We start from the raw sequence: 49611 nt of genomic DNA, 5'->3' as shown, positions 1-49611 counted from the left end.
GGAAAACTTTTTCAGATAGTGGGGGGCTAGCCCCCCACTATCTGAACTAACATCTATAGAATTATCAAAGAACAATATTTTAATTGGAAATTACCTCGAAAGAGGACTATAAACTTACTATACGAGGGAGATAAGAGCATGAATTATTTTAAAAAGATACTGTCTATAAATAGTAAAAAAGAAATACCCTCCGATGTAGTTCCAACAAAAGCAAAAGAGATAGGCTTAGATAAATTAACATTTGAAGAGCTAAAATTAGAAATTAATAAAACCTTTGGGAATACGGCTGATTTGCAGTCTGACGTCATTCGTGTAGGAAAAAGCGATGGTTGTATTTACTATTTAGAAACAGTAGTTAATACGGAAATGTTAAAAGAAATGTTAGGAAATACGTTAGAGAATTCAGCGGATAAAGATATTGTCGTAGAAACAATAGAAGATTTGCACAATCTAAGTAAAAGAAGTTTTGGGGTATCAGGATATAAATTATTGAAAACGGTGAATGAAATTGTTTCTTCTCTCTTGGAAGGCAGAATTGTGATTGTTTTCAGAGGAGTTGGGCAGGCGCTTAGTTTAAATTATATAAACAGTGAAGGGAGAGCGGTAGCAGAGCCTACTACACAAACAGTAGTAAGGGGACCAAAAGACTCTTTTGTAGAGGATGCCTCAACCAATATAAATTTAATAAGAAAAAGAATACGAAACCATCATTTGCGTTTTGAGAAATTTATGCTTGGAAACGAAACGCGGACAAATGTTTATATGGGTTATATGTATTCTATTGCAAATGAAAAAATAGTAAACGAGGTGCGTTCAAGACTAAATAAGATTGATATTTCTGCCGTGTTTGAGTCTGCAAATGTCGAGGAATTAATTATAGATAAAAGCTTGACGGTCTTTCCACTTGCTATGAATACAGAGCGTCCAGATGCAGTAGCAACTTATTTAATGGATGCGAAGATTGTCATTATAATTGACGGCTCCCCTTTTGTATTAATAGTTCCAGCTGTTCTTACTGATTTTTTTACATCTCCAGAAGATAACTATCAAAACTATTTTATGAGTAGCTTTGTTCGGATGATCCGCTATTTGTCCTTTATGATTGGCTTAATTATGCCGTCCGCTTATGTAGGTGTATTGACCTTTCACCCAGAACTTTTACCAACCACTTTACTATTAAGTGTTATTGCTCAACGGGAAGATGTTCCTTTTCCAGCAGTAGTAGAGGTATTTATTATGGAGATTACATTTGAAATTTTAAGAGAAGCAGGGGTAAGGATGCCACGGGCTGTAGGTCAAACGGTTTCTATTGTTGGTGCATTAGTTATCGGACAGGCTGCGGCTGAAGCAGGAATTATTTCAAACATTATGGTTATCATTGTTGCGATAACGGCGATTGCTAATTTCGTATTCCCGAATTATAACTTTGCAAATGCATCGAGACTTATTCGATTCGTTCTTATCATTGTTGCATCTGTATTAGGCTTATATGGTGTTCTTTTAGTGCTTGTATTTATGGTTGCTCATTTAAGTTCCCTTCGTTCTTTTGGAGTTCCATATTTAGCTCCAGTTGCTCCATTTATCGTTGAAGATCAAAAAGATGTATTTGTCCGATTTCCACTGTGGGCAATTAGTAAGAGACCATCCTATTTAAGTCCGAATATAAAAAATAAGCAAAAGCCCCAAGGATCTCCGTCTCCTCCTAAGCATGAAGGTGGGGACAAAAAGTGAAAAGAATCGCTGTCTTTCTATGTATACTAAACTGTTTATTTCTATTAACAGGCTGTTGGGATAGAAAGGAATTATCAGAAATTAAATTAGTAGCAGGGATGGCAATTGATAAAGGGGAGGATGGGAAGTATAAAGTGACAGTAGAGGCGTTGAATGCTGCTGAATTAAACACCCAATCTTCAGCTGGGAATGCGCCTACGGTAGTTGAAGGGATTGAAGGGGATTCTATCTCAGAAATTACCCATCTTTTTAATGAATATTATGCACAGATTTTAATATATTCTCATATGAAAGTGCTCGTAATCAGTGAGGAAGTAGCAAGTGCAGGAAGACTGGATTTTATTGATTTTTTGGAAAGAAATAGAGAGATAAGAGATGACTTTAACATTATTATCGCTAAAGATGGGAAAGCAGAAGATATTTTAAAAATAGCTGCCCATTATAGAAAGGCATCTTCTTTAAAGCTATCTCCACAATTGGATCATTTGATGGAAGACTGGGGAGGAGACCCTGGAATGAACATTATTAATTTTATCTCTGAACTTAATTTGGAAGGAAAAGAACCAGTGCTTGCTACCGTAAGGCTAAAAGGAGATGTTGAAAAGGGGATGAGTATGAAAAATATTCAGAAGGTAACCCCTGATGCAATTGTTGTGGTAGACTCACTGGCGATTTTTAAAGATGGTAAGTTAGTGGGGTTTCTGAGCTTAGAGGATACTAGGAATTATTTATGGACGAGGAATGATATAAAGACTACTTCTTTGACACTCGAATGCAAAAAGGGAGACTTTAGCGCGATTCGAGTAACAGAATCGCAAACAGAAGTAACGTCTAAGATGAAGAACGGTAAGCCTTTTTTTCATGTAAGTATAAAAGCAGAAGGATTTATTGAAGGAACTCAATGTTATAATAACGTGGAAAAGCTTGGAACGATTGCTAAATATGAAAAGTTAATCAATGAAACTTTTTCAAAAAAAATAACAGATACCATTACAAAGGTCCAAAAACAATACCAAGCGGATATTTTTGGATTCGGAGAAGTAATGAGAAGGCAAGATTTTAATTCTTTTATGAAAGTAAAAGATAACTGGAGTGAAGAATTTGCTTCAGGAGATGTAAAAGTAGATATGGATTTTGTTTTAAGAAGGTCTGGAATACGTTCTAAGAGCTTTTTAACCGAGACGGAAAAATAAACAGGAAGCATAGAAAAAACTGGTCATGGCGAACAGTTTTTTCTATGCTTTTTTTGGATTAGCTCCCTCTAAGACTAAAGTTGTAGAGGAAAATCAAGCTAAGGCACGTTATGAAAAAAACAAGGGAAAGGTAACATAGTAGATAAGAAAGGAGCGAAAATACAAAATGAAAAAATTTGGTTTATTTATTATTGGAGCAGCTGCTTCTATTATCCTTTTATCACAGATAGGTCCATTATTTGGTTTAGTAATTAGTACAGCCATTCTTTATTTCGCTTTTAAGCAATATGTAAAGGCGACAAGTACAGCAGGAAAAGTAGGGTGGGGGATAGCTGGAATTATCATGCTTATTATAACTGCAAGTAACCTTCCAGCAATTATTGGTTTGGCAGCAGCATATATATTGTATCTTGTTTATAAAAAATGGAATAACAACAAACAATCTATTATCACAAAAAAATCATCAGATGACCCATTTCAAAATTTTGAAAAGCAATGGTCAGAACTAAACAAATAAGAGAAGGAGAGGAATTAGGCATGACGAATTTATTAGAAAGAATGAAAAATACTGTATTGGCTGATATAAATAATTTATTGGATAAGAAGGAAGAAAAGAATCCGCTTGCGCTTTTAAATCAATACGTAAGAGAATGTGAAAAAGAGACAGATAAAGTAAAGAAATTAGTGGAAAGACAATATAAATTAAAAGAGGAATTCTCAAAAGAATTACGCCAGGCAGAAGAAATGGCAGAAAAAAGGAAAAGACAGGCAGAGGTTGCTCGTAAAGCGGAAGAAGAAGAGCTTTCTTCTTTTGCTCAACTAGAACAAACTCATTATGAAGAAAGAGTAGTCCGTTTAAAGGAATCGTTGAGAAATACCGAGCAGCAATTGCATGAAATCGAAAAAAAATACATGGATATGAAGCATAAATTAAAAGATATGAAGATACGTCAAATGGAGCTAATGGCAAAGGAAAATATCACAAAGGCACATCATACAATGAATAAAGTTTTAGAAGAAAAACAAGCAAGCCCAACAAATCAAGCGCGCTTTACCGAAATGGAAGAATATATTGAAAAACTAGAGAAAAAGATAAATACAGAATACTATAAACAAACAATGGATGAAAAGTTAGCAGCTTTAGAGAAAGATATGCTAAAAAAAGAAGATGATACCATTTCTCTATAAAAAAATGATATCCTAAAAGAGGCTGGAGCTACAAAAGCCAGCCCCTTTTATTTTTGATATAGACAAACAGAAAGAATTAAATAAAATTTCAAAGATTGTTTTAATAAATTATGTAGGTAACCACGTTGTAAAACGGGTGATTGGAGTGGAAAGCAACCTACTCATTCAACGTGTATTGTCATTTTTAGTCTGTCTTAATTTAATGATTTAGTATTAGCCATTTATTTTTTGTAGGGAGAAACAATCAGATTTTCACCATAATAAAACAAAGAAGGGAGAGAATAGCCAATGTTTAAACAACTAAAAGATCATTATGCGAATTGGGTATATGTGGTTGGAGGGTTTTTATTATTAGAAATCTTTGTCTTTAATCCAGGACTAATCTTTTCCCTTCTTGTTTCCATTGGTATGATGTATATCTCAAAGAAATCTCTGCAAGGCGGAGTCGGAAAAATCCTATTTTGGGTTGGTTTACTGATTTTGATCGTTAGTATCCTAAATATGGTTACCGTAAAAATAATTTTATTTACGATTCTTGCCTATTATTTTTTTCAATTATTCCAAAAGAAGAATACTACTGATGTGATTAAACCGATAATTAAAGATAAGGAAACAGAACCATTTACACAGGAGCCAATCATAAAGAAGGAGCCCTTATTTACTAATTCAATCTATAATCGCAATATTACGCCAGATCATGTATATGAATGGCATGATATTAATATTCAATGTGGAATAACGAATACAATGGTTGATCTTAGCTATACCGTTTTGCCAGAAGGAGAAACGGTTATGATGATCAAAAATATTGTAGGAGATGTAAAGCTGTATATCCCTTATGATATGGAAGTTAGCATTAATCACTCCATTTTCTTCGGTTCTTATCATATATTTGGAGAAGAAGAAGAGAATGCTTGGAATAAAAATGTAAGCATCCGGACTGCTAATTTTGATCAAGCAGAAACAAGGGTGAAGATTTTCACTTCCTTTATTGCTGGTAGCTTAGAGGTGAAAAGAATATGAGTATTATAACTAGACAAATCTTGTGGGGAGTATGTATATCCCTTCTTTTACTTGTATTCTTTTCCATTTGTTATTTATTTGTTTTTCCTCCAGAAAACTGGGGAGCTTTGTGGGAAAAAGAATTAATGGATGTTCCGTTTGTCTTATTTATAACAAGTGTCGATATTACATTAGGTATTCTAATTGGTTATTTGTCCGGCTTTTCCTGGAAAAAACAAATTCGTTCCATGGAACAAGCTCTACATACGATGGATAAAATGGAGTACCGTCCTGTTGAGCCAATTGGTTCAACAGAGGAATTACAGTCATTGAGCTATAAGATGATTCAATTGCAGAATCAATTAGTAGAACAAACGAAGCTTTCACAAAAGCTTGTAAAAGAGAAAGCAGAGGATGAAGAGGTGAAAGTGCAAAGTATCATTATTGCAGAACGAAATAGGTTAGCAAGAGAGCTACATGATTCGGTTAGCCAGCAATTATTCGCAGTATCCATGCTATTGTCAGCGATTAATGAAACAAGACCGAAAACAAATGATCACGAGTCTCGGCAGCTACAGCTAGTAGAGGAAACGATTCATCAGTCTCAATTAGAAATGAGAGCCTTATTGCTTCATTTACGTCCTGCTGCATTAAAAGGGAAATCATTAAAAACAGGAATTATTGAATTATTGCAGGAGCTACAGCAAAAGGTCAGCTTAGAAATAGAATGGAAATTAGAAGATATTGATTTGGATAAAGGAATGGAAGATCATCTTTTTCGGATTCTTCAAGAATCTGTATCCAACACATTAAGACATGCAAAGGCAAGTTCCTTACAGGTCCAGCTTATTCAAAGAGAATCATTTGTCATTTTACGAATAATAGATGATGGAGTTGGTTTCAATATTGATAAAAGAAAGGCAGGCTCTTATGGACTTCAAAACATGCATGAAAGAGCAGCAGAAATAGGTGGGGTATTAAAGTTAATCAGTTTGGAAAATAAAGGAACACGTTTGGAAGTAAAAGTTCCGATTTTGGAAGGGGAGGAGGATATAAATGATTAGAGTATTACTTGTTGATGATCATGAAATGGTACGGATTGGCGTTTCCTCTTATTTATCTGCGCAAACAGATATCGATGTGGTGGGAGAAGCGGAAAATGGCAGCAGAGCAGTAGAGCTAGCACTCTCGTTAAAACCAGATGTCATTTTGATGGACTTAGTGATGGAAGAAATGGATGGAATAGAAGCAACACGCCAAATAGTAGAAGCATGGGAGGATGCAAAAATTATTATTGTCACTAGTTTTCTTGATGATGAGAAAGTCTATCCAGCTTTACAGGCTGGTGCAACTAGCTATATGCTCAAAACATCGAAGGCTAGTGAAATAGCAAGAGCTGTGCGCGAAACATTTCAAGGCCAAATTGTGCTAGAGCCAGAAGTCACCGATAAAATGATGACAAAAATGCGGGAAAAGAAAGCAACTCCTCTGCATGAAGAATTAACCGCGAGAGAAATGGAAATTCTTCTATTAATGGCAGAGGGCAAAAGCAATCAGGAAATTGCCGATGATTTATTTATCGCTTTAAAAACGGTAAAAACACATGTTAGTAATATACTTAGCAAACTACAAGTACAAGATCGAACACAGGCAGTCATTTATGCATTTAAGCATTCCCTTGTAGAATAAGAAAGCCAAATCCCTTTCATATTAGGAACACTCCCTTAATCAAACGTTTAAATAAGATATTTCTCTCTCTTCTATCGAGAAAAAGACAAACTAGGAAAATATTTTTCGAACTTGTCTCATATGATGGTAAAGAAGAGAAAAATAAACACACGTCTTTTACATTTACGTTTGTAGAAGATAGATTGAGGGAGAGATTCATGAGTTCATTTTACAAAGGGACCTTCTTATTAATTGTAACAGCTTTTTTTGGCGAATGTATTGAATTTATTATTAATATGATAATGGCCAGGGAACTTGGAGAACATGGACTAGGCCTATTCATGACAGTGTTGCCTACTATTTTTCTCATCGTCCTGCTAGCTACCTTTGAGTTGCCAACATCTATTTCAAAATTTATAGCAGAGAAAGATTCAAAGTATCATTTATCCATGCTTCAGCAAGTGCTAAAGTGGACCATTATATTTACTATTTTTCTAACGATCATCGCATCTATCATCATACCTTTTATCCCTATTTTTTATTCCTATCATCCACTATTAAAGTGGCTAGTCATTCTCCTGCTGCCGATTATTTCCTTCACCTCTATTGCAAGAGGTTATTTTATGGGAAAACAGCAGATGGGGAAAATTGCCGCTTCTAATTTTTTGAAAAAAATCATTCAGCTTGGATTATTGGTCTTCTTATTTCAGTGGTTTTCCTTTGACCTTAATACATCTGTATTAATTGCCTTTTTTACAATCGTTGGAAGTGATACAGTCGTCTTACTGTACTTAATGCATATGTTTTTCGTACAGTATCAGCGGATTAAAAAAGGGAAGAATGAAACCATGAATGGAAAGGTAATTTGGAAAGATTTATTATCTGTCTCTATTCCGACAACGGGACTTCGAATATTTCATGCACTGACCCATGCTATTCAGCCATTTTTAATTAAAGGTGCATTAGTGGCTTCAGGAATTACAGCAGCGAACGCAACAGAGCAGTATGGAATGCTTGCTGGGATAGCAATGACGATTGGATTTTTCCCAGCCTTTATCTCCCATAGCTTTATGACAATGCTGATACCGACCGTTTCGAAAGCATATGTCCAAAAAGACTATTCCAAACTGCAAAAACTATTGCAACAAGTAATGATAATTACCGCTATCTACGGTACTATTGCTGTTGGAATATTTTATTTTTACGCGGATACATTGACAATGACCTTTTTTCATTCCACTCAGGCAGCAATAATTGTTCAGCTTTTATGGCCGTATTTTTTGCTGCATTACTTTACCATTCCAATGCAAGCATACTTAATAGGGTTAGGGCTGCTAAAGGATGCAGTTTTTCATAGTATTTGGTCAACTTCTTTCTCCTATGCAGCAATCTATTATTTAGGTTCTTTAAGTCAGCTTCAGATGAGTGGAATTGCGATCGGCATGAATTTAGGGGCAGTCATTTTAGCCTCATTACATTATTTAACGATCTGCAAAAAAATAGGGATTTCGATATGGTTAACACCTGTAAATAAACTTCATTAAAAAATTTTGATAAATTGTGTAGGGATTCGAATGTTGTAAGACGTTTATTATGTAGAATCGTAAAAAGGGAAGGGGAAGATGAAAGAAAATGGAATCCCTAATAGATAAAACGCAATTAGCGGAAGAAAATCAAGAAGAATTATTTGAACAAGTAGTGAAAGAATATGGAAAATCAATTTATATTTATATAGTATCACTCGTGAAACATAAAGAACTTGCAGAGGATTTGTATCAGGAAGTATTAATTTCTGCTTATACATCATTTGGATACTTTGAGGATGTCCAGAAAGTGAAAAGTTGGCTATATAAAATTGCCTTAAATAAATGTAGAGATTATTGGAGAAAGGAAAAATCCTCGAAGAAATTTTGGGAAGAGACTGTCTATACATATGCACGAGATACGTCTGTTGCTTTGGAACCAGAGGAAACATTACTATGCAAATGTGATAAAGAGGAAATGATTGATACATTAGGAGAACTTCCTAATATGTATAAAGAACCATTACTCCTTTTCTATTATCATAATCAAACATTAGTAGAAATTAGTAATCATACAAAAACACCGTTATCCACGGTGAAAACAAGAATGAAACGAGCGAAGGATCAATTAAAGCCTAAGGTCATGAATAAAAACATTGCTTATTTGTAAAAAGAAAATGGAATCAGTGGGAGAAAGTTGATCTGCTCACTGATTCGTCACAGGATAATGGTGCATTGATGTTTCCTTTCGAATACTCGATAGCCTCACTAAGTTTAGCTAAGAACATATTAGCTTTGAATCCATTCATAGTAGGCATCATCATACATAGTCGCAATTCAAATCTTGTCATAATAGACTTATGTTTCTGCTAATTCATTATTTCTTTGTTTATTATAGTAATTTACCGAATACATGGCACCTTCATTTACCATATTATTGTCACCAATATCATCTGGAGCGGGATTTCCTGCTTTAGAAAGTAAATCGTCTTTTTGCGTAGAATTGAATTTGTTTTTTAAGCGATTAAACATATCTCTTCCTTTATTTGTGAAAAGAAAAAAACTTCCTACACCTGCTCCTAATAATGCAAAGGTACGCATTGAATTTTTTCCAAACATGAGAGAATCCCTCCTATTATTTTACTGGTCCTTCTTGTTTTACTACTATTCCTTTATTTACCCCATTGAGAGTTTTATAAACTATGATCAGGGAATAATAATAGAAAACTAGTAAGGGGGATAAATATGAAAAAATACCGGTTAGAAAACTGGGATTGGTATCAGTTGTTAGAAGAAGAGGATGTTGGAGAAGTTTCGTTAGAAAAAGGACCGTTAATAAATACGTGGTTTCGTGAAATAAAAGATAAACGAACGAACTATCTTCACATTGATACGTCAGTAGAAGATCAGGAAACATTAAGTGGCTCCCTTATATATCATCGGGAAGTAGATAAGAAGGAAGAGTATGAAATTTTTCATTTCTATTTATCCAATGAAGCGCTAATCACCTTTGATTACAAAGATAATAGCCTGCATATCGATAGAAGTAACTTTATCCAGGAAATAAAGAGAGCGCAAACGCCGATTGAAGGGTTTATGGTTATTTTAGGAAAAATAATGACAGAAATTTTGTATCATATTGATTCCTATGAACAGCAATTAGATGAATTGATTTGGGATGTAAAACAGAGAAATAGTATAAAGACATTAGATAAAGTATATAAATCTAGACATGAACTTCTTATTTGGAAGAATGTCATGATTCCCTTTTTAGAAATAAGATATTCATTGGAAGAGGCATTTGGAGAGAAAATTACAAAGGGAAAAGAATATGCGCGCATTAGTAAAAGAATTGACAGAGGATTAATTTTGGTAGAAGAATATCAGAAGGAATTAAATAATCTTGTCGATTTTGAAGAAGTTGTATCGCAACATCGAGGAAATGAAATTATGAAAACTCTTACAGTGTTTACTACACTATGCACTCCCATTATGGCATGGGGTGCACTATGGGGAATGAACTTTAAAATAATGCCTGAGCTAGAATGGAAGTTAGGCTATCTATTTTCTTTAGCAATTATTATTGGGTCTACTGTCGTAGTTTATTTCTTTCTCAAATCAAGAGGTTGGATGGGTGATTTACTAAAAGCGCGGAAGAAAAATTCGTTTTTTCGATAATAGATTACCAAAGAAAATTAGACTCTCCCTTATAAAGTAGCATATAATAATGAAGGTAGATATGTTATGGAAATTCAAACTCCCAAAGGTTATGCAAGGAGGATATATGGAAGAGTCTAAATTTTGTAGTGAGTCCCTTGTGGTAAAAACAAGCATTGTTTTTCCAACTGACACGAATACTTATGGTACTTTATTTGGCGGTAAGCTAATGGCATATATTGACGATACAGCTGCCATTTCAGCGATGCGACATGCAAGAAGGGGAATTGTGACGGCTTCGACTGATTCTGTCGATTTTTTGTATCCGATTCATGAAGGGAATGCTGTTTGCTTAGAAGCTTTTGTGACCTATACAGGATCTTCATCGATGGAGGTTTTTGTTAAAGTAACTGCGGAAGATTTAATTTCCGGTGAACGGCATTTATGTGCACTCAGTTTTCTAACAATGGTTGCTATTGATGAACATGGAAAACCAACAAAAGTTCCTAAAGTAATACCGCAAACGGAAGAAGAAAAAAGTTTATATGAGTCTGCGAAAGAACGAGCAGAGGCAAGAAAGAAACGGAAGAAAGAAACAGAAGAGCTTGCAAAAAAATATAGAAGTTTAGGATGATCAATCGAGAAATCCCATTTTCTTTATATGGAACAATCTCTAAACAATAGGGGAAGAAGTTGTCGAAGGGAAAATCGTTAAATGAATAAGATTCCTCGAATGGTAAAAAAACGATATTAGATGCTGTCGAAATATCAAATTATTTTCCAGGAAATGATGGGGAATTTCCGATATCTTGTCTAATATCATTGTCTGATTTTGCAGGGGGGATAGATTTCCGTTTTTCCTTGCCCATGTAGTATCCTCATTACTATCAAGGGATAGATGCTAGGAGGTAAAAATGAAAATATTTTCCCTTTCCTATTTTGTGATCACAAGGAAGATTGACTTACATATTCAAATCGAAGAAGAAGAAAAAACGCTCATTTTATGGAGTGATAGAGTTACAAGTGAAAAGCATACATTTCCGTTAAATGCGATACATGACATTTCATTTAAACCATCTCCAAATCGCTATAAAATCCTTTACTTGCACACAAATAGAGGTGTTTTCTCTTTTGTTGTAAAAGACAATCCAGAGGAAATGATTCGACAAATCAAAAGTCGTTTGGAAGATTATTTTTAAAGGGATAAATGTCGTTTTTTTAGCAAAAAAGGTTTGAGCAAGGAGGTTTTGGACCTCTTTACTCAAACCTTTTTAATCTCTACTGGACAGTATGCCGAATATACGTAGGATACTTATAAATAAATTTAGAAAATCAAGATACAAATTAAGCGCCATTAAAGGAACTTGATCTGCTGTAACGCCATAATGCTTCATTCGATTAAAATCATATAGCACATAGCCGCTGAATACAAGCACACCGATGAAGGAATATGCAAGCATACCGCCTGTTGCTAATGGCCAAAAGATATTAAAAATCCCGATAGTAATTAAAGCGATTAAGGAAGCCAGTAACATTCCTCTTAAGAAAGAGAAGTCTCGCTTCGTTTTTGTCGCGTAAATAGCGACACCAGCAAATACAACAGTTGTGGTTCCTAATGCATTAATAACCACATTTCCCCCGACAGTTGATACATAATAAGATACGATTGGAAAGGTAGTAATTCCTGAAATAAACGTAAAGATAAATAAAAAACCATAGGATAATGATTTTCCTTTTCTCGCAAAAATGGCAATTAATAAAAGAACAACTTCTAAAATAGATAAAGGCAAGAATAAGTAGGTTGGTATGAAATTACCAATCATCGTGCCGATAAAAGCTATTCCTAGTGAAAGGGCAAAAGTTCTTAAAACAGAGGGCATATATTCATTGCTTGGACTATATGCATACATTTTTTCTTCACTCCCGTATTGAGTTATGATTTATAGATTACTACGAAAACAACCTCTAAAAAGTTTCACTTTATTATTCTTTTTCACGAACAGCTTCTGCTTTTAATAAATCGCGAATTTCCTTTAATAATTCTTCTTTTGTATCTACTGTTACAGCTTCATCTTTGACTTCTTCTTTTTTCTTAAATTTACTTATTAACCGAACTACGAGAAAAATCGAGAAAGAAATAATGAAAAAATCAACAATTCTTTGTATGAAATTCCCATAATGAATACCAGCATAAGTCCATGAAGAAAAATTTACTCCGACAATAAAATGAGCAAAGAGAGGCATAATTAAATCCTCCACTAAAGAACTGACAATTTTGCTGAATGCTGTGCCAATCACTACCCCAACGGCTAAATCAATTACGTTTCCTTTTATTGCAAATGCTCTAAATTCTTTCCACATATTATCCTCCTGAAAATATCACTTTTGTTTCCATTATTGGTTATTAAAATATAATTATTCTTACATGAAAAATGTTTAATTTCAAGCTTCTGCTTTTGCTAAAATAGAGTGAAGAGGGATAAGGAGAAGCCTATTTGATTAATAGATTACTTTGAAAATCGAAAATGGTTCTTTCGGCTCACTTTCCGTTATCGCTATATGCTGTACTTTAATGAAACGATTTCCTTTTTTTATTTTTTCCACGAAAGCATGGAGTGTGTCAAGCGGAGCAATGGCGATACATTCCACAGTACCATCTGCTTTATTTCGAACCCATCCAGTTATGTGGTTTTCTAAAGCTAATGTTTGGACAAAATAACGAAAACCAACTCCTTGCACCCTTCCGCTAACAATAAGATGAAATTGCTTCATTTTTTACCTCCTTAAGGTACACCTTCTTATGTGAGATAATTTTTATTAATCATCTCATATTTATTTGTATTGTCGCAAGGTGGGTCAATAGATGTGAAGTGGAACTTGCAGAAAAATAGTCCATATGTTGTGTGTGAATGGTCTTGGAGGATAAGAGGAAAGTAATTGGAAAAAGCTAGATTTGTAGATTGGAGAGCAATTTGGTACTATAAATAGGTGTGTGTCATGCTTAAACAAAATGTTAGTACTATTTTTTGTTAGCCTTAAATAAAATAACTTATGGTGAGAGTGCCATTTTCTTCAATGATAAAGGCAATAATTAACCGTAATCGAGATATTTATTCTCCAAATAGAGAGAATAGATGTGTTTGAAAAATAGGAGAAAAATAATGAAAAGAAATAAATATATCTGGTTATTATGGGTAGGGGTAATGATAATTGCAGGAATTTTAGTGGCTTCCATGGTGAATTCCTATTTAGCAGAAAAACATAAGAACGAGATGGACAAAAAGCATGTCGTTATTAAGAAAGATTTACAGTGGGTAGAAGAAAATGCTTATTTTGAAATAGATATGAAAGTCAAAGAGAAAGTGTATCGGGTATTTATTGTAGGAGAAGGGGAAAGAAAGTATCAACAAGTCGAAGATAATGAGCTTGGGAAAAAAGATGATACAATTGTATCCGGAGACTTTTCCTTTTACGTATGGACAAAGGAGTACGGAAATGAGGTAGTGAAACAAGAGCTAGAATTACCAAATCCGCTGATTTTTAATTTGTCCCAAAAAAATATTGAAACATTTCTTGTTAATCAGCAAAATATTGCTGCTGTTTTTCAAGGGGAAGAAGCAAATGAAGTAATGGCTTATTTCTATACTATTCATAAAGAGAAATTGGTTGCCTTGACAGATTATGGCATGAAAATATACAGCAAAAGTATCAAAAACATTCAACAAAACTATATACAGACATTAAGAAAAAAAGATAATGAAATAATGGAATTTGATACATGGATGCTTGAGCCAACTAATGAAAAATTATTAAAAGTGGATGGAACTTCTATTGAGAATAAGGAAATCATTAAAAATTGGCTTGAGCAGGAAGAGTTTTATTTTCCATATAAAAATTTAAGTGTTACGACAAGTTTACTAAATTTAGCGGAACAAGGCATGTTAATAGGTGCTCAATATCCGATTGGTACCAATATAAACGAAATAAAGAAAATAAACTCGAGCTATACGGATACTGAGTATAATCAGAAATACAATCAATTAGATCTTCCAGAGGTCACTTATTACTATGATAAGGATACGAAACTGGTTACCTCTATTTCGATATCTGGAATTCGATTAAAAGAATCGGTGCAGGCCATTCAAGATACATTAGGAAAGCCTGAGGAATATGTTACAAAAGATGATGGGTATGTTGCGACATACTTAGCAGGAAATTATAAGCTACTAATCCAATTAGAATTATCGCAAAAGATTAAATCGATTCGATTAGTAAAATAGGGTTTTTATCGAAGCAAAAATAAGGATGTTTCATGGAATGGCTATAAATTGTAACCAATCCATGAGACATCCTTTATTTCATTTTATTTTTGGGAGGCTGGCGCTTAAAAAGCCCAATCACCATTACGGAACACGGCTTCTACAGTACCATCTGCTGTAATACCATCAATGTTCATTTTGTCTGAACCAATCATAAAGTCGACATGTGTAATGCTCTCGTTAAGTCCTTTTTCTGCTAATTCTTCGCTAGACATCTTTTTCCCACCTTCAATACAGAATGCATAGGCACTTCCAATTGCTAAGTGGTTTGATGCATTTTCATCGAATAATGTATTGTAGTATAGAATATTAGATTGTGATATTGGAGAACGATGTGGCACTAAAGCAACCTCTCCAAGATAATGAGAGCCTTCATCTGTTTCTACTAACTGGCGAAGAATTTCTTCTCCTTCCTCAGCCTTCACATCCACAATACGTCCATCTTTAAAGGTAACAGAGAAATTATTAATAATATTCCCACCATAGCTTAATGGTTTTGTACTTGATACAGTTCCATTTACACCTGTTTTATGAGGAACGGTGAAAACTTCTTCTGTCGGCATATTTGCCATGAATTCAAAACCTTTTTCATTGATAGAGCCTGCTCCACACCATAGATGTCCTTTTGGAAGCTCGATGGTTAAATCTGTACCTGGAGCTGTGTAATGAAGCTTTTCATATGCTTTCTCATTTAAGTAATCTACTTTTGTATGAAGTGTTTTGTCATGTTCTTGCCAAGCTTGGATTGGATTTTCCTGATCCACTCTGATTGCTTTGAAAATAGCATCCCAAAGTAATTCTACTCTAGAATCTTCTGGAGCGTCAGGGAAAACAAGATTTGCCCATGCCTTTGAAGGCACAGCAATTACTGTCCAGCTTACTTTATCGGACTGTACATATTTTCGGAACTGGCTTAAAGCGGTGCCAGAAGCTTTTTGGAAATTGCTGATTCTTTCAGAAGGAATCCCTTTTAAAAGGTCTGGACTTGAAGATACAACAGACATGAAGGCTGCTCCTTCTTCCGCAAGTGCAATTGTCTCTTTTGCTCTCCATTCGGGATATTCGGTGAATGCTTCGTCTGGTGCCAATTCAAATTTTGTGCGAGTAACGACATCATCACCCCAGTTAACAACGACGTTTTTTGCACCGATTTGGTATGCCTCTTTCACTACTAAACGAACAAATTCAGCAGCTTCAATAGATGTATTGATAACAAGTGTTTGTCCGTTTTGGATATTAACGCCGACCTTTACTGCAAGTTCAGCATATTTCTGAAGATTTTCTTGAAATGTACTCATTTTCATTCTCCTTTTCTATAAGCTATTAGCTCTATGTATGAGCATCCATTCCAAGGATGGAATGGATGCTGCTTCTATTGTAGCTTTTTTAGAATAAGAAATAAACTGATTGATCGTAACATTAGGATAATAATTGATGGTATTTAGAGGAGCGTGACAACTAGGCTGTATTTTTTGTTAGAATAGACGTGACGATTATTCAAGGAGGATTATATGGCTAATAAATTACAGGCAGTTATCTTTGACTTTGATGGTGTCATAGCAGATACTGTCCCTCACTATTACGAAGCAACGAAAAGAATGGCGATGAAAATCGGAGTCCCATTTACAAAAGAGGATAATTTAAGGTATCAGGGTGTACCAAGAAAGATTCTGATTGATGATTTAGTGGCAAGAACAAATAATGTTTTTTCAGAATCAGAAAAAGAAGCGCTAGGAAATCAGAAAAGTGATTATTATAAAGAATTAATTAGTGAATTTACTGTTGAAAATATGTTGCCAGGAATGTATGTGTTTCTAAAAGAATTGAAGGATGCCGGGATAAAATTTGGAATTGCGTCCTCTAGTTCCAATGCTCCGTATCTTTTGGATCGCTTTGGAATTAGAAACTGGTTCGAATGCATCGTAGATCCTCATTCTCTAACAAAAGGAAAGCCTGATCCAGAAATATTTTTAACAGCTGCGGATTGTTTAGGGGTTGATTATGCTAATTGTGCTGCAATAGAGGATGGGCAAGCAGGCTTGAGCGGAATATTGCAAACACCTATGTTTGCTGTTGGTATTGGGGAGGGAGAAGTTTTTGAGAAAGCAAATTGGCGAGTTTCCTCTACCTTGGAATTAAAAGCTAATACTTTATTAGAAAAGTTTCATAATAGATAGAAAAAATCCAAACAATCATATGTATCGTGTGATTGTTTGGATTTTACTATTTAATCTTCGTCTTTCTTCATAGCGGCTTTCAACAAGTCACCTAAACTGTTTCCAAAGCTTTCGTCTTTGCTATATTTTTGAACTAACTTTCGTTCTTCTCTTTTATTTATCGTTTTTTTACGATCTGTCGCTTTCTCTACAACGTTACAGTTTGCATTGGAAATAGGTTCCTGCTACTCCGTTATGAATCTCCATTTTCTTATGGCATTGCGGACAGCGTTTATTTGATAGCTTAGGATCCTTTCTTTTACTGAAGGAACACTCTAGACTGGAGCATACAAGAATTTTTCCGTTTTTTGTATTCTTTTCCTTCAAGAAGGAACCACACTCCGGACACTTGGAGCCCGTTAAATTTTGCATTTTATATGATTTATCACTATGTTTAATTTCACGGACAAATCGTTTGGTTTGATCCTTGATTTGCTCCATAAACTGTTGAGCATTTGCTTTTCCCTTTGCTATATCCTCTAACTCATTTTCCCACTTCGCTGTCAAGTCAGGAGTAGTCAAATCATCGTTAACAAGATTAATCAATTGTTTCCCTTTAGAAGTAGAATGTAATTTTCCGTTTTGTCTTTCCAACACTTCAGAGGAAAGGAGTCTTTCAATAATTTCTGCACGTGTAGCAGGTGTTCCAAGCCCAAATTTCTCCATTTTCCCTAGAATATCAGCTTCCGTAAAGCGTGATGGAGCTTCTGTGAATTTTTGCTCCATTATCACGGATTGTACTGTTAACTTTTTTCCTTTTTGAAGCTGAATCTTTTTGTCAGAATCTGTTTTACGGTTATCTAAAGCTTTAAAGCCTAAATCCAATACATTCGTTTCTTGAGCAACAAATGTTTCTCCATTGATGTCTAACATAGTAGAAATCGTTTCATATTTGTATTTTGGATAAAATAATGTCAAAAATCTTTTTACGATTAAATCATAAATTTTTACTTCCTCATTATCTAAACGATTTAAAAAAACGGGCTGTTCCGTTGGAATGAATAGGAATAGGTAACTTTCTACTTCGGCATTATCCGTTAAGTGTACTCATTTTCCCCTCCTCCACACCGTACGTGAAAGTTTCCCCTCATACGGCGTTCCATCAAGTAGTTACAAGATTGATCGGTTCAAGATTACATTGAGTTCGAAGTTTATTTAGCTTGTTAAGAGCTTTTTTATCTTCAATGAGATTGCTGTACTTTTCTATTGTTTCGGGTTTAATTGCATGAATAAGTTTATGGACATCTTTATGAACAATTCTAAGGTTTTGGTAGCCATCTGTTCCCCCAAGTTCTCTTGGTATGACGTGATGACAATGTAGCGTGTCTATAGCAAGTTCAATTTTTGTTACTTCACATTTCATTTTTGTCATGGAAGCTCTTGAAATTCTATTGTCGTTGTATTCAGCCGTTTCATATGGATTATAATTTTTCATGAGTTGAATGATGTTATTATTAGTGCTGTTTTCCAATTTCTTAGAGGATTTGTTTCGCCCCTCTTGGGTGTAATCACATATGTCTTGGCTGAAATTCATAACTGGTTTGTGTTGAACATGGTCGATTGGATAGATGAAAACCTTGTGAATCTTCCACGTTTTTGCTTTCGAATTTCCATAGAATTTCTTATACAAAGGCGATATTTCGCTACGTTTAGGTGTTCCATAGTTCGCTACATTTCTTAGTTTGTGGAGCATAAACTTATCCAAAGAGAAAGCTAATTTAGAGAAGTCAATATTAGCATAGGTAGCACAGCTATAATACTCATGCCAACCTAAAATCATGCTATTCAGCTTAGTCACATGGGAAGATTCAGGTTGTTTAGCAATTAGCTCAACCTGACTTCGGATTTCATCGCTCATTCGTTTCATTGCTTTGCCTGAAATGTGAGATTGTGCTACATATCCTCCGAATGTTTTTCCCTTTTTGACGGCTTTTATTTTGACTCCTAAGAAATCTGAGTAATTTTTACGCAGATTAATAATTTTTGATTTCTCTTCACTTATTTCTAACTTTAATCTGATATTCAACCACTCTTTTACAGCGGTATAAATTCTTTTGGCAGTGTTGTAATTTCTACACATTATTTTGAAGTCATCGGCGTATCTCACAATGTACATTTGTTTCAAGTTTGTTTTCTTTTGTTGATTGTACTGACTTGCATAAGTCTTGTACTTTTTTATAGTTTTAAAAGTTTCCCATTGTGATGAAATCCACCAATCAAGTTCATTAAGGACAATGTTTGATAGCAGAGGGGATAAAATGCCTCCCTGTGGAGTTCCTTTCTTTGGTATTCCTTCTCCTTGTATGGGGGCTTTTAGCATCGCTTTGATTATGCTAATTAGTTTCCTATCTTGAATACCTAATGCATACATTTGTTTAACCAACTTTGTATGATTTACATTATCAAAGAATCCTTTTATATCAATATCCACTGTATAGTACATTTTTCCGATATTGATTAAGGACATCATACGAGATATTGCATGTTTGGTACTTCTGTTTGGTCGGAAACCATAGCTATGCGGATGAAATTTTGCCTCACATATTGGCTCAAGGACTTGTCGAATACTCTGTTGTACCAATCTATCCACCATTGTCGGTATCCCTAATGGTCTTTTCTTACCATCTGCTTTTGGAATATAGACTCTTTTAACAGTATCAGGCTTGTAGTTATTTAACTTTGCTTGAACCATTTTAATATAAGAGTCCAAACCCTTGTCTTTAATGTCTTTAATTGTAATGTTGTCAACACCCGCTGTTTGACTTCCAGTGTTAGTTTTTATCATTCTAAATGCCAATCGAATATTATTTTCACTGGAGATGGTGTCCATTAGATTACGAAACGAAAAGTTGTTTTTCGATTTTTGATACAAGTCATCAAAGACTTGTGTCATCTCATAGTAATCATTATACCTGTATTTGTTCGCCACTCTGTTGGGACAACTCCTTTGAAGGATGTTGCTTTCCCTGTCTTACCCGAAAAACAGAGTCATAGTTTGAATCAATCAACTTGTCCTTACTTGACTTGTGCCTATCCCTCTACAGCTTATTATCACTGCTTCATCGGTACTGTGGCACTACTTTCACCAAGATTAAGTAGCTTCATCTGGCTTTTCGTCTACAACTGTCCTCGACTATGAGTTTCTGTCATGACAGATACAGTTCTTGGCTTCCCACGTTCCAAAGATTCCCGTTAACGCAATACTTAGGTGCCTCCTTTGAGCCTGTTAGCTTAATACCGTCATTCGCTCGGTATAGAGTCTTTCATAACGCCAATTCTTACTCAACTCCGCTAACGTACCAAATTGGTACTACGTTATCATCACAGATACCGTAACCACCTATAGACTCGTACATTCAGAGGTTCGTCAGTGTATAAACACATTCTCACCATATATTACAACCACCCGACTACTCTAAGTGACAGTTCTTAATTCCTGTTCACTTTCGCCGACTTCACCCCGCTTTAAACAGTTCCACCATAGTCTGCTTCCCTGCTTAGGGGAGTATTAGTGTGAGGGTTTCAGCACAGCATGACGGCTTTCATTCCCCTCAAGGATTCTTCAGTTTTCTACTAAACCATCCCAACTGATATTTCTATCAGAATTTCAGGTTAACGTGTCGCACTGGCATGGTGATCAGAAACTTTATTGTTATTGAACACATTATTTGCCTCGATTTTTCCTTTATTACGTAAGACCGGTTGCACCTCTTCTTTAAATGCGCCAGCAATACTTTCTAAGCGATCAAGCATGGTAGCCTTCATATCTGTTGTTAAGTAACGTGAGTCCGTTCTAGGATAGGTTACTAGTTTATGCTGTTCATATAGCTTTTGCAATACATTTAGCGTCTTTTTAGCAGAAAAGCCAAATCGTCTATTTGCATCACGCTGCAACTCGGTTAAATCGTAAGGCAATGGTTGATGTTCTGTTTTTTCTTTTATAATAAGGGATTCTACTGTAGCTGGCTTTCCCTTTGACTTAGCCACAATCTCTTCTGCTTTTTCTTTAGAAAAGATTCTTCGCTCCTGGTTATTTTCGTATTTTGCTTGCAGTGAGTCTACGTTTGCAGTGATGGTCCAATATTCTTTCGGAACAAAGGATTGAATCTCTTTTTCTCTTTCTAGAACCATGGAGAGGGTTGGTGTTTGAACTCGACCAGCAGACAATGGGTCATTGAACTTAGTAGTTAAGGCTCTTGAAACATTTAATCCAATTAGCCAATCAGCTTGAGCTCTACATACAGCTGATTGGTATAAGCGATCAAATTCCTTCCCTGGTTTTAACTGCTTAAATCCATCTTTTATTGCACGGTCGGTTTGAGACGAAATCCATAAGCGCTGCGTTGGTTTGTTAAAACGGATTTTTTCTAATATCCACCTTGCAACTAATTCTCCTTCTCGTCCTGCATCGGTTGCGATAATGCATTCTTTAATCTCTTTTCTTTTTGCTAATTGTTCAATGGCTTTGTATTGATGACTTGTTTGTTTCATGACCTTTAATTCCATCTTCTGTGGAATTATTGGCAAATCATCTAGATTCCAATTTTTATATTTAGGATCATAGTGCTCTGGCATTTTTAATTCAATTAAGTGGCCTAAAGCCCAAGTAACAATATACTTATCTGATTCTAAATAGCTTTTATTTGATTTATTGCAGCCAAGTACTCTTGCAATTTCTCTCGCAACACTCGGTTTTTCACATAAAACAAGTGACTTCATTTAAACACCTTCTAACAAAAAATTTTGGGCCGTTTCTTGATCTTAAATAAAAGTTGGTTGATTTCTGTTTATTCAACTTAAGGAAAAGCTTCTTAAGAATAATACGATACATTCTAGTATAACATGAGTTGAGGCTGGTAATAGAATATAGTGTTGAATGAGAGGGGCTGTGCTTTAGTTTATAGGAAATATGAGGAACGGCGTCCATTCTCTTTTTTTGAACGCCGTATGTTGATTTGTCTTACTCTTCTTCTTCGATTCGATTCTTAAATGCTTCTTGTGTTACAATAAATTCTTCATCTCCAGGAGCATCCTCTGTATGTGTATGCTTTCTTGTGTCTTTTGGAAGCGGTCCAGGATGATGTTTCTTTTTATGATTAAAATGTTCTCCACGTGCCATTGATAACACCCCTTTCTTACCTTTCTATTTTTCATAAAAATGGTCTATCCTATACGAAAGGGAATGGAAAAATATATAATGAAACTAGGTATATAAAACAGGAGGGGATGGGAATGGATTTTTCGTTTCTTGTTTCAGAAGACAAAATTAAAAAAGCGTACCAAAATGGTGAGTTTAACAATCTTCCTGGGTTCGGTAAACCACTTCCAAAAGATAGCTTAGCCTCCGTACCAGAAGAATTGCGAATGGCTTATCGCGTATTGAGAAATGCCGGATATTCTTTAGAGGAAGATAAGATTAGGCAGGAATTGTTGTCAATGGAAGATTTAATCCGTTCTTGTGAAACAGAAGAAGAGAAAGTGGATTTGCAAAGAAAATATAATGAAAAATTATGGAGATTTAATAAAATGATGAAAGAGCGAACAGGGACTAATCATTCAAAGCATTTTTCTAATTATCAGAAGAAGGTTGAGGAACGGTTATTTCCTCAGTAAGTCTTTGGGTATAGTTTTTTGGCTTACGTCGTAAGATTGACTGCTTATTCGATTTTTATCTTTTAAAAGGATAGAATGATTAACACTAGGGGATAAAACATCGCCCTTTTTTTTTGAAAAAAACAGGACTATTGGCATAAATCAAGAAGTTAACAAAATTTACATAAAATAAAACTAAAAAAAAGAGGAGATTTGTCGAAAAAAAGGATAAGACTTAGAAACGAAATTTTGGAATAAGATAGGTGAACAAGATGGATAAAACATCCTTGATAGGAATTATACTTGCCATTATTGCTGTTGGAGTAGGGATGGTTTTTAAAGGAGTTAGCCCAATCGTATTATTGAACCCAGCGGCTATTCTCATTATTTTAGTCGGTACAGTTGCGGCAGTAGTTATTGCCTTTCCAGCTTCTGAAATTAAACGAGTTCCAAAGTTATTTGGTATCCTGTTTAAGGAACAAAGAATACAGGATACGAAAGAGTTAATCCGTTTGTTTTCAGAGTGGGCACAATTAGCTAGAAAAGAAGGTTTACTTGCTTTAGAAGCCAAAACAGATGATATTGAAGATCCATTTTTGAAAAATGGCTTATCTTTATCTGTTGACGGACAAAGTGCAGAGTATATTAGAGATGTATTAACAGAAGAAATAGAGGCGATGGAAGAAAGACATCGCACTGGATCACAAATTTTTACACAAGCGGGAACTTATGCCCCTACATTAGGAGTATTAGGTGCAGTTATTGGACTTATTGCGGCATTGGGCAATATGTCAGATGCCGAAGCACTTGGACATGCTATTAGTGCTGCGTTTGTCGCTACTCTAATGGGAATTTTTACAGGATACGTTTTATGGCATCCATTTGCCAATAAGTTGAAAAGAAAATCACAAATGGAAGCAAGCCAAAAATATTTAATGATAGAAGGAGTTCTCTCCATTTTAGAGGGAGAAGCACCTAGAGTAATTGAACAGAAACTAGCATCGTATTTACCAGTTTCAGAAAGAAGAAAATTTCTGGAGGAAAACGAAAGTAGTGTGAATGCGAATGAGTAAGAAGAAGAAAAAAAAGAAAGTTCATCATGATGAACATATAGATGAAACTTGGTTGGTTCCGTACGCAGATATTCTGACCTTATTGTTAGCTTTGTTTATCGTATTATATGGAATGAGTTCTGTCGATGCAAAAAAATTCTCCGCAATAGCAGATGCATTTAATAGAGAATTACAGGGGGGGACAGGTTTCTTTGAATATCCTAGTCCCACACCATCCCTGGAGGAGAATGAATCAGATATAAATATAGGTGATAAAGAAAAAGAGGAAGAATCAAAGGAGCTCACGGAAGAGGAACTGAAGGAATTAAAGAAACAGCAAGATCAAAAGGAATTGGAAGACATTCAGAAAAAGGTAAATGCTTATATTGATGAGAATAAATTAGGAAATAAGCTTGATACAGAGCTTACTGGGGAAGGCTTGCATGTATCGATTAGAGATAATGTCTTATTTGCTTCAGGTAGTGCAGATGTAAGAAGTAAGGATAGAACAGTCGTTACTGAAATTGCCAACTTACTGGTGATGGATCCGCCAAGGAGTATAATCATAAGTGGACATACAGATAATGTTCCAATTAGTAATTCTCGTTATGATTCAAACTGGGAACTAAGTGTAACGAGAGCGTTAAATTTCATGAAATTACTCCTTGAAAATAAAAAACTTGATCCGAAATCATTTAGTGCTAAAGGGTACGGCGAGTTTCAACCGATTGCCAGTAACAAGACTGCTGAAGGAAGAGCACAAAATAGAAGAGTGGATATTTTAATTCAACCACGAATAGCAACAGAAGACTAACGAATGATAGTCTTTCTGTTGCTTTTTTTTTAAAATTAGAAAGAAGGATGCTCGTTATAAGACGAATAGATAAAATTTTTGCAGGGATGAATAAATTATTGTCTTTCTATAAACAAAAGTTTATAATATAAACAAAAGTTTTGTTAGGTAAGAGTACAAGTTTTTACACATTATATTATTGTTAGTTTCACTTTAACCTGAGGGGGAAATGGAAGTGAATGGTAAAGAGATGTACATCCTTCGGCTAATTAAAGAAAATCCCTTTGTTACGCAAAATGAATTAGCTGAGAAACTGGGGTTGTCCCGTTCTGCTGTGGCAGGATATATTTCTTCTTTAACAAAAGAAGGAAAATTACTTGGAAGAGCTTATGTATTACCGAAAAAGAAAGAAGTTATTTGTATAGGCGGAGCCAATATTGATCGTAAGGTTCAAGCAGATGAGACGATTCAGTATGGAACATCCAATCCAGCCTCAACAAGTCAGTCACCTGGAGGAGTAGCAAGAAATATTGCAGAGAATTTAGGTAGACTGGGTATCGATACCTCTTTATTCACTATTGTAGGAGAGGATCATGAAGGGGAATGGTTATTAGATACTACGAAGCATTATGCGGATATCACTCCTTCTCTGTTGTCTAATCTAAATAGAACGGGTACCTATACAGCGCTGTTAGATTCAGATGGTGAGCTTGCTGTGGCTTTAGCGGATATGTCTATCTATGACAGCATTGATAAAGATACAATTGATAAAAAATGGGGCTATATAGCAACATCGGAATTAGTCATATTAGATACTAATTTTTCAGGAGATGTATTAGAGCATATTATTGTTCGATGTAGACAAGAAAATATGGCATTATGTATTACCCCTGTATCTGCACCTAAGGTCAAAAAATTGCCCGATAATTTACAAGGAGTAACATGGCTTATTGCAAATAGTGATGAAGCCGAAGTACTTACTGGAATGAAAATTAAAGAAGAGGGAGATTTCTTTAAGGCTGCCGAAAAAATTATTGCCAAGGGTGTAGAAAAGGTCGTTATAACTCGGGGAGATAAAGGGCTAATTTATTTTACAAAACTTGGTGAGGCAGGGGTTATTTTAACTCCAGAAGCAGAAGTGATTGATGTAACAGGAGCGGGAGATTCACTCGTTTCAGGTATCATGTATTCGCATATTAAAGGGCTAAACACAGAAAATGCATGCAAAATTGGAATTGCTTGCTCCATCATAACACTTCAATCAAATCAGACAGTAAACCCTTTATTAAATAATAAAAAGTTACAAGAAATTTTCGGAAAATACTTTCGTTAAAAGGAGCATGAACATGAAAACAGAATGGCTAGAATTTTCAAAAGAAGTATTGGAAGCAAAGAAAAACAATCAACCGATTGTCGCATTAGAATCGACTATTATATCACACGGTATGCCTTATCCTCAAAACGTAGAAACAGCTAAAGAAGTAGAAGATATTATTCGTAAAAATGGGGCAGTACCTGCAACAATTGCCATTATAGAAGGAAAAATTAAAATTGGTTTATCCGAGGATGAGATTGAATTTTTAGCTAAAAGTGACAATATTGAAAAAGCAAGCAGACGCGATTTACCCTATCTGATTGCTGGCAAGAAAAATGGTGCAACAACGGTTGCTGCTACCATGATTTGCGCAGAACTGGCAGGAATCAAAGTGTTTGTAACAGGCGGAATTGGTGGGGTTCACAGAGAAGCTGAACAAACAATGGATATTTCTGCAGACTTACAAGAGCTTGCTAAAACAAGTGTAGCAGTTGTATGTGCTGGTGCAAAATCAATTTTAGATATTGGTTTAACGTTAGAGTATCTAGAAACATATGGTGTACCGGTTGTTGGTTTTGGCACAAAGTCTCTACCAGCCTTTTATACAAGAACTAGTCCATTTGAAGTGAATTTTTCTGTAGAAACTGCAAAGGAAGCAGCAGATATGATTCAAACAAAATGGGAGTTAGGACTAGATGGCGGGGTTGTAATTGCTAATCCAATTCCAGAAAAAGATGCTCTTGAGGAAAAATATATTACGGATATTATTGAAAAAGCATTGCAAGAAGCGAAAGAGAATAATATTACTGGTAAAAGGGTAACTCCATTTCTATTAAGTAGAGTAAAAGAGCTAACAGAGGGGACAAGCTTAGTAGCTAATATTGCATTAGTTAAAAATAACGCAGAAGTTGGTTCTAGAATAGCAGTCGAGTTAAATAAATAATCCAAGGACTAGTCAAAGTAGAATGCAGCCTAAAATCGGATGCTAATTCTGCTTTAACTAGTCTATTTTTATCCCATGTTTACACTCCAGTAAGACTCTCCACCCGTTGCTTATAAGAATATGAGGAAGATAGGTGGAGATTCACCGTCAGTTAATTTCTGAATGGTGCCACTAATCAATAGTGAGGTTAGAAGAAAAGGCCACTTGTTGGTTAGTTGCACTTTATTAGAAATGAGCTTCTTCTTCTATAAAGCCGAAGCTCATTCCATGTGGTACCTGCGCTAATTTGATTGAGTATTTCGCGTTACTAGTCTTTTTGTCTTTTTTTGAACTTAACGTATTCAAGAATACCGGCAAAATCTTCTTTGGTAACCCCGTCCTCTATAGCTTCTTCTACTAAACTCATCCAGTCTTCATCTATTCCGTCTATAACAGTATTGTTATTGTCTAGTAGTTCTTCTACATTAGTATCAAGGGTGTGAGCGAGTTTCGTCAGCACTTGAAGGGAGGGGTTTTTTTGAATGCCCCTTTCAATATAACTTAAGTAGGATTTAGAGACACCGGATCTATCGGAAAGTTCATTGATAGAATAACCTCTTTTTAATCTTAGCTTCTTTATCTTTATTCCAACCAACATGAATATTCTCCTTACTACATATAGAAGTACAATTTCATTATAACGAACGTATCGTTCAATAAAAAATACAAAAAAGCTAGGAAACGGGAGATATTTCAAGAAAACGAACGATTTTTGTTCGTTAAAAAGAAATAATGGCTGTTTTTGGAATTTTTGAAAATGATAGATTTGCACTATACTAATAAAAAAGTTCTTTAATAAGAACGGTTTAGATATTTATAGAACTAATCGATTATACGACAACAACAATGACGTAAGGAGTTCGTTATAACGGTCCCTAAAAACCGCACGTTCCACTAACCTTCAGTAGGGATTGATAGCAAAACTCCAGTGATGAAAGTTTCCCTTTATAAAGCTAAATGAATAAAAGAGGGTGAAAAATGTATAGGAAAAATTGTGATAAATGCTTTAGACCATCATTTAGTAGTAGTGAACTAGGAAAATGGATTTGTCCTATATGCCAAAATGATTTAACGGAATATCCTTTTTTTGACGCGATTACATATGAACAAATTCATATTAATTATTCGTTTAAAAAAGTGATAAAAAGCTATACAACACAATACTATGATAGAAAGTCACAATAACTAGTAATGCAGGCTAAATAAAATGTAAAATGCGTTTGTCTTGATTATTTCGATAAAATTCGAGGAAGATAACATTTTTTGTAGAAAAAACAAGAAATCTTTTAGTAATTTGTCCTAATTTTATGACAAAATATCGCATCTTTTAATTGGAAAAAACGCTATAATGATAAAATAGTAAAGGACGAATCAAAGCCATTATAATGTTAAGGGCAAACCAATACGAAAGTTTGGGACGCAAAGTCACGGATCTAATGTTTTAAACAATGATGGCCGGACTGCCAAAATACAAATGTATTTTTGGGGAGGAAGAATTAAGTGATTAATAGTCAACTTTTTACCGAAGAATTGGATTCAGAATGGATTCAATTAATTAATGAAGCCAAAAATATTGGAATGAATTTGCAAGAAGTAAGAGAATTTCTGCGAAGTGAGAAGGATTACTTAATTCAGGAAAATCCTAAATGATCATTTGTATAGAAGTAGATTTATAATGTTAAAGGCAAAAAAATGTCTACGTTGAATTTCTCACAATTAGTATAATGAGCTAATTATGAGAAATTCAATGTAGAAAAACCTCTTTCGAATCTGCATGTCTGTATACCCTTTTAGGCATGGAATTATTTTTTTTGTTCCAGTCTCCATCTATTAAATTCCAAAAACTCACGAAATTCTTTTTTCGATACACCAGAATCCATAGCCTCTTTTACAATTTTTAACCATTCTGAATCTAAGTCATCCTTGTTTTGATGGTCATTTATCAAATGATCAACTGGTATATTGAAAACAGCTGCAATTTTTTCTAAAAATTGAATCGATGGATTGGATTGTAAATTTCTTTCTAAGGAACTTAAATATGATTTTGCGACTCCTGCTTGTTCTGCTAATTCCGATAAGGACATTCTTTTCTCTAAACGTAGCTGCTTTACGCGATCCCCAATCATACGCTCACTCACTTTCACTCTTAAGGGTATGTATATTTATCATAGCATTTATAGATGAAAAGTTCCATATAAAGAACGAATTGTTCTATCCACTATGCTTAAATAGAAAGGTTAATTTCATTATTTGTTCAAAATATTGAAATATATCTTGTAGTATTTACCCTTTCCTACATAAAATGAAACATTTTTTTATTTGTTTTTCAATCCTTTTTAGACAATTTGTCTGAAAAAGAGTAGAATGGTAACGAATAATTTGAAAATGTTGGTGAATTGCGTGTTGAATAAATATTATATGATATTTGAGGAGCTTGAAGCTGCGATAAGAAATGGGAAGTACCCGCCAGATACTATTTTACCATCTGAAAATGAATTAGCAGAGCAATACAATACATCTAGAGAAACCATTCGTAAGGCTTTAAATATATTATCTCAAAAAGGATATATCCAAAAGCTCAGAGGGAAGGGTTCCTTAGTTCTTGATTTAGAAAAGTTACAATTTCCCATTTCGGGATTGGTTAGCTTTAAGGAGTTAGCCGATAAAATGGGACAATCCTCTGTAACGATTATTGAGCGCTTTTTGAATACACAGCCATCCTCTCTTTTACAAAAAGAGATGCAGCTTAAGAAAGAAGATTCGATATGGGAAGTTTTTCGAGTTAGAGAAATTAATCAGGAACGGATTATTCTAGATAAAGATTATATCGTTCAGAAGTATGTGCCAGGATTAACGGAAGAAATATGTAGAAGCTCTATTTTTGATTATATAGAGAAGGAATTGAACTTAAAAATTAGTTTTGCTAAAAAAGAATTTACAGTAGAAGAACCGACAGAAGAGGACTATAATTTGCTTGATTTAGAAGGATTTCATTCCATTGTTGTTGTAAAGAACTATATCTATTTTGAAAATGCCACTTTATTTCAATTTACAGAGTCCCGACATCGACCAGATAAGTTTCGCTTTGTTGATTTTGCAAGGAGAAATGAAGCATAAAAATAACGATAGCATGTTTTATTTTCTATCTATGGGGAATGTTACTTATAGAAAATAAGAAAAGGAGATGCTATATATGAGTAAGAAAATTGCTACTTTAATTACTGATATGTTTGAGGATTCTGAGTACACAGAACCAGCTAAGGCATATAAGGAAGCTGGACATGAAGTAGTAACAATTGAATTGGAAGCTGGTAAAACAGTAGAAGGAAAACAAAAAGAAGCGACGGTAAAAATTGATAAGGGGATTGCAGATGTGACTCCAGATGAATTCGATGCTTTATTTATCCCAGGTGGCTTTTCTCCTGATCAGCTTCGGGCAGATGATCAAGTAGTGGCCTTTACTAAAGCGTTTATGGATGCAAAGAAACCAGTCTTTGCAATCTGTCATGGCCCACAATTGCTTATTACAGCAAAAACGTTAGAGGGTAGAAATGCTACTGGCTATAAATCCATTAAAGTGGACATGGAGTATGCAGGTGCAACCTTTAAGGATGAAGAAGTAGTCGTGTGTGGCGATCAATTAGTGACAAGTAGAACGCCAGAGGATATACCAGCATTTACTAGAGAGTCTCTAAAGCTTTTAAATAAATAAGGAAAGTAAGATAGGCAGGGTCTATACGTACACCTTTTCATGATAGGGAGAATATAATCTTTTATCATGAGTTGGAGTAGGTATAGGCTCTTTTTTTGTGTTAACCTTAAGGAGAACCATTGTACTTTTGTCTCCTTTGCAGTAAATTACATTCTCACTTATAAGTAGCATGCTTAATAAAACCGCAAATAGGAAGAGGATATATTAGGGGAAATAGATAAAACCCTAACTTTTAATCCTTAGCGGTAACTTTAGATAGAAAGAAGGATTGAAAATGATTGTTTTAAAATCGAAACGAGAAATAGAACAAATGAAGAAGGCAGGCGAGATTCTGGTTGGTTGTCATAAAATGATTGCTAAGCTTGTAAGACCAGGAATTACTACTTTTGAAATTGATCAAAAGGTAGAAGAATATTTAGCGGAAAAAGGGGCAACGCCTGAGCAAAAAGGGTATCGTGATTACGCATATGCAACTTGTGCAAGTATAAATGACGAGATTTGTCATGGCTTTCCAAGGAAAGAACCACTGAAAAAAGGGGATATTGTAACAATTGACATGGTTGTTAATTATAATGGAGCATTGGCCGATTCCGCATGGACATATGCGGTTGGAGAAGTATCAGCAGAGCTACAGAAATTAATGGATGTAACAAAAAAGGCATTGTATATAGGGATTGAACAAGCAAAACCAGGAAATCGAATCGGAGATATTGGATTCGCAATTCAACAGTATGTAGAGGAACAAGGACTTTCTGTTGTACGAGACTTTATCGGCCATGGCATTGGAAAAGTAATTCATGAAAAACCAGAAGTTCCTCATTTCGGGTTAGCGGGAAAAGGGCCACGTATAAAAGAAGGCATGGTATTCACAATCGAACCTATGGTCAATATTGGTGATTATAAAATGAAAATGGATAACAATGGCTGGACAGCAAGGACGATGGATGGCAAGCACTCTGCACAATATGAACATACGATTGCCATTACAAAAGAAGGACCTGTGATACTTACAGATCAAGATGCTTGATCTGTAAAAGCTACATATGAGAAGGCAAAAAACAATTGTTAATCTCTTGTGAGTTAAAATGAACTGGCTAAAAACAATAATCAGTGAGATGTGTCCACTGATTATTGTTTTCTTTATAGGTAAATTATTGCTTACGCAAGTTTCCTAATTCTTCAGCAATTGCCTGCATTTCATTTGGACTAAAAGAATCTCTTTTCATGACATGTTCATAAATTTCTTTAATTTCATCATAAAGATCTTCATCAAAATGAGTGGATTTAATGGCGCCGATGTTTAAAACCTTTAGCTTTTCTTTTATTTTTTCAATCATGAAATTTACGTTTTCTGTCGTTTTATTATCTAAATTCATACCTTTCCCCTTTCTTGGACAATAAAGTTGTTCTATTCATCTTTTCATGCAAACATAGAAATGTCAATATAGAGTATTAATCGCCAAAATAGATTGGTTATAATTACTTTAAAAGTAATCAAGTATGTAAATACAAAAATGGAGGAAAATAAAAATGAAAGTACGTGTTTTATTTATTTGCTTAGGAAATATTTGTCGCTCCCCAATGGCTGAGGCTGTATTTCGTGATTTAGTGGAAAAAGAAGGATTACAAGAAAAGATTGTTTGCGATTCAGCTGGAACAGGCGGATGGCATATTGGAAATCCGCCTCATCATGGAACAAGAGATATCTTAAAAGTAAATAAAATTAAGGATACGGGCATATTTGCTCGTCAATTAGAGGAAAAGGATTTAGAAGATTATGATTATCTAATTGCAATGGATAACAGTAATATTGCAAACATTAGAAAGCTAAATGAAATGTTAGATTATACAAAGGTTCGACTATTAATGGATTATACGCACCATGCTGTGGGAAAAGAAGTACCAGATCCGTATTATACGGGCAATTTTGAAGAAGTTTTTGCGTTAGTGAAGGATGGCTGTGAAGGTTTGTTACAAGATATAAAAAATAAGTATGGCTTGTAATCAAATCAATTCCATCCTTCATTGATTAAAAAAAGAAGGGTGGAACTAGTGGATGAAAATGAGTATATCAAAAGGACTTTTTATCGGGAGCCTTATTGGAACAGCCATAAGTCTATTGGACAAGCATACAAGGCAAAATGCCGTTACGAATATGCAGCATGCAAAAGATGTGGTAACGGATTATGAGCATATGACAACTAGCCTTAATAGTACTGCGGAAAAAATAAAAAGAACAGCTGTGAAAATTTCGGATGATGCAGTTTTTGTAAAGAAGCAATTGGAAGAATTAAAAGGGATAACACCAGTAGTAGCAGGCATCATTCACGATACGAAGGAAGCATTTTTCAATGGTGACACGAGAAATCAGGAAAGAAAGCTTGTTTCTAGCATTAACTATATACCTGAGACAGGATCAGAAAGAAGATAATATTTTAGAGAATTGTTCTCCTCCTTGCATTTGTTACTAAAATATAAGGGGAGTAATACTCGAGGGAAAAGGTTTAGATGTGCCTAAATGATAGGGAAATCGCTATTTCAATCTATCATTTAGGCCTGTATGTTTGCCCAGTTTTTCTTCCTTTTCTCCTTAATAGATGCCTTTTTTTATCAGTGCCATATGTTTTAATAGGGCTGTAAAGGGCAATAGACATACATAAAAGAACTGTTAGGACGGTGATTTTGTATGGGAGAGGTCATTCCATTTATAAAGGTTCTCATCAAGAAAATCCAACAAGATAGTGTATTTGATCTTGCAGCACAGTTATCCTATTATTTTCTCTTATCTATTTTTCCGTTACTTATTTTTGTTATGACGCTCCTACCCTATCTACCGATATCAAAGGAAGACTTATTAGGAGTAGTCGATGGTTTTGCACCTGGAGATATCATGGATACGATTGAAACAAATATCGATCAAGTGTTGAGTAGAAATGTTAGTCTTTTATCATTCGGGATTATTGCAACAATATGGTCTGCTTCTAATGGATTAAATGCTATCGTAAAGGCACTAAATAAAGCCTATGATGTCGAAGAAACTAGATCTTTTATTGTTGCAAGAGGAATGTCTATTTTGCTGACACTTGGGATGATAGCAGTAGTGGTTGTAGCCTTACTGTTACCTGTGTTTGGAGAACAAATAGGGATGTTTTTATTTTCCCAATTTGACTTAACAGAAGAATTCTTATCGATGTGGAATACATTAAGGTTTCTTGCTTCTCCAATCATTTTATTTATTGTGTTTCTTGCTCTTTATTGGATTGCTCCCAATAAGAAACTTAGATGTATTTCTGCTATTCCTGGAGCCATTTTCGCAGCGATTGGTTGGGTTCTTGCTTCTTTAGCGTTTTCCTATTATGTAGGTAACTTTAGTAATTATTCGGCGACATATGGAAGTATTGGAACGATTATTGTTCTAATGATTTGGTTTTATATAACAGGAATCATCATTATATTAGGTGGCGAAATTAATGCCTACTTCACCGAGAGAAAGAAAGAGCCTTGTTAATGGTATCCGTTTTTTACCTTTATAAAAGGAGGCAATCGGAACAAACTATTAGAGGGGAAAACATTAAATAAGGGGGAACTTAGAATGACAAAGCATACAAAAAAAGATGGCGGTACTAAACAAAAAGGAAAAAGCAAGCCGAAGCATAAAACATCTGGATCTGCCAACGGGCAAAACGGCTATCACTAACTAAAAGAACTCCCATTATAGTATTCACTATGATGGGAGTTCTTTTAGATTAACAGGCGGAACTTTTCTTTAAAGTATTATAAGAAGAGCCTTAAGGGTATCGTTCTGATGAATTTCGCTCCATCGAATCCATATTGAAATTCGTCTCTTTAGAGCTGTTTGTATTAACTTTTTAACAACCGCAAGCTATTCAAAATAACCAAGATTGTACTTCCTTCATGTCCAATCACTCCAAAAGGAAGGGCAACGACTTGTAAGAAGTTCGAAACGATAAGAAGCATGATAACAGAGATAGAGAAGATAATATTCTGTTTAATAATTCGATTCATTCGTTTGGATAGATGAATCGCTTCTGCAATACGTGGTAAATCATTTTTCATTAATACGACATCTGCGGTCTCTAAGGCAACATCTGTTCCTTCTCCCATCGCAATCCCTACATTTGCTGTTGCAAGCGCTGGCGCATCATTAATTCCATCTCCTACCATTGCAACGATACCATATTTCTCTTTCAACTCTTTAATGGAAGTTACCTTCTTTTCTGGTAGGCATTCAGCAATATATTCATTAACATTGCTTTCTTTGGAAATGGCTTTGGCGGTTTTTTCGCTATCTCCTGTAATCATAACAGTATAAATACCGTTTTGCTTTAAGTGTTCAATTGCTTTTTTCGACTCTTTTCGGACTATATCCTTTAAGGCAATCAACGCTATTATTTCGTCATTTCGCTGGACAAATACAGCGGTTTTTCCTTCTTCTGATAACTGATTAAATATTTCATTCTGGAAATTTTTCGCTTCTTTTTCTCCAACAAAAGCGGCTTTCCCGATTTTCCATTCTGCATTATCCATCTTTGCAGTAACACCCCAGCCGGAATTATCCTGAATGCTTTCAGGCTGTTTTAACGGTTCTTTATATTTCTGCTCAGCGTATCGAACAATTGCTTTTGCTAAAGGGTGGTTCGAATGGCTTTCAATGCTAGCTGTTAATTGGATAATTTCTTTTTCTGAATATTCGTCATGAACAATCACATTTGTTACGACAGGCATACCTTTTGTTAACGTTCCTGTTTTATCAAAAGCAATCGCTTTTACATGGGCAAGATTTTCCAGATGAACTCCACCTTTAAAAAGGATTCCTGCTCTTGCTCCGTTTGATATCGCAGCAAGGGTAGCTGGCATAATACTTGCCACTAATGCACAAGGTGATGCTACAACTAAGAAAATCATTGCTCGGTAGAACGTTTCATTCCAAGACCAACCTAGAAAAAAATGGGGAAGGAACATAAGCAGGACAACAATTGACAACACTATTTTGACATAGGCCCCCTCAAACTTTTCGATAAATGCTTGAGAAGGCGATTTCTCACTTTGAGCAGATTGAATTAATGTAATAATCTTTTGGAATAGTGTTTCATCTGCATGTTTTGTAAGTATCACAGTAATAGATCCACTTAAATTTACCGTACCTGCAAACACCTCATCATTTATTTCCTTCGTTAACGGTATCGATTCGCCTGTAATGGCTGCTTCATCTATGGCAGTTGTTCCTTTCACAATTTTACCATCAACCGGGATTCTTTCACCTGGCTTAATTAAAATAGTGTCTGAGACGGTAAGAGAGGAAACAGGAACTATTTCTTCGCGACCATCAGGCTGTATTTTTACTGCTTCCTCAGGCTGTAAATTCATGAGCGCAGATATTTCCTTGTTGCTTTTATTCATTGTATATGTTTCTAACGCACCGCTTACAGCAAAGATAAAGATTAGTATGGCTCCTTCTGCCCAATAGCCGATAAGACATGAGCCAATCGCTGCAAAGATCATCAACATTTCCACATTTAATTCTTTATTTGCAATTGTCTCTTCGATACCTTCCTTTGCTTTGGCATAACCACCAATCACAAAAGCGAGCAAGTATAAAGCGATAGATAGATGCGAATAATCCAAGTGGTTTAAGATCCATCCTATCAAAATAAAAATTCCACTTGTCCCAGCAGCAATAAGTTCGAGATGGGGAGCTAGCTTTGCAAATAAAGATGGCTTCACTTCTAAAGTTGATTGTACGAAGGATTTTAATTCAGTTTCTGTGGACATTTTCATTTCCTCCTTTAAATAACTAAATATTTTTGATTTCTTTATCTCTTATTGAGAGAGAGAATCAAGTTCAATACCCTTAAAAAACACGAAAGCTGCCACCTAAAAAGGTGACAGCAGAAAAAACAAATAGAAATAATTCTTTGATATTTAGTTGTATGTCTTTATCCTACCATATATCGTATGTGCTGAACATCATTTTGCTTCTGCCAAACGATGGTTTTTTCTTTCTTTTTTTCCAAAGATAAAAATCACCAAGCAAACAGCTAATAAGATGGTAGCTATCACTACAAAATAGCTAATATGCTGGAAATATTGAATAAATACTCCTCCTAAATAAGGGCCAATTAAACTACCGACACTAAAGGCCATACCGCATAGAAGATTTCCAGTAGGCAGTAGATTGGATGGAACTAAGTCAGTCATATAGCTAATTCCTAAAGAAAAGGTAGAGCCGACTGCCATTCCAGCAAGGAAAAGACAGATAATTAAACCGATTAAATAAGTCTCCAGGATGCTGGCAAAAGAAAAGCAGACAGTGCCGATAAATAAAATGGTTATAAGTGTCTGTCTTCTACCGAACTTATCGCTAATCATTCCTAAAGGAAGCTGAAAGACTATTGCACCGATGGAAAAGGCAGTAAGTAAAAACGAAATTTGGACAACTGTCAATTCGATTCTCAAACCATACACTGGAAAACTTGAATTTAAGCTTGATTCCAAAAATCCATAGGCAAGCGGTGGAAGAAAGGCAATCCAGGCATACTTCAGAGCACTGGAAAAGCGTTTCATCGTATCGATAAAGGAATTAGTTTCTACCGTTTGCTCTGGAAAATCATTTTTAATCCATAAAATAAAGATCCATGCGATAAAGCACATAATGGATGAAAGAATGAAAGGAAGGGATTCATTAATTTTGATTAAAGGTGTTAATAATGGTCCCACTGCGAATCCTATACCAAAGAAAACCCCATATAGAGAAATATTTCGTCCCCGTTTTTCTATAGGTGATGCTGTCGTTATCCAAGTTTGTGTAGCGAAATGAAGGGCGTGGTCACCAATTCCGATACATAAACGAAGGAGGAACCAAAACCAAAAGGTCTTCCATAGTGGAAAAAGGGCTAATGAAAGGATGACAATCAAGCCGCCGAAAACAATTACAGGTTTATAGCCATATTTACGCAATGGATATTCCATAAACGGAGAAATCAGAAGAATCCCTATATAGAGTCCCACTGCATTTAAGCCATTTAAACTAGAAGAAAGACCATCATTTTCAAAAATGACTGCTATTAATGGAAGCAGCATTCCTTGACTAAATCCAGAAATACTGACAATGCTAATTAGTACTGCAAATTTTTTACTGTTCATATTATTCTCCCCATGATTTACCTGTTGTTAATATTTAGTCTCCCTAAAAGATGTTAAATGGGATTGAACAGGATTGCAATAGATTTTTTTTGGGGAATAAGAAAGGTAATTGTGAAAAGAAAGGAAGAAACATTTTCAAGAGAATTGGTTATATTTGGGCAAAGTAGCTGTATAATAAGTTTAGCCACCAGTTAGATGGGAAATTATATGAAAGTGATAGAAGAAAGGAAGCGAAAAAATGGTTAATAAAATATTTACGATTGCAGCTTTTATTGGGGTTCCATTATCGATTATTGGTACGTTACTCCATTGGTCAAGCATTGTTATGTTTGTTATTTACTGTCTTACAATTATTGCTTTATCTAGTTTTATGGGAAGAGCGACAGAAAGCTTAGCGATTGTTGCTGGTCCTCGAATTGGCGGATTATTAAATGCAACCTTTGGTAATGCAGTAGAATTAATCATTGCTATATTTGCATTACGTGAAGGTTTAACAGAAGTAGTGTTGGCATCCTTAACTGGATCCGTTTTAGGGAATTTATTGCTTGTAGCAGGCTTGTCCTTCTTTATCGGGGGATTAAAGTATAAGAGACAGCAATTTAACGTTTTTGACGCTCGTCACAATTCTGGTCTATTAATTTTTGCGGTAATCGTTGCATTTGTTATTCCAGAAGTATTTACGATGAATATGAATGAAGGAAAAACACTTTCTTTGAGTATTGGAATAGCTATTATTTTGATTTTATTATATTTAGGTGCATTATTCTTTAAACTTGTAACCCATCGTGGAGTTTATCAAGTTGAAAAGAATGGTGAAACGGAGCATGGTCATGAGGAAACTCCAGAATGGTCTGTGAAAAAAAGCATCACCATTTTAGCAATCGCAACACTTGCTGTTGCTTATGTGTCAGAAAACTTAGTACATACCTTTGAAGTAGTAGCAGAGTCCTTTGGATGGTCAGAGTTATTTATCGGAATTATCATTGTTGCTATCGTTGGAAATGCAGCAGAACATGCTTCAGCGGTTGTAATGGCTTATAAGAACAAAATGGATATTGCTGTGGAAATCGCAATAGGATCGACGCTGCAAATTGCCATGTTTGTTGCTCCATTATTAGTGCTGATCTCTTTATTTTTCCCGAGCGGAATGTCACTAGTATTTACCCTGCCAGAACTTATTAGTATGGTAACAGCGGTGTTATTAATGGTGAGTATTTCGAATGACGGAGAAACGAACTGGTTTGAGGGAGCAACATTATTAGCTGCTTATGCGATTATGGGAATAGGATTTTATTTGCTTTAAAGTAGGAGAAATAACGAGGCCTAGCCGCTTTCTTTACAGCAGCTAGGCTTTCTTGTGTAAATTTCACCTCTTATTTATACATATTAGTCTTTTTTAAGTATTTGTAGATTTAAATGATGTATAGGGAATCTATCATGTCGCTTCCATCGGATCACCAACCTCTTTTCCTTTTATTGTTGAATAAAATTCTGATTGATGAATATTCAAAGGTTTTTATTTTCCTCCTTTACTAAAATACAAGCGATCCTAATAGCTACCCTCCTTTTATTTGATGCCTTTATTATACCGTGAAAATAGAGAAATGTAAATATTCTGATTATTTTATTTTGCGAATTTTGGACAAGTTTCTTATTTCTTATGCATATGTATGAAAGTAACGATAAAAGCATGTATGAGGAAGGAGTAAAAAGGGGAATGTCATGGTTTTTTCGAAGCACTATCTATGTTGGTGGGCTTTTTATATTAGCATTTGGGGCTACGTTGACTATTAAGGCAAACCTAGGAGCAGGTCCTTGGGATGCACTCAATGTAGGACTATCTCATCTAGTGGGACTTACTATAGGAAGCTGGATTGTTATTGTAGGAATCGTCCTTATATTCGTTAATGCTTTTCTTTTACGCAAAAAGCCCAATTTATTATCACTTGCAACGGTATTTATTTTAGGTTTTTTTGTTGATTTCTGGATGGCACATCTCGTCAATCAGCTTCATTATTTTATATTTGCGAGCCAATTACTTTTACTTATTACAGGATTAATTATTATTGGTTTAGGCATAGCTCTCTATTTACAATCGGAATTTCCATTAAATCCAATCGATCATTTTATGGTTACTATTCAAGAAAGATTTGGCGTAAATCTTATGACAGCCAAGTTAATTGGAGAAATACTTGCGTTATTGTTAGCCTTTTTAGTAAATGGCCCAATTGGACTTGGTACCCTCATTATTGCTTTTGGACTCGGTCCTTCCATCCAATTTTTCCATCATTATTGCTCAAAATTAACAGGGAAATTTGTAGTGAAATAGAAGTTAGAAAAAAAATAATGTAATAATGGATAATCTAGGCGAACTCCGAAAAAAATAATCATAGTTATGGATGATTATTTGAAGGGAGTTCACTTGCTATGTATAAGAAAATTATGATTGTGCTTTTATCTTTTTTCTTAATGCTTCCAATGTTAACTTATGCGGAAAAAGCAAAAGAGAAAGAAAAAGAGGAAAGTCTATCGAAATCCAAAATTATTACCATACCCAATTCTGTTATGAATATAACAAAGGAAAATACGTATCCTAATCCGACTCAGGATGTGCCTAAGCTACAGCCTAGTGAATTAACGCAAAAACTTATTAATTCTTCTAAGGTGAAAATCGACAATCCAGATTTAATCCGGATGCTGAATGAGTCCACGGTGAATAGTACGCCATTTGCTCTCGGCTATAAAGCGATTGTATATTTAGGACAATGGCCCCTTAACTATGAATCAACAGAGACAGCACCGAATTGGGAGTATCAAAAAATAAATACTAATTTTTACGATAACCGTGGTGGCAAGTCCCCATATCAAATCCATTATGTACAAGAATCACAGAAAACAATAAGAGGTGGATTAACTGCCAAGGTGCCTAATGCGGAGCAAGTAAAGAAAATGATGCTTGTGAAAGCAACACAGAATTCAGGATTATCTCTTGCTTTTGAAACAGTAATTGGTACAGGGACTAAGAAGGATCAAGTTTATAATATTCCTCCTAAAAGACTGGGATATTTATATGGATATGCTCCTGCTGTCAATGAAAAAGGGAAAGTGACATATGGAGAAGTTTATATCATGCTTAAAGGAAGCAAGAAATCAATAGTCGTTAAGAATGTAACTTCTCAAGGAATTGGTGCATGGATTCCAGTACAGGATCATGTTTCCTTTGGATTTTTGGCGAGCGAAAGACCGAAATAAATAGGGAAAGAAAAGGCTGACTATTGGTTGTCAGTCTTTTTTTATGGGGGGGGAGATTTTGGAATGAATGGTGGGGGGGAAGTAGTTTTGATGGAGGAAGAACGCAAAAAAAGCAACAGGAAGAGCAGAGAGTAGTTTTCAAAAAGCTGTTACATACTCAAAACTAATTAAAAAAGTGCCCATTCTTTCAAAAATGAGCACTGATTTCCTTTATCTACTAATTAATGCTTTTCTCGTAGTAAAATCAACATCTTGATAATAGCTATTTTTTACAAGTACGTTTGGACCGAGGCATTTGACAGCAGGGCAATGGCAATTTAATGAGCTGGCTAAATCAGTAGACAGCCATTTTTGAAAAATATCCTCTAAATTATCTTGTTGGATATTTCCAAGTGCTGGCGTATCGCCGAAGTCTGTCACAATAACGTCGCCGGTAAAAATATTTACATTTAAGCGAGAACGACCGTCTGGATCATTGCGGACCGTTACATTTTTACTGGAATAGAGGCGATTTAAGAGCTGTAAGTCTTCTTCCTTCTTGTTACAAGGATAAAATGGAAGTGTACCAAATAGCATCCACACATTTTCATCACGAATATCTAAAAGATGGTTGATGCTGTCTCTAATTTCATTTAATGACAAAGTTTCTAGAGCAGAAGCAAAATCTGATGGGTACATTGGGTGAATCTCGTGCCTTTGACATTTCATTTCTTCGACAATTTGTCGGTGGATATGCTCTAAATATGGGAGGGTACGTTTATTAAGCATCGTCTCTGCCGAAACAACGACGCCTGCTTCTACTAATGCTCTACTGTTTGTAATAATGTTGTTAAATAGTTTACCTCTTTGCTCATACGTTGGCTTGCGTGCCATCATGGCAAATCCGCGTTCTGCAAATTCCTCTTCTGTTCCCCAGTTGTGGGAGATATGCAATACATCTAAGTAAGGAATTACAGGTTCATAACGATCAAGTCCTAGTGTTAGATTGGAATTCAACTGTGTCTTTACGCCACGACTGTGTGCATATTTAAAAAGCGGCACGACATAATTTTCCACAGATTTTCTACTCATCATTGGTTCTCCGCCTGTAATACTAAGGGAACGCAAATGAGGAATTTCATCCAGTTTTTTCAGCAATAAATCAATTGGCAAGGCATTCGGATCTTTGGGCTGAAGCGTATAACCAACAGCGCAATGTTCACAGCGCATATTACATAAGGTGGTTGTGGTGAATTCAATATTGGATAAAGTTAATTTTCCATGCTGCTCCATATCCATATAAGCTTCCCAAGGGTCAATGCTTGGAGTAATTATATTTTTTTCTGTAATCATTTTAAGCTCCTTTAAAAAAATAGTTAAACTATATCTATGTGCAATTAAGGTATAGAATGCGATTTTTATCATTATCTTGCCATCTGGCCCCTTGTCATTATTAAAGGAAAAATCCTATCTGTCAAATGTTTTTGTTTTAGGCCCTTTTTTCGTAAAGTTTGCTCCTATCGCCCTCAGCCGGAGTAGATTCACTTTCCGTGGGGTTCGTGTTGATTCCACTAGAGTCTACGTGTATTCCGGCTTCTTTATTTTTCCTACTATTAAAAAAACAACAATTTTTTAGAAAACATCCTTGTTTTAAATGCTGCTTGTAGGGGAAAAGAAACGAATAATGAGAAGAAGGGAGATGGATGATATGTCTAATGCAACAAAGCAAGGAAATAAAATAGTAACAGGCTTAGTAATTGGAAGTGTCATTGGTGTCACGGTTTCTCTTATTGATCCAGCCACAAGAAGAAGAACAATCCAGAAGGTAGAACATGTTAAGGACACAGGCACTCGTTTTGTTCAAAGCTATAAAGAAAATCCTGATGAGTTCAAGAGTAATTGTAAGGATAGAATGAGTATTTCTGCTGATACAATAAAGGAAATTGCGACAGAGACCCAAGGATTGTACAAGCAGATTCAATCTACCTTAAAAGAACGATCAAAGGATTTAAAAGAGATTTCAGATGATTTCAAACAGCTTTATTTTCAAACAATGAACCAGTATAAACGGATTACAAAAAAAATCATCATGACAAAAGATCAAATTATTGAATCATCCGATTTAGAAGAAAAGCCACAGCTTCCTGCTACAGCAGATAGAGAAGTGATGAAAACAGATACGGTACTTTCATAAGGCAACATGGAATAGCGTATATGGGGAAAGGAGCATCTAGATTGTATTGCTAGATGCTCCTTTTAGTCGTTATTTCAATTGCAGTCAACTAGTAAAACAATGGAATAAGGGGGTAAAAAGATAACACATGTGTAAAGCTATAATAAGGAAGGTTGCCGAATTGGAGAAAATTCGATACGATTATTAGGAAGTTTTGAAAGGAGAGAATACATTGGGGAGTTCTATTAATGATAAAAATGAGCAAGTTACTTTTTTAAAGACAAGATTAAATATGTTTATGGATGTACTAGATGCGATTGATCCAGAAGAAGCAGAATTAGAAGATATTGATCGTTTAATTGAAATGATAGACGAAATTGAATCGAAATGTAATGAATTTAAACATAGAGATATGTAATAAAGAGCTGCTTGGGTGAAAAATTCATCCAAGCATTTTTAATAGAGATTTTTGGGATATTTCTGTAAACGATTGCAAATCACTTCTCTAACGAAGGAGAGAAGAGTATAATTTTTAATAGGGAGTTATTTGAATGCAATAATAAAATTTGCAAGGATTCCTTGCATTTTTCAAATGAGGGGGAGAAGCATGTATTTTGAAAATCTTAAGAAGAGCATTTACGATTTAATTGTAGAAACATCGACCAATCTTCCGAAAGATGTACGACGGGCAATTGCGAAAGCTACAGCGTCAGAAAATGCTGGAACGCGTTCTGCGATGAGCTTAGCAACGATTACGCAAAACATTGGTATGGCAGATAAGGAAGTCTCACCTATATGCCAGGATACAGGGTTGCCAACTTTTAAAATTAAGACACCAATTGCTGTCAATCAGCTGGAAATAAAAGCAGCTATATACGAAAGCATGGAGCTTGCCACAAAAAATGGTAAGCTTAGACCGAATTCTGTTGATTCTCTTACAGGGGAGAACAGTGGAAATAATTTAGGGGCAGGTACACCTGTCATTAAGTTTGAACAATGGGAAAAGGATTATATCGATATTCGTTTAATTTTAAAAGGTGGCGGCTGTGAAAATAAAAATATTCAATACAGTCTTCCTAGTGAATTAGAAGGTTTAGGTAGAGCTGGACGCGATTTAGACGGAATCCGTAAATGTATTCTACATTCTATTTATCAGGCACAAGGGCAAGGATGCAGTGCTGGTTTCATTGGTGTGGGAATTGGTGGAGACCGCTCTGCTGGCTATGATTTAGCGAAGGAACAGCTTTTTCGCTCAGTAGATGATACAAACGATATTCCAGAATTAGCAGAACTTGAAGACTATATAATGGAAAATGCCAATAAATTAGGGATAGGTACAATGGGATTTGGCGGGGAAACAACACTTTTAGGCTGTAAAATTGGTGTGATGAACCGGATTCCTGCAAGTTTCTTTGTATCTGTTGCTTATAATTGCTGGGCATTCCGCAGATTAGCGATTTCTGTAAGTCCTGATACAGGTGAAATCAAGGAATGGCAATACCAAGAAGGGGATAAAATTAACTTTAAGGCAGAAGCTGATGAGCAGGATGAAGCAGCTGCTACAGAGGAAGTTATTACACTCCAGGCACCAATCAGTGAAGAGGCTATCCGTCAATTGAAAGTTGGAGACGTAGTTGAAATTACGGGCATGATGTATACAGGCAGAGATGCTATTCATAAGTATTTAAGTACAAATGATGCGCCAATTGATTTAAATGGGCAAATTATATACCATTGTGGACCAGTAATGCTAAAAGATAAGGATGGAAATTGGCAGGTTAAAGCAGCTGGACCGACAACGAGTATTCGAGAAGAGCCTTATCAAGGGGACATCATGAAAAAATTTGGCATACGAGCCGTTATCGGAAAAGGCGGTATGGGGGCAAAAACATTAAAGGCGTTAGAAGAACATGGCGGCGTCTATTTAAATGCCATTGGAGGAGCGGCTCAATACTATGCAGATTGCATCAAGTCAGTAGAAGGGGTAGATCTTATGCAATTTGGCATACCAGAAGCAATGTGGCATTTAAAGGTAGAAGGATTTAAAGCCGTAGTTACTATGGATGCCCATGGCAATTCACTGCATAAAGATATTGAAATGTCTTCCTTAGAAAAATTAGCACAATTTAAAGAGCGTGTATATAAATAAATTTTGAGAAAAACGGCTGTATATTAGCTGTTTTTTCTCTACCATTTCGTTGTTTTTTATTACCAAGAATGAATTCCTCCAGCCTACAGAAAATAACAAAAGGAATGTAAGGCAAAGGAGGAATTTCATTGAAATTGGCCATCAAAACGTTTATTTTCTTTTCTGCTCTTTGTTTCATGTCACTTCCTGTTTTAGCGAATGTATCCAATAAACCGCTAAGCTGGGGATTTAAAAAAGGGGTAAATGAGCAGCCGGCAGAAGCGGGAAAAGAATTAGATGAATTACTTGAAAAATATGGTGCTTACTATAAAGATACAAGCGAAAAGAAGGTACTTTACTTAACCTTTGATAATGGTTATGAAAATGGTTATACAGGTAAGATACTAGATATATTAAAAAAGGAAAAAGTGCCAGCAACCTTTTTTGTAACAGGTCATTATTTGAAAAGTGCTCCTGATCTTGTAAAAAGAATGGCAGCAGAAGGACATATTATTGGCAACCATTCTTACCATCACCCAGATTTTACACAAGTAAGTGATGAAAAGCTAAAACAGGAGCTTGAATCAGTGGTAACAGAGACAGAGGCACTAACAGGGAAAAAAGGGATGACCTATTTACGACCTCCCCGTGGGATTTTTAGTGAGAGAACATTAAAGCTTGCGAAAGAACTTGGCTACACGCAAGTATTCTGGTCCCTTGCTTTTGTGGATTGGAAGACAGATCAGCAAAAAGGCTGGCAATATAGCTATGATAATATTATGAAACAAGTTCATCCGGGCTGTATTTTATTGCTTCATACTGTCTCGAAAGATAATGCAGATGCATTGGAACAAGCAATTAAGGACTTGAAAAAAAGAGGCTATACGTTTAAAAGCTTAGATGATTTAACAATGAAAAGAGAAATGGATGAAGGAATATTCCATTAAATAGTGTTTCCCCGCCCGAATAGAGCTCCCCTCCATTTGGGCTTTTCAATGGATTTGTACACCTCTAATTATGCTATAATAAAAGTAAAATGAGAACAGGTGATGCTATTTGCATACAATTAACATTCCAGGACCATATAATTTTGATTTGGTATTAAGTCGGCTAGCATTGGACCCATTGCATGTCCTGAACAAGGAAGAAAGATGGGTCAAAGTACCAATTCGTATACATAAAAAACCGATTGTAGTGAAAGTACAAGCAACTGGAACAACGGATAACCCAACCTTTCTGGTAGAGCTTGATGAGGTGGACACATCCATACATGAGCTCATTAAGAGAGAAATCTGTAGAATTTTCAGATGGGATGTATCCTTGCAAGCCATTCATGAACATTTTCAAAAAACAAATTTAAAGCAAATTTTTGAAGAGCATTATGGCACGCCAATTGTGTTGGATTTTCACCCATATAATAGTCTTGTGAAATGTATCATTCATCAACAGCTGAACCTTAAATTCGCATTTACTTTAACACAAAGATTTGTTACTACTTTTGGGATTGAAAAAAATGGTGTTTGGTTTTATCCATTGCCTGAAACGGTAGCAAGATTGACCGTGGAAGAATTGCGAGCCCTTTCATTTAGTACGAGAAAAGCAGAGTATATTATAGATCTATCAAAAGAAATTCAGAAAGGTAATTTACATATAGACAGCCTATATGAAAAGTCGGATGAAGAAATTATGGCAGAACTCCTACGTTATCGGGGTATTGGTCAATGGACAATTCAGAATGTATTGCTATTTGGTTTAGGGAGAAATAATCTTTTTCCCCTAGCAGATATCGGTATTCAAAATGCCATCAAGAAACTCTTAAAATTAGAACAAAAACCAACAAAAGAGGAAATGGAGGCAATGCTTCCAAAATGGCATCCATATTTAAGCTATGCTTCCCTTTATTTGTGGAGAAGTATTGAATAGGGAGTGAATTTCCTTTAGTCGTTTAATAATAGTAATTATGGTAAAATATAAGCTAAATAAGCTGATTATTTAAATAGTTTGAAACGAGGAAAGTAAATTGCAGAAGAAAACACAGAAAAAACAAAAGAAGCTTCTTATGGCTTCACGAGCACTATTAGTGATAATTGGTGGAATTATCACAGGGTATGGACTAGAAGCAGTCCTTATTCCAAATGCAGTCTCTGATGGAGGAGTTACAGGTTTAAGTATCGTTGGTTCTCAGTTAACTGGATTTCCCCTCGGGATTTTAATTGGAATATTAAATATTCCCTTTATATTTTTAGGATATAAACAGATAGGGAAAAGTTTTGCTGTATATTCCGTTATCGGCATACTATCTTTAGCTGTCAGTACAAGTTTAATGCATCATGTTCCAACAATAATTGAAGGAGATACCCTTCTGATAACGGTTGTTGGTGGGATTATCATCGGTTTTGGAATGGGTTTAGCCTTACGTAACGGTGGGGCATTAGATGGAATTGATATGTTAGCTGTATTGCTTTCAAGAAAATTACCATTTGGAACAAGTGATTTAATCTTATTTTTAAATATGTTTGTTTTTATTTTCGTGTCTACGGTATTTGGCCTCCAAGGAGCTATTTTATCCGCTATCGCATACTTCATTGCCTCTAAAGTAATCCATATTGTAGAAGAAGGTTTAAGTGGATCAAAGACATTTAAAATTATTACAGAAGAGCCGGAAATAATGGTAGAAACGATTCGTGATCGCTTAGGACGTAGTGCTACCTATACGCTTGCGGAAGGCGGATATTCTAACGAACAATTTAAAGAAATCACCTGTGTAGTCAGCCGCATGGAAGAAAGAAAAATGAAGGAAATAATACATGAATTAGATCCTAAAGCGTTTGTCGCTATTTACGATGTTTCAGAAGTAAAGGGCGGAAACTTTAAAAAACGGGATATTCATTAATAGAAAAGGAAAGCTAGTTGTGAAAAAAACTCGGCTTTCCTTTTTTGCGTTTTTAATTAAAACACATTCGCTTTTATATGAACTAGCTTATAATTTTAATGATGGTCCAAAGAATTCATAATGAATATGCGCATCATCGATACCATTGTCTTTCAAGCCTTTTACTACTGTCTGTAAAAATGGAACTGGTCCACAAACATAGTAATCCCCTTCTGCAACGATTGCACTTTCTTTTAGCCATTCTGAGTCAATGTAGCCAGCCTTCTTAAAGAAAGGATTTAATTTATCCTTCTCTGTTGGATTTTCGTAAATATAAGAAAGCTGGAAGTTAGTGATTCTATCTTTTATACTGATTAACTCCTCATTAAATGCTTGGATAGCGCCGTTTCTTGCAGAATGGATAAAGTTTACCTTTCTATTTGGCTGCTCTTCGGCAATTGTTGCTACCATACTCATAAATGGTGTAATACCAACACCACCACTGATAAAAACAATAGGGCTTTCTTCTTTTATTAGCGTAAAATCGCCAGCAGGTACAGTAACTTCTAACGTATCATCTACATTTATATCACTATGTAGATAATTAGATACTTTTCCATCCGGATTTTCTACTGACGCTTCTTTTTTGACAGAGATTCGGAAATATTCTTTATTACTTGCACTTGATAAGCTATATTGGCGATTAAATAAGAATTTCTCTCCAGGAATTGATAAACGGATTGTAATATATTGACCTGCTTCATAGGCTGGTAAAGAGCTTCCGTCTGCTGGAGCTAGGTAAAAGGAAGTAATCACATCACTTTCTTTTACCTTTTTGATAATTTTAAATTCCTTATAATCAGACCAACCACCACTTTTAGTAGCACTTTCTTCATACATTTGTTTTTCAATATCAATAAATACTTGTGCAATTGCACCATATGCATCAGCCCAAGCTTGGATAATCTCATCAGTAGCAGCATCCCCTAGAACTTCCTTGATTGCTTTTAATAGAAATTCACCAACAATTGGATAATGCTCTGCTTTAATCATTAAACTGCGGTGTTTGTGGGCGATTTGTTTGACAACTGGTATAATGGTCTCGAGTCGATCAATATTTTGTGCTGCTGCTAATACGGTATTAGCGAGAGCGGTTTGTTGACGTCCCTTTGCTTGATTAGCATGGTTGAAAATATTCAGAAGTTCAGGATGAGCCGAAAACATATTTTTGTAGAAAACAGTAGTTATTTGTGTACCATGGACTTGTAATACTGGTACAGTAGATTTAATAATCTCCATTGTTTTTTGTGATAGCATTTTTATAACCTTCTTTTAAAGTAATATTTTAAATACATCTTTTATGATAAAAGTCTGTCAACATAAAAGCAAGATTTTAAATACATCTTTTTCACTGTTTTTAACATGTTTAACAAAATGTTCACATTTTCACTATCAAAACCGTAAAAATAACAAAAGTCCTGCGGTAATATGTCAAGTACCAAAATCTAAGGAATTGGAAATTGTAAGCCAACCAATACCTAAAAAAGACAATACTTAAGAAACCCAGTAAGATATTAAACCATTTACTGGAAAATATTGA

The 49611-nt window shown here is 35.2% G+C and carries 51 protein-coding genes, 1 pseudogene and 1 riboswitch; of the genes and pseudogenes, 36 read left to right on the top strand and 16 right to left on the bottom strand.

The features are described from left to right. Positions 1-138: 138 nt before the first annotated feature. The 9 genes from QQZ16_RS09655 (at position 139) to QQZ16_RS09615 (ending at position 8975) form a co-directional block, all read left to right on the top strand. Entirely contained in the window at positions 139-1731 is a 1593-nt protein-coding gene (locus QQZ16_RS09655) for a spore germination protein (protein ID WP_031537383.1), read from the top strand. Then, positions 1728-2924, top strand: a complete 1197-nt coding sequence (locus tag QQZ16_RS09650) for a Ger(x)C family spore germination protein (protein WP_031537386.1) — start codon at positions 1728-1730, stop codon at positions 2922-2924. The genes QQZ16_RS09655 and QQZ16_RS09650 overlap by 4 nt, the downstream gene beginning before the upstream one ends. A 166-nt stretch (positions 2925-3090) precedes the next feature. Then, positions 3091-3441, top strand: coding sequence for a lmo0954 family membrane protein (locus tag QQZ16_RS09645; protein WP_031537387.1), 351 nt, complete (start codon positions 3091-3093; stop codon positions 3439-3441). Positions 3442-3461: 20 nt separating this feature from the next. Next, entirely contained in the window at positions 3462-4112 is a 651-nt protein-coding gene (locus tag QQZ16_RS09640; RefSeq protein ID WP_031537388.1) for a PspA/IM30 family protein, read from the top strand. A gap of 288 nt (positions 4113-4400) precedes the next feature. Continuing rightward, the gene (gene liaF, locus QQZ16_RS09635; RefSeq protein WP_031537389.1) at positions 4401-5135 is read left to right on the top strand and encodes a cell wall-active antibiotics response protein LiaF; all 735 of its coding nucleotides are present in this window, start codon (positions 4401-4403) and stop codon (positions 5133-5135) included. Next, complete coding sequence (locus tag QQZ16_RS09630) at positions 5132-6178, top strand: sensor histidine kinase (RefSeq protein WP_031537390.1); 1047 nt, start codon at positions 5132-5134, stop codon at positions 6176-6178. Before liaF ends, QQZ16_RS09630 begins: the two co-directional genes overlap by 4 nt. Continuing rightward, positions 6171-6803 (top strand): response regulator, encoded by a 633-nt coding sequence (locus QQZ16_RS09625; protein ID WP_031537391.1) that lies wholly within the window; start codon positions 6171-6173, stop codon positions 6801-6803. The genes QQZ16_RS09630 and QQZ16_RS09625 overlap by 8 nt, the downstream gene beginning before the upstream one ends. 197 nt (positions 6804-7000) lie before the next feature. Next, on the top strand, positions 7001-8326 hold the full coding sequence (locus QQZ16_RS09620) for an oligosaccharide flippase family protein (RefSeq protein WP_048716773.1): 1326 nt from the start codon (positions 7001-7003) through the stop codon (positions 8324-8326). 88 nt (positions 8327-8414) lie between these two features. Then, positions 8415-8975 carry an RNA polymerase sigma factor gene (locus QQZ16_RS09615; protein ID WP_048716776.1) on the top strand — a complete coding sequence of 187 codons (561 nt, stop codon included), beginning with the start codon at positions 8415-8417 and terminating at the stop codon, positions 8973-8975. A 188-nt stretch (positions 8976-9163) separates the two neighbouring features. Here QQZ16_RS09615 and QQZ16_RS09610 read toward each other — a convergent pair whose 3' ends face one another. Beyond that, positions 9164-9424, bottom strand: coding sequence for a hypothetical protein (locus QQZ16_RS09610; RefSeq protein WP_031537394.1), 261 nt, complete (start codon positions 9422-9424; stop codon positions 9164-9166). A 126-nt stretch (positions 9425-9550) separates the two neighbouring features. On the opposite strand from QQZ16_RS09610, the gene QQZ16_RS09605 reads away from it, so the two are divergent. The 3 genes from QQZ16_RS09605 to QQZ16_RS09595 all read left to right on the top strand — a co-directional run bounded on the left by QQZ16_RS09605 (position 9551) and on the right by QQZ16_RS09595 (position 11661). Continuing rightward, positions 9551-10483 (top strand): magnesium transporter CorA family protein, encoded by a 933-nt coding sequence (locus QQZ16_RS09605; protein WP_031537397.1) that lies wholly within the window; start codon positions 9551-9553, stop codon positions 10481-10483. A 106-nt stretch (positions 10484-10589) separates the two neighbouring features. Beyond that, positions 10590-11096 carry an acyl-CoA thioesterase gene (locus tag QQZ16_RS09600; protein WP_031537398.1) on the top strand — a complete coding sequence of 169 codons (507 nt, stop codon included), beginning with the start codon at positions 10590-10592 and terminating at the stop codon, positions 11094-11096. Positions 11097-11376: 280 nt separating this feature from the next. Continuing rightward, positions 11377-11661 (top strand): hypothetical protein, encoded by a 285-nt coding sequence (locus QQZ16_RS09595; RefSeq protein WP_284561313.1) that lies wholly within the window; start codon positions 11377-11379, stop codon positions 11659-11661. A 72-nt stretch (positions 11662-11733) separates the two neighbouring features. Here the strand turns inward: QQZ16_RS09595 and QQZ16_RS09590 are convergent, their stop codons facing one another. The 3 genes from QQZ16_RS09590 to QQZ16_RS09580 form a co-directional block, all read right to left on the bottom strand. After that, positions 11734-12372: a Bax inhibitor-1/YccA family protein gene (locus QQZ16_RS09590; RefSeq protein ID WP_251627706.1), complete on the bottom strand. Its 639-nt coding sequence runs from the start codon at positions 12370-12372 to the stop codon at positions 11734-11736. A 73-nt stretch (positions 12373-12445) separates the two neighbouring features. After that, on the bottom strand, positions 12446-12823 hold the full coding sequence (mscL, locus tag QQZ16_RS09585; protein WP_031537402.1) for a large conductance mechanosensitive channel protein MscL: 378 nt from the start codon (positions 12821-12823) through the stop codon (positions 12446-12448). Positions 12824-12961: 138 nt separating this feature from the next. Beyond that, positions 12962-13234, bottom strand: coding sequence for an acylphosphatase (locus QQZ16_RS09580; RefSeq protein ID WP_031537403.1), 273 nt, complete (start codon positions 13232-13234; stop codon positions 12962-12964). 389 nt (positions 13235-13623) lie between these two features. On the opposite strand from QQZ16_RS09580, the gene QQZ16_RS09575 reads away from it, so the two are divergent. After that, a complete protein-coding gene (locus QQZ16_RS09575; protein WP_284561312.1) occupies positions 13624-14742 on the top strand; it encodes a DUF4309 domain-containing protein in 1119 nt (372 codons plus the stop codon). A gap of 104 nt (positions 14743-14846) precedes the next feature. Here the strand turns inward: QQZ16_RS09575 and QQZ16_RS09570 are convergent, their stop codons facing one another. Then, positions 14847-16079 carry an aminopeptidase gene (locus QQZ16_RS09570; protein ID WP_048717937.1) on the bottom strand — a complete coding sequence of 411 codons (1233 nt, stop codon included), beginning with the start codon at positions 16077-16079 and terminating at the stop codon, positions 14847-14849. A gap of 213 nt (positions 16080-16292) precedes the next feature. Here QQZ16_RS09570 and pgmB point away from each other — a divergent pair, with 213 nt between their 5' ends. After that, entirely contained in the window at positions 16293-16958 is a 666-nt protein-coding gene (gene pgmB, locus QQZ16_RS09565; protein ID WP_284561311.1) for a beta-phosphoglucomutase, read from the top strand. A 195-nt stretch (positions 16959-17153) separates the two neighbouring features. Here the strand turns inward: pgmB and QQZ16_RS09560 are convergent, their stop codons facing one another. The 4 genes and pseudogenes from QQZ16_RS09560 to QQZ16_RS09545 form a co-directional block, all read right to left on the bottom strand. Further along, positions 17154-17942: a DNA topoisomerase gene (locus tag QQZ16_RS09560; RefSeq protein WP_284561314.1), complete on the bottom strand. Its 789-nt coding sequence runs from the start codon at positions 17940-17942 to the stop codon at positions 17154-17156. A 157-nt stretch (positions 17943-18099) separates the two neighbouring features. Beyond that, positions 18100-19926 (bottom strand): group II intron reverse transcriptase/maturase, encoded by a 1827-nt coding sequence (gene ltrA, locus QQZ16_RS09555; RefSeq protein WP_251627701.1) that lies wholly within the window; start codon positions 19924-19926, stop codon positions 18100-18102. A 698-nt stretch (positions 19927-20624) separates the two neighbouring features. After that, positions 20625-21716: pseudogene (locus QQZ16_RS09550) on the bottom strand (DNA topoisomerase); the annotation flags it as partial. A gap of 241 nt (positions 21717-21957) precedes the next feature. Further along, positions 21958-22116: a hypothetical protein gene (locus QQZ16_RS09545; RefSeq protein WP_162837578.1), complete on the bottom strand. Its 159-nt coding sequence runs from the start codon at positions 22114-22116 to the stop codon at positions 21958-21960. Between the two features lie 113 nt (positions 22117-22229). On the opposite strand from QQZ16_RS09545, the gene QQZ16_RS09540 reads away from it, so the two are divergent. From QQZ16_RS09540 to QQZ16_RS09520, 5 genes are all read left to right on the top strand, one after another. Continuing rightward, positions 22230-22610 carry a DnaJ family domain-containing protein gene (locus tag QQZ16_RS09540; RefSeq protein ID WP_048717939.1) on the top strand — a complete coding sequence of 127 codons (381 nt, stop codon included), beginning with the start codon at positions 22230-22232 and terminating at the stop codon, positions 22608-22610. A 251-nt stretch (positions 22611-22861) separates the two neighbouring features. Then, positions 22862-23662, top strand: coding sequence for a flagellar motor stator protein MotA (gene motA / locus QQZ16_RS09535; RefSeq protein ID WP_048717941.1), 801 nt, complete (start codon positions 22862-22864; stop codon positions 23660-23662). Then, positions 23655-24455, top strand: coding sequence for a flagellar motor protein MotB (motB, locus tag QQZ16_RS09530; protein ID WP_235248731.1), 801 nt, complete (start codon positions 23655-23657; stop codon positions 24453-24455). Before motA ends, motB begins: the two co-directional genes overlap by 8 nt. 208 nt (positions 24456-24663) lie before the next feature. Then, on the top strand, positions 24664-25767 hold the full coding sequence (locus tag QQZ16_RS09525; RefSeq protein WP_048717944.1) for a carbohydrate kinase: 1104 nt from the start codon (positions 24664-24666) through the stop codon (positions 25765-25767). Positions 25768-25780: 13 nt separating this feature from the next. After that, positions 25781-26692, top strand: a complete 912-nt coding sequence (locus tag QQZ16_RS09520; RefSeq protein WP_048717945.1) for a pseudouridine-5'-phosphate glycosidase — start codon at positions 25781-25783, stop codon at positions 26690-26692. Between the two features lie 307 nt (positions 26693-26999). Here QQZ16_RS09520 and QQZ16_RS09515 read toward each other — a convergent pair whose 3' ends face one another. Further along, a complete protein-coding gene (locus QQZ16_RS09515) occupies positions 27000-27329 on the bottom strand; it encodes a helix-turn-helix domain-containing protein (protein WP_081836628.1) in 330 nt (109 codons plus the stop codon). A 380-nt stretch (positions 27330-27709) separates the two neighbouring features. Here QQZ16_RS09515 and QQZ16_RS09510 point away from each other — a divergent pair, with 380 nt between their 5' ends. Together QQZ16_RS09510 and QQZ16_RS09505 are read left to right on the top strand one after the other, a co-directional pair. Further along, positions 27710-27916 carry a hypothetical protein gene (locus QQZ16_RS09510; protein ID WP_048717946.1) on the top strand — a complete coding sequence of 69 codons (207 nt, stop codon included), beginning with the start codon at positions 27710-27712 and terminating at the stop codon, positions 27914-27916. A 198-nt stretch (positions 27917-28114) separates the two neighbouring features. After that, a riboswitch (cyclic di-GMP riboswitch) is annotated at positions 28115-28199 on the top strand. Between the two features lie 32 nt (positions 28200-28231). Continuing rightward, a complete protein-coding gene (locus tag QQZ16_RS09505; protein WP_082138297.1) occupies positions 28232-28381 on the top strand; it encodes an anti-repressor SinI family protein in 150 nt (49 codons plus the stop codon). A gap of 152 nt (positions 28382-28533) precedes the next feature. Here the strand turns inward: QQZ16_RS09505 and QQZ16_RS09500 are convergent, their stop codons facing one another. Next, positions 28534-28857, bottom strand: a complete 324-nt coding sequence (locus tag QQZ16_RS09500; RefSeq protein ID WP_031537421.1) for a helix-turn-helix domain-containing protein — start codon at positions 28855-28857, stop codon at positions 28534-28536. 274 nt (positions 28858-29131) lie between these two features. Between QQZ16_RS09500 and treR the strand changes: the two genes are divergently transcribed. The 3 genes from treR to map all read left to right on the top strand — a co-directional run bounded on the left by treR (position 29132) and on the right by map (position 31470). Beyond that, on the top strand, positions 29132-29848 hold the full coding sequence (gene treR, locus QQZ16_RS09495) for a trehalose operon repressor (protein ID WP_235248711.1): 717 nt from the start codon (positions 29132-29134) through the stop codon (positions 29846-29848). 76 nt (positions 29849-29924) lie between these two features. Continuing rightward, a complete protein-coding gene (locus QQZ16_RS09490) occupies positions 29925-30443 on the top strand; it encodes a type 1 glutamine amidotransferase domain-containing protein (RefSeq protein WP_048717951.1) in 519 nt (172 codons plus the stop codon). Between the two features lie 274 nt (positions 30444-30717). Further along, positions 30718-31470: a type I methionyl aminopeptidase gene (map, locus tag QQZ16_RS09485; RefSeq protein ID WP_048717953.1), complete on the top strand. Its 753-nt coding sequence runs from the start codon at positions 30718-30720 to the stop codon at positions 31468-31470. 124 nt (positions 31471-31594) lie between these two features. Here map and QQZ16_RS09480 read toward each other — a convergent pair whose 3' ends face one another. Further along, entirely contained in the window at positions 31595-31819 is a 225-nt protein-coding gene (locus tag QQZ16_RS09480) for a DUF1128 domain-containing protein (protein WP_031537426.1), read from the bottom strand. Between the two features lie 154 nt (positions 31820-31973). Here QQZ16_RS09480 and QQZ16_RS09475 point away from each other — a divergent pair, with 154 nt between their 5' ends. From QQZ16_RS09475 to QQZ16_RS09465, 3 genes are all read left to right on the top strand, one after another. Continuing rightward, positions 31974-32447: a low molecular weight protein-tyrosine-phosphatase gene (locus tag QQZ16_RS09475; RefSeq protein WP_031537427.1), complete on the top strand. Its 474-nt coding sequence runs from the start codon at positions 31974-31976 to the stop codon at positions 32445-32447. 52 nt (positions 32448-32499) lie between these two features. Then, positions 32500-32874 carry a YtxH domain-containing protein gene (locus QQZ16_RS09470; protein WP_031537428.1) on the top strand — a complete coding sequence of 125 codons (375 nt, stop codon included), beginning with the start codon at positions 32500-32502 and terminating at the stop codon, positions 32872-32874. A 255-nt stretch (positions 32875-33129) separates the two neighbouring features. Beyond that, positions 33130-33951: a YihY/virulence factor BrkB family protein gene (locus tag QQZ16_RS09465; protein ID WP_109769033.1), complete on the top strand. Its 822-nt coding sequence runs from the start codon at positions 33130-33132 to the stop codon at positions 33949-33951. A gap of 353 nt (positions 33952-34304) precedes the next feature. On the opposite strand, the gene QQZ16_RS09460 is transcribed toward QQZ16_RS09465, so the two are convergent. After that, positions 34305-36236: a heavy metal translocating P-type ATPase gene (locus QQZ16_RS09460; protein ID WP_284561310.1), complete on the bottom strand. Its 1932-nt coding sequence runs from the start codon at positions 36234-36236 to the stop codon at positions 34305-34307. A 195-nt stretch (positions 36237-36431) separates the two neighbouring features. Beyond that, on the bottom strand, positions 36432-37607 hold the full coding sequence (locus QQZ16_RS09455; RefSeq protein WP_048717958.1) for an MFS transporter: 1176 nt from the start codon (positions 37605-37607) through the stop codon (positions 36432-36434). 238 nt (positions 37608-37845) lie between these two features. Here QQZ16_RS09455 and cax point away from each other — a divergent pair, with 238 nt between their 5' ends. The 3 genes from cax (at position 37846) to QQZ16_RS09440 (ending at position 40859) form a co-directional block, all read left to right on the top strand. Continuing rightward, positions 37846-38910 carry a calcium/proton exchanger gene (gene cax, locus QQZ16_RS09450; protein WP_048717959.1) on the top strand — a complete coding sequence of 355 codons (1065 nt, stop codon included), beginning with the start codon at positions 37846-37848 and terminating at the stop codon, positions 38908-38910. A gap of 414 nt (positions 38911-39324) precedes the next feature. Then, the gene (locus QQZ16_RS09445) at positions 39325-39936 is read left to right on the top strand and encodes a YczE/YyaS/YitT family protein (protein WP_048717961.1); all 612 of its coding nucleotides are present in this window, start codon (positions 39325-39327) and stop codon (positions 39934-39936) included. 98 nt (positions 39937-40034) lie between these two features. Continuing rightward, the gene (locus tag QQZ16_RS09440; protein ID WP_048717963.1) at positions 40035-40859 is read left to right on the top strand and encodes a YfkD famly protein; all 825 of its coding nucleotides are present in this window, start codon (positions 40035-40037) and stop codon (positions 40857-40859) included. A gap of 210 nt (positions 40860-41069) precedes the next feature. On the opposite strand, the gene yfkAB is transcribed toward QQZ16_RS09440, so the two are convergent. Further along, positions 41070-42191, bottom strand: a complete 1122-nt coding sequence (yfkAB, locus tag QQZ16_RS09435; protein ID WP_048718025.1) for a radical SAM/CxCxxxxC motif protein YfkAB — start codon at positions 42189-42191, stop codon at positions 41070-41072. A gap of 355 nt (positions 42192-42546) precedes the next feature. Here yfkAB and QQZ16_RS09430 point away from each other — a divergent pair, with 355 nt between their 5' ends. From QQZ16_RS09430 to QQZ16_RS09405, 6 genes are all read left to right on the top strand, one after another. After that, entirely contained in the window at positions 42547-43032 is a 486-nt protein-coding gene (locus QQZ16_RS09430) for a YtxH domain-containing protein (RefSeq protein ID WP_155986745.1), read from the top strand. Between the two features lie 211 nt (positions 43033-43243). Then, positions 43244-43429, top strand: coding sequence for an SE1561 family protein (locus tag QQZ16_RS09425; RefSeq protein ID WP_031537442.1), 186 nt, complete (start codon positions 43244-43246; stop codon positions 43427-43429). A 189-nt stretch (positions 43430-43618) separates the two neighbouring features. Beyond that, positions 43619-45160, top strand: a complete 1542-nt coding sequence (locus tag QQZ16_RS09420) for a fumarate hydratase (RefSeq protein WP_109769032.1) — start codon at positions 43619-43621, stop codon at positions 45158-45160. Positions 45161-45336: 176 nt separating this feature from the next. Further along, positions 45337-46086, top strand: a complete 750-nt coding sequence (pdaA, locus tag QQZ16_RS09415) for a delta-lactam-biosynthetic de-N-acetylase (RefSeq protein WP_081836630.1) — start codon at positions 45337-45339, stop codon at positions 46084-46086. A gap of 109 nt (positions 46087-46195) precedes the next feature. Continuing rightward, a complete protein-coding gene (locus tag QQZ16_RS09410) occupies positions 46196-47062 on the top strand; it encodes a DNA-3-methyladenine glycosylase family protein (RefSeq protein ID WP_031537446.1) in 867 nt (288 codons plus the stop codon). A 136-nt stretch (positions 47063-47198) separates the two neighbouring features. Next, the gene (locus QQZ16_RS09405) at positions 47199-48032 is read left to right on the top strand and encodes a YitT family protein (RefSeq protein ID WP_048718026.1); all 834 of its coding nucleotides are present in this window, start codon (positions 47199-47201) and stop codon (positions 48030-48032) included. Between the two features lie 87 nt (positions 48033-48119). Here the strand turns inward: QQZ16_RS09405 and hmpA are convergent, their stop codons facing one another. Next, complete coding sequence (gene hmpA, locus QQZ16_RS09400; RefSeq protein WP_031537449.1) at positions 48120-49328, bottom strand: NO-inducible flavohemoprotein; 1209 nt, start codon at positions 49326-49328, stop codon at positions 48120-48122. Positions 49329-49611: the final 283 nt, after the last annotated feature.

It is taken from the genome of Bacillus sp. T2.9-1 (assembly GCF_950097965.1).
Lineage (GTDB): Bacteria > Bacillota > Bacilli > Bacillales > Cytobacillaceae > Niallia > Niallia hominis.
This window is presented reverse-complemented; position numbering and strand designations above follow the sequence as displayed.

Bases quoted from the DNA above. Each gene is read 5' to 3' on its own strand.
- QQZ16_RS09655 (WP_031537383.1), top strand. From the start codon at position 139: ATGAATTATTTTAAAAAGATACTGTCTATAAATAGTAAAAAAGAAATA.
- QQZ16_RS09645 (WP_031537387.1), top strand. From the start codon at position 3,091: ATGAAAAAATTTGGTTTATTTATTATTGGAGCAGCTGCTTCTATTATC.
- QQZ16_RS09640 (WP_031537388.1), top strand. From the start codon at position 3,462: ATGACGAATTTATTAGAAAGAATGAAAAATACTGTATTGGCTGATATA.
- liaF (WP_031537389.1), top strand. From the start codon at position 4,401: ATGTTTAAACAACTAAAAGATCATTATGCGAATTGGGTATATGTGGTT.
- QQZ16_RS09630 (WP_031537390.1), top strand. From the start codon at position 5,132: ATGAGTATTATAACTAGACAAATCTTGTGGGGAGTATGTATATCCCTT.
- QQZ16_RS09625 (WP_031537391.1), top strand. From the start codon at position 6,171: ATGATTAGAGTATTACTTGTTGATGATCATGAAATGGTACGGATTGGC.
- QQZ16_RS09620 (WP_048716773.1), top strand. From the start codon at position 7,001: ATGAGTTCATTTTACAAAGGGACCTTCTTATTAATTGTAACAGCTTTT.
- QQZ16_RS09615 (WP_048716776.1), top strand. From the start codon at position 8,415: ATGGAATCCCTAATAGATAAAACGCAATTAGCGGAAGAAAATCAAGAA.
- QQZ16_RS09610 (WP_031537394.1), bottom strand. From the start codon at position 9,424: ATGTTTGGAAAAAATTCAATGCGTACCTTTGCATTATTAGGAGCAGGT.
- QQZ16_RS09605 (WP_031537397.1), top strand. From the start codon at position 9,551: ATGAAAAAATACCGGTTAGAAAACTGGGATTGGTATCAGTTGTTAGAA.
- QQZ16_RS09600 (WP_031537398.1), top strand. From the start codon at position 10,590: ATGGAAGAGTCTAAATTTTGTAGTGAGTCCCTTGTGGTAAAAACAAGC.
- QQZ16_RS09595 (WP_284561313.1), top strand. From the start codon at position 11,377: ATGAAAATATTTTCCCTTTCCTATTTTGTGATCACAAGGAAGATTGAC.
- QQZ16_RS09590 (WP_251627706.1), bottom strand. From the start codon at position 12,372: ATGTATGCATATAGTCCAAGCAATGAATATATGCCCTCTGTTTTAAGA.
- mscL (WP_031537402.1), bottom strand. From the start codon at position 12,823: ATGTGGAAAGAATTTAGAGCATTTGCAATAAAAGGAAACGTAATTGAT.
- QQZ16_RS09580 (WP_031537403.1), bottom strand. From the start codon at position 13,234: ATGAAGCAATTTCATCTTATTGTTAGCGGAAGGGTGCAAGGAGTTGGT.
- QQZ16_RS09575 (WP_284561312.1), top strand. From the start codon at position 13,624: ATGAAAAGAAATAAATATATCTGGTTATTATGGGTAGGGGTAATGATA.
- QQZ16_RS09570 (WP_048717937.1), bottom strand. From the start codon at position 16,079: ATGAGTACATTTCAAGAAAATCTTCAGAAATATGCTGAACTTGCAGTA.
- pgmB (WP_284561311.1), top strand. From the start codon at position 16,293: ATGGCTAATAAATTACAGGCAGTTATCTTTGACTTTGATGGTGTCATA.
- QQZ16_RS09545 (WP_162837578.1), bottom strand. From the start codon at position 22,116: ATGGCACGTGGAGAACATTTTAATCATAAAAAGAAACATCATCCTGGA.
- QQZ16_RS09540 (WP_048717939.1), top strand. From the start codon at position 22,230: ATGGATTTTTCGTTTCTTGTTTCAGAAGACAAAATTAAAAAAGCGTAC.
- motA (WP_048717941.1), top strand. From the start codon at position 22,862: ATGGATAAAACATCCTTGATAGGAATTATACTTGCCATTATTGCTGTT.
- motB (WP_235248731.1), top strand. From the start codon at position 23,655: ATGAGTAAGAAGAAGAAAAAAAAGAAAGTTCATCATGATGAACATATA.
- QQZ16_RS09525 (WP_048717944.1), top strand. From the start codon at position 24,664: ATGGAAGTGAATGGTAAAGAGATGTACATCCTTCGGCTAATTAAAGAA.
- QQZ16_RS09520 (WP_048717945.1), top strand. From the start codon at position 25,781: ATGAAAACAGAATGGCTAGAATTTTCAAAAGAAGTATTGGAAGCAAAG.
- QQZ16_RS09515 (WP_081836628.1), bottom strand. From the start codon at position 27,329: ATGTTGGTTGGAATAAAGATAAAGAAGCTAAGATTAAAAAGAGGTTAT.
- QQZ16_RS09510 (WP_048717946.1), top strand. From the start codon at position 27,710: ATGTATAGGAAAAATTGTGATAAATGCTTTAGACCATCATTTAGTAGT.
- QQZ16_RS09500 (WP_031537421.1), bottom strand. From the start codon at position 28,857: ATGATTGGGGATCGCGTAAAGCAGCTACGTTTAGAGAAAAGAATGTCC.
- QQZ16_RS09490 (WP_048717951.1), top strand. From the start codon at position 29,925: ATGAGTAAGAAAATTGCTACTTTAATTACTGATATGTTTGAGGATTCT.
- map (WP_048717953.1), top strand. From the start codon at position 30,718: ATGATTGTTTTAAAATCGAAACGAGAAATAGAACAAATGAAGAAGGCA.
- QQZ16_RS09480 (WP_031537426.1), bottom strand. From the start codon at position 31,819: ATGAATTTAGATAATAAAACGACAGAAAACGTAAATTTCATGATTGAA.
- QQZ16_RS09475 (WP_031537427.1), top strand. From the start codon at position 31,974: ATGAAAGTACGTGTTTTATTTATTTGCTTAGGAAATATTTGTCGCTCC.
- QQZ16_RS09470 (WP_031537428.1), top strand. From the start codon at position 32,500: ATGAAAATGAGTATATCAAAAGGACTTTTTATCGGGAGCCTTATTGGA.
- QQZ16_RS09465 (WP_109769033.1), top strand. From the start codon at position 33,130: ATGGGAGAGGTCATTCCATTTATAAAGGTTCTCATCAAGAAAATCCAA.
- QQZ16_RS09460 (WP_284561310.1), bottom strand. From the start codon at position 36,236: ATGTCCACAGAAACTGAATTAAAATCCTTCGTACAATCAACTTTAGAA.
- QQZ16_RS09455 (WP_048717958.1), bottom strand. From the start codon at position 37,607: ATGAACAGTAAAAAATTTGCAGTACTAATTAGCATTGTCAGTATTTCT.
- cax (WP_048717959.1), top strand. From the start codon at position 37,846: ATGGTTAATAAAATATTTACGATTGCAGCTTTTATTGGGGTTCCATTA.
- QQZ16_RS09445 (WP_048717961.1), top strand. From the start codon at position 39,325: ATGTCATGGTTTTTTCGAAGCACTATCTATGTTGGTGGGCTTTTTATA.
- QQZ16_RS09440 (WP_048717963.1), top strand. From the start codon at position 40,035: ATGTATAAGAAAATTATGATTGTGCTTTTATCTTTTTTCTTAATGCTT.
- yfkAB (WP_048718025.1), bottom strand. From the start codon at position 42,191: ATGATTACAGAAAAAAATATAATTACTCCAAGCATTGACCCTTGGGAA.
- QQZ16_RS09430 (WP_155986745.1), top strand. From the start codon at position 42,547: ATGTCTAATGCAACAAAGCAAGGAAATAAAATAGTAACAGGCTTAGTA.
- QQZ16_RS09420 (WP_109769032.1), top strand. From the start codon at position 43,619: ATGTATTTTGAAAATCTTAAGAAGAGCATTTACGATTTAATTGTAGAA.
- pdaA (WP_081836630.1), top strand. From the start codon at position 45,337: ATGTCACTTCCTGTTTTAGCGAATGTATCCAATAAACCGCTAAGCTGG.
- QQZ16_RS09405 (WP_048718026.1), top strand. From the start codon at position 47,199: ATGGCTTCACGAGCACTATTAGTGATAATTGGTGGAATTATCACAGGG.
- hmpA (WP_031537449.1), bottom strand. From the start codon at position 49,328: ATGCTATCACAAAAAACAATGGAGATTATTAAATCTACTGTACCAGTA.